General features: G+C 65.9%; 45 protein-coding genes (1 of these 45 running past the window's edge). 28 read left to right on the forward strand and 17 right to left on the reverse strand.

The window, feature by feature from the left end:
- Positions 1-41 precede the first annotated feature (41 nt).
- Positions 42-782 carry a PspA/IM30 family protein gene (locus ACWGQ2_RS11220; RefSeq protein ID WP_091603118.1) on the reverse strand — a complete coding sequence of 247 codons (741 nt, stop codon included), beginning with the start codon at positions 780-782 and terminating at the stop codon, positions 42-44.
- Positions 783-892: 110 nt separating this feature from the next.
- Entirely contained in the window at positions 893-2,932 is a 2,040-nt protein-coding gene (locus ACWGQ2_RS11225; RefSeq protein WP_452017255.1) for a TPM domain-containing protein, read from the reverse strand.
- Positions 2,933-3,250: 318 nt separating this feature from the next.
- Here ACWGQ2_RS11225 and ACWGQ2_RS11230 point away from each other — a divergent pair, with 318 nt between their 5' ends.
- From ACWGQ2_RS11230 to ACWGQ2_RS11245, 4 genes are all read left to right on the forward strand, one after another.
- Entirely contained in the window at positions 3,251-4,912 is a 1,662-nt protein-coding gene (locus tag ACWGQ2_RS11230) for a S1C family serine protease (RefSeq protein WP_452017257.1), read from the forward strand.
- Between the two features lie 180 nt (positions 4,913-5,092).
- A complete protein-coding gene (locus ACWGQ2_RS11235) occupies positions 5,093-5,932 on the forward strand; it encodes an electron transfer flavoprotein subunit beta/FixA family protein (RefSeq protein WP_452017259.1) in 840 nt (279 codons plus the stop codon).
- A 48-nt stretch (positions 5,933-5,980) separates the two neighbouring features.
- Positions 5,981-6,925, forward strand: coding sequence for an electron transfer flavoprotein subunit alpha/FixB family protein (locus ACWGQ2_RS11240; protein WP_452017261.1), 945 nt, complete (start codon positions 5,981-5,983; stop codon positions 6,923-6,925).
- Positions 6,922-7,671, forward strand: coding sequence for a PIG-L deacetylase family protein (locus ACWGQ2_RS11245; protein WP_452017263.1), 750 nt, complete (start codon positions 6,922-6,924; stop codon positions 7,669-7,671). Before ACWGQ2_RS11240 ends, ACWGQ2_RS11245 begins: the two co-directional genes overlap by 4 nt.
- Here the strand turns inward: ACWGQ2_RS11245 and ACWGQ2_RS11250 are convergent.
- Genes ACWGQ2_RS11250 through ACWGQ2_RS11260 form a run of 3 tightly spaced genes read right to left on the reverse strand, consistent with a single transcriptional unit; the run spans position 7,668 to position 9,953 of the window.
- Entirely contained in the window at positions 7,668-8,471 is an 804-nt protein-coding gene (locus ACWGQ2_RS11250) for a class I SAM-dependent methyltransferase (protein WP_452017265.1), read from the reverse strand. The two genes, ACWGQ2_RS11245 and ACWGQ2_RS11250, sit on opposite strands and share 4 nt — an antisense overlap.
- 16 nt (positions 8,472-8,487) lie before the next feature.
- On the reverse strand, positions 8,488-8,955 hold the full coding sequence (locus tag ACWGQ2_RS11255; RefSeq protein WP_452017267.1) for a tRNA (cytidine(34)-2'-O)-methyltransferase: 468 nt from the start codon (positions 8,953-8,955) through the stop codon (positions 8,488-8,490).
- Positions 8,956-8,978: 23 nt separating this feature from the next.
- Positions 8,979-9,953 (reverse strand): J domain-containing protein, encoded by a 975-nt coding sequence (locus tag ACWGQ2_RS11260; protein ID WP_452017269.1) that lies wholly within the window; start codon positions 9,951-9,953, stop codon positions 8,979-8,981.
- Between the two features lie 279 nt (positions 9,954-10,232).
- On the opposite strand from ACWGQ2_RS11260, the gene ACWGQ2_RS11265 reads away from it, so the two are divergent.
- Genes ACWGQ2_RS11265 through ACWGQ2_RS11280 form a run of 4 tightly spaced genes read left to right on the forward strand, consistent with a single transcriptional unit; the run spans position 10,233 to position 14,081 of the window.
- On the forward strand, positions 10,233-11,453 hold the full coding sequence (locus ACWGQ2_RS11265; RefSeq protein WP_452017271.1) for a cysteine desulfurase family protein: 1,221 nt from the start codon (positions 10,233-10,235) through the stop codon (positions 11,451-11,453).
- A gap of 3 nt (positions 11,454-11,456) precedes the next feature.
- The gene (mnmA, locus tag ACWGQ2_RS11270; RefSeq protein WP_452017272.1) at positions 11,457-12,593 is read left to right on the forward strand and encodes a tRNA 2-thiouridine(34) synthase MnmA; all 1,137 of its coding nucleotides are present in this window, start codon (positions 11,457-11,459) and stop codon (positions 12,591-12,593) included.
- Between the two features lie 56 nt (positions 12,594-12,649).
- The gene (locus ACWGQ2_RS11275) at positions 12,650-13,027 is read left to right on the forward strand and encodes a chorismate mutase (protein WP_325791460.1); all 378 of its coding nucleotides are present in this window, start codon (positions 12,650-12,652) and stop codon (positions 13,025-13,027) included.
- Positions 13,011-14,081 carry a hypothetical protein gene (locus ACWGQ2_RS11280; protein ID WP_452017274.1) on the forward strand — a complete coding sequence of 357 codons (1,071 nt, stop codon included), beginning with the start codon at positions 13,011-13,013 and terminating at the stop codon, positions 14,079-14,081. The genes ACWGQ2_RS11275 and ACWGQ2_RS11280 overlap by 17 nt, the downstream gene beginning before the upstream one ends.
- Before the next feature lie 13 nt (positions 14,082-14,094).
- On the opposite strand, the gene ACWGQ2_RS11285 is transcribed toward ACWGQ2_RS11280, so the two are convergent.
- From ACWGQ2_RS11285 to ACWGQ2_RS11310, 6 genes are read right to left on the reverse strand one after another with little or no spacing between them, the layout of a single operon-like run.
- Positions 14,095-14,775 carry a DUF4166 domain-containing protein gene (locus tag ACWGQ2_RS11285; protein WP_452017276.1) on the reverse strand — a complete coding sequence of 227 codons (681 nt, stop codon included), beginning with the start codon at positions 14,773-14,775 and terminating at the stop codon, positions 14,095-14,097.
- 59 nt (positions 14,776-14,834) lie between these two features.
- The gene (locus ACWGQ2_RS11290) at positions 14,835-16,127 is read right to left on the reverse strand and encodes a DUF58 domain-containing protein (protein ID WP_452017278.1); all 1,293 of its coding nucleotides are present in this window, start codon (positions 16,125-16,127) and stop codon (positions 14,835-14,837) included.
- A gap of 3 nt (positions 16,128-16,130) precedes the next feature.
- Positions 16,131-17,147 (reverse strand): AAA family ATPase, encoded by a 1,017-nt coding sequence (locus tag ACWGQ2_RS11295; RefSeq protein WP_452017280.1) that lies wholly within the window; start codon positions 17,145-17,147, stop codon positions 16,131-16,133.
- The gene (locus ACWGQ2_RS11300; protein ID WP_452017282.1) at positions 17,144-18,352 is read right to left on the reverse strand and encodes a DUF4350 domain-containing protein; all 1,209 of its coding nucleotides are present in this window, start codon (positions 18,350-18,352) and stop codon (positions 17,144-17,146) included. The genes ACWGQ2_RS11295 and ACWGQ2_RS11300 overlap by 4 nt, the downstream gene beginning before the upstream one ends.
- Positions 18,349-19,029, reverse strand: coding sequence for a DUF4129 domain-containing protein (locus ACWGQ2_RS11305; RefSeq protein WP_452017284.1), 681 nt, complete (start codon positions 19,027-19,029; stop codon positions 18,349-18,351). Before ACWGQ2_RS11305 ends, ACWGQ2_RS11300 begins: the two co-directional genes overlap by 4 nt.
- Positions 19,030-19,035: 6 nt before the next feature.
- The gene (locus ACWGQ2_RS11310) at positions 19,036-20,340 is read right to left on the reverse strand and encodes a glycerophosphoryl diester phosphodiesterase membrane domain-containing protein (protein ID WP_452017286.1); all 1,305 of its coding nucleotides are present in this window, start codon (positions 20,338-20,340) and stop codon (positions 19,036-19,038) included.
- Positions 20,341-20,604: 264 nt separating this feature from the next.
- Between ACWGQ2_RS11310 and mtrA the strand changes: the two genes are divergently transcribed.
- The 7 genes from mtrA (at position 20,605) to secA (ending at position 30,737) form a co-directional block, all read left to right on the forward strand.
- A complete protein-coding gene (gene mtrA, locus ACWGQ2_RS11315; protein ID WP_422402052.1) occupies positions 20,605-21,282 on the forward strand; it encodes an MtrAB system response regulator MtrA in 678 nt (225 codons plus the stop codon).
- Positions 21,283-21,316: 34 nt separating this feature from the next.
- Positions 21,317-23,017 carry an MtrAB system histidine kinase MtrB gene (mtrB, locus tag ACWGQ2_RS11320; RefSeq protein WP_452017289.1) on the forward strand — a complete coding sequence of 567 codons (1,701 nt, stop codon included), beginning with the start codon at positions 21,317-21,319 and terminating at the stop codon, positions 23,015-23,017.
- On the forward strand, positions 23,010-24,722 hold the full coding sequence (locus tag ACWGQ2_RS11325) for an LpqB family beta-propeller domain-containing protein (protein ID WP_452017291.1): 1,713 nt from the start codon (positions 23,010-23,012) through the stop codon (positions 24,720-24,722). The genes mtrB and ACWGQ2_RS11325 overlap by 8 nt, the downstream gene beginning before the upstream one ends.
- Positions 24,723-24,829: 107 nt before the next feature.
- Positions 24,830-25,825, forward strand: a complete 996-nt coding sequence (locus ACWGQ2_RS11330) for a ComF family protein (protein ID WP_452017293.1) — start codon at positions 24,830-24,832, stop codon at positions 25,823-25,825.
- A 112-nt stretch (positions 25,826-25,937) separates the two neighbouring features.
- The gene (gene hpf, locus ACWGQ2_RS11335; protein ID WP_452017295.1) at positions 25,938-26,666 is read left to right on the forward strand and encodes a ribosome hibernation-promoting factor, HPF/YfiA family; all 729 of its coding nucleotides are present in this window, start codon (positions 25,938-25,940) and stop codon (positions 26,664-26,666) included.
- Between the two features lie 32 nt (positions 26,667-26,698).
- Entirely contained in the window at positions 26,699-27,907 is a 1,209-nt protein-coding gene (locus ACWGQ2_RS11340) for a winged helix-turn-helix domain-containing protein (protein ID WP_452017297.1), read from the forward strand.
- Positions 27,908-27,998: 91 nt separating this feature from the next.
- Positions 27,999-30,737 (forward strand): preprotein translocase subunit SecA, encoded by a 2,739-nt coding sequence (gene secA, locus ACWGQ2_RS11345; RefSeq protein ID WP_452017299.1) that lies wholly within the window; start codon positions 27,999-28,001, stop codon positions 30,735-30,737.
- 2 nt (positions 30,738-30,739) lie between these two features.
- Here the strand turns inward: secA and ACWGQ2_RS11350 are convergent, their stop codons facing one another.
- Positions 30,740-31,267 (reverse strand): Rv3235 family protein, encoded by a 528-nt coding sequence (locus ACWGQ2_RS11350; protein ID WP_452017301.1) that lies wholly within the window; start codon positions 31,265-31,267, stop codon positions 30,740-30,742.
- A gap of 24 nt (positions 31,268-31,291) precedes the next feature.
- A complete protein-coding gene (locus tag ACWGQ2_RS11355) occupies positions 31,292-32,128 on the reverse strand; it encodes a LysM peptidoglycan-binding domain-containing protein (protein ID WP_452017303.1) in 837 nt (278 codons plus the stop codon).
- A 162-nt stretch (positions 32,129-32,290) separates the two neighbouring features.
- On the opposite strand from ACWGQ2_RS11355, the gene ACWGQ2_RS11360 reads away from it, so the two are divergent.
- Positions 32,291-32,845, forward strand: a complete 555-nt coding sequence (locus ACWGQ2_RS11360) for a hypothetical protein (protein WP_452017305.1) — start codon at positions 32,291-32,293, stop codon at positions 32,843-32,845.
- A gap of 21 nt (positions 32,846-32,866) precedes the next feature.
- On the opposite strand, the gene ACWGQ2_RS11365 is transcribed toward ACWGQ2_RS11360, so the two are convergent.
- Positions 32,867-33,106: a helix-turn-helix domain-containing protein gene (locus ACWGQ2_RS11365; RefSeq protein ID WP_452017683.1), complete on the reverse strand. Its 240-nt coding sequence runs from the start codon at positions 33,104-33,106 to the stop codon at positions 32,867-32,869.
- 182 nt (positions 33,107-33,288) lie between these two features.
- On the opposite strand from ACWGQ2_RS11365, the gene ACWGQ2_RS11370 reads away from it, so the two are divergent.
- The 4 genes from ACWGQ2_RS11370 (at position 33,289) to ACWGQ2_RS11385 (ending at position 41,664) form a co-directional block, all read left to right on the forward strand.
- A complete protein-coding gene (locus ACWGQ2_RS11370; RefSeq protein WP_452017307.1) occupies positions 33,289-33,936 on the forward strand; it encodes a hypothetical protein in 648 nt (215 codons plus the stop codon).
- A complete protein-coding gene (locus ACWGQ2_RS11375) occupies positions 33,933-35,237 on the forward strand; it encodes an AAA family ATPase (protein ID WP_452017309.1) in 1,305 nt (434 codons plus the stop codon). Before ACWGQ2_RS11370 ends, ACWGQ2_RS11375 begins: the two co-directional genes overlap by 4 nt.
- 88 nt (positions 35,238-35,325) lie before the next feature.
- Positions 35,326-40,173: an NAD-glutamate dehydrogenase gene (locus tag ACWGQ2_RS11380; RefSeq protein ID WP_452017311.1), complete on the forward strand. Its 4,848-nt coding sequence runs from the start codon at positions 35,326-35,328 to the stop codon at positions 40,171-40,173.
- A gap of 12 nt (positions 40,174-40,185) precedes the next feature.
- The gene (locus tag ACWGQ2_RS11385; RefSeq protein WP_452017313.1) at positions 40,186-41,664 is read left to right on the forward strand and encodes a sensor histidine kinase; all 1,479 of its coding nucleotides are present in this window, start codon (positions 40,186-40,188) and stop codon (positions 41,662-41,664) included.
- Between the two features lie 132 nt (positions 41,665-41,796).
- On the opposite strand, the gene ACWGQ2_RS11390 is transcribed toward ACWGQ2_RS11385, so the two are convergent.
- The gene (locus tag ACWGQ2_RS11390) at positions 41,797-42,045 is read right to left on the reverse strand and encodes a WhiB family transcriptional regulator (protein WP_055239553.1); all 249 of its coding nucleotides are present in this window, start codon (positions 42,043-42,045) and stop codon (positions 41,797-41,799) included.
- A 256-nt stretch (positions 42,046-42,301) separates the two neighbouring features.
- Here ACWGQ2_RS11390 and ACWGQ2_RS11395 point away from each other — a divergent pair, with 256 nt between their 5' ends.
- The gene (locus ACWGQ2_RS11395; RefSeq protein WP_452017315.1) at positions 42,302-42,727 is read left to right on the forward strand and encodes a hypothetical protein; all 426 of its coding nucleotides are present in this window, start codon (positions 42,302-42,304) and stop codon (positions 42,725-42,727) included.
- Here ACWGQ2_RS11395 and ACWGQ2_RS11400 read toward each other — a convergent pair.
- Positions 42,724-46,773 (reverse strand): FtsK/SpoIIIE domain-containing protein, encoded by a 4,050-nt coding sequence (locus ACWGQ2_RS11400; RefSeq protein WP_452017317.1) that lies wholly within the window; start codon positions 46,771-46,773, stop codon positions 42,724-42,726. The genes ACWGQ2_RS11395 and ACWGQ2_RS11400 overlap by 4 nt on opposite strands.
- A 188-nt stretch (positions 46,774-46,961) precedes the next feature.
- Here ACWGQ2_RS11400 and ACWGQ2_RS11405 point away from each other — a divergent pair, with 188 nt between their 5' ends.
- The 5 genes from ACWGQ2_RS11405 to ACWGQ2_RS11425 all read left to right on the forward strand — a co-directional run bounded on the left by ACWGQ2_RS11405 (position 46,962) and on the right by ACWGQ2_RS11425 (position 53,921).
- Positions 46,962-49,016, forward strand: coding sequence for an acyltransferase family protein (locus tag ACWGQ2_RS11405; RefSeq protein ID WP_452017319.1), 2,055 nt, complete (start codon positions 46,962-46,964; stop codon positions 49,014-49,016).
- Positions 49,017-49,131: 115 nt separating this feature from the next.
- On the forward strand, positions 49,132-50,319 hold the full coding sequence (gene glf, locus ACWGQ2_RS11410) for a UDP-galactopyranose mutase (protein WP_326831522.1): 1,188 nt from the start codon (positions 49,132-49,134) through the stop codon (positions 50,317-50,319).
- Positions 50,316-52,313 carry a glycosyltransferase gene (locus tag ACWGQ2_RS11415; protein WP_452017321.1) on the forward strand — a complete coding sequence of 666 codons (1,998 nt, stop codon included), beginning with the start codon at positions 50,316-50,318 and terminating at the stop codon, positions 52,311-52,313. The genes glf and ACWGQ2_RS11415 overlap by 4 nt, the downstream gene beginning before the upstream one ends.
- A 2-nt stretch (positions 52,314-52,315) precedes the next feature.
- The gene (locus tag ACWGQ2_RS11420; protein WP_452017323.1) at positions 52,316-53,188 is read left to right on the forward strand and encodes an ABC transporter permease; all 873 of its coding nucleotides are present in this window, start codon (positions 52,316-52,318) and stop codon (positions 53,186-53,188) included.
- 4 nt (positions 53,189-53,192) lie between these two features.
- Positions 53,193-53,921, forward strand: coding sequence for an ABC transporter ATP-binding protein (locus ACWGQ2_RS11425; RefSeq protein WP_452017325.1), 729 nt, complete (start codon positions 53,193-53,195; stop codon positions 53,919-53,921).
- An 84-nt stretch (positions 53,922-54,005) separates the two neighbouring features.
- Here ACWGQ2_RS11425 and ACWGQ2_RS11430 read toward each other — a convergent pair whose 3' ends face one another.
- Positions 54,006-55,001 carry a glycosyltransferase family 2 protein gene (locus tag ACWGQ2_RS11430; protein WP_452017327.1) on the reverse strand — a complete coding sequence of 332 codons (996 nt, stop codon included), beginning with the start codon at positions 54,999-55,001 and terminating at the stop codon, positions 54,006-54,008.
- 194 nt (positions 55,002-55,195) lie between these two features.
- On the opposite strand from ACWGQ2_RS11430, the gene ACWGQ2_RS11435 reads away from it, so the two are divergent.
- Entirely contained in the window at positions 55,196-57,478 is a 2,283-nt protein-coding gene (locus tag ACWGQ2_RS11435; protein WP_452017329.1) for a hypothetical protein, read from the forward strand.
- Positions 57,475-57,671, forward strand: the beginning of a protein-coding gene (locus ACWGQ2_RS11440) for a GtrA family protein (RefSeq protein WP_452017331.1). The gene runs 352 nt beyond the window's last position; only the first 197 of its 549 coding nucleotides appear in the window; the start codon lies at positions 57,475-57,477; the stop codon falls past the right edge of the window. The genes ACWGQ2_RS11435 and ACWGQ2_RS11440 overlap by 4 nt, the downstream gene beginning before the upstream one ends.

Here is a 57,671-nt window from a genome sequence, read left to right on the forward strand (position 1 = left end):
CCCCTCGGGGCGCCGGCCTGCTGCGAAACCTGAGCCGTCGGCTAGTTCTGTTCGATCGCTGACTGGTTGGCTGCTGAGGCCTTTAGCGCGGCAAGGCGTGCTTCGACTTCGGTCTGCTCGCCCAGGTCCTCGAGCGACTCGAACTGAGCGTCGAGGCTCGAAGCAGCCAGTTCGTTCGCGCCGCGGACCCGTGCTTCTTCGCGGCGGATCTTCTCTTCGAAGCGTCCGACCTCGGAGGTGGGGTCCATAACGTCGATGCTCTTGATGGCGTCGTGCATCTGGTTCTGGGCCGCGGCGTTGCGGGAACGGGCAATCAGTTCGTTGCGCTTGGACTGCAGCTGCTGCAGCTTGTCCTTCATCTGGTTCAGCCCGGTCTTGAGACGCTCGACGATTTCCTCCTGGGAAGCGATCGTCGGTTCGGCTCCGCGGGCCTCGTTCTCTGAAGCCATCTGGCGCTGGATGGCCACCTTGGCAAGGTTGTCGAACTTCTCGGCGTCCGTGGTGTTGCCGCTGGCACGGAACTCGTCTGCCTTGCGGGACGCGGCCAGCGCCTTGTTGCCCCAGCTGCGGGCATTCTCCAGGTCTTCGTTGTAGTCGTCCTGCAGCATGCGCAGGTTGCCGATGGTCTGGGCGACGGCGCTTTCGGCCTCGGCGATGTTGTTGCTGTAGTCGCGGACCATCTGGTCAAGCATTTTCTGGGGGTCTTCCGCCTGGTCCAGAAGCGCGTTGATGTTGGCCTTGGCCAGTTGGGCGATCCGCCCGAATATGGACTGCTTTACCATCTGTCTGCCTTTCGCATTTGTGTTCACATAGTGCGTTTTGCTGTTGCCAGCCTGTCAAAATCCCGGTCCGGCAGTAACCCGTCCCGGCAAATTCAGTGGATGCCGTTTGGCTAGAAGTTTCCTCCCGAGGAGCCGAATCCGCCTCCGCCGCCAAAGCCTCCGCCTCCGCCGAAGCCGCCGAACCCTCCGCCGCCCCAGCCTCCGCCGCCGCCGTGCGAGCCGCCGCGCAGGATCGAATCGATCAGGATGCCGCCCAGGATGGCACCGCCGAGGCCGCTGCCCCCTCCGCGTCCGCCGTACATGCCGCCGCCTCCGCCCCAGCCGCCCATGCCGCCGAACCCGTCCACATCCTGCTGCGCCATCTGCGAGGCCTGCGCGGCCAATGCATTGGCCTGCTGGGCATAGGCCAGTGCGCTGACCGGGTCCGAGGACTGCAGGGCAATGGCCTGCTGCAGGTTCCGCTCGGCTTCAGCGAGCCGGGTGCGGGCTTCGCTGCCGACGCCGCCGCGGCGGGCACGAATGTAATCGGACGTTCCGGCGATCTGCGCCTGCGCGGACATGATGGTGTGCTGCAGTGCGTCGCGGGCGCGCCGTTCCTGTTCCTGCCGGTCCCGCAGCCCTTCCAGAGAGGCATCAAGCTGAGCGTTGGCCGATTCCAGCCGGTCCAGGAGATCCACGGGATCGTACCGGCTGCCGCGGGCTGCGGAAACGGCTTCCAGCGCCTGCTCGACGCCGGCAATCGGACCAGCCAGGGCCGGCTGGGCTCCGCCCTGGGAGAAGGCCCGCGCCTGGGCAAGGTCCTGGCGGGCATCGGCGACGGCGCGGTCAAGTTCTGCTGCCGCAGCGTCGAGCCCGGTCCCGGTCCGGTCGATGGCGTCCAGCAGCACATTTGCCTGATGGACACTTTCTTCCGCAGCACGGACTGCGAGCACGGCCGCAGAGGTGTCTCCGGACTGCAGCTTTTCCTGGGCGGTATCGGCGGCATTCTCTACGAACGCCAGCCGTTCCCGGGCCTGGTCGATGTTGTCCCGTACCTTGACCAGCGCGCTCTCGCTGTACCGGGTCTGAAGCCCGTCCAGTGAGGCGCGGGCCGAGTCCAGCCGCGCCGACGCCGCCCGGGCTGAGTCCTGCGCCGAGGCCAGGGCTGCGGGGGCATTGCGTTCAAGTTCGCGGAGCGCGTCGAAGTCTTCCTTATGTGCCTGCAGTGAATCGTTGACTGCCTCGCACCGGCGGATGATGTCCTTAAGCCAGGCCCGCTGCTGCTCTTCCGTGTCCGGGATTTCATCATCGAGCTGCTGCTGCATCTTGAATGACTCGCCCATGTGTGCCCGTGCCACGGCGAGATCGTCCGTGAAAGTGGACACGGCGTCGTCGCCGTACTGGGCCGCAGCGAAGGCAAGTTCCTGCTCGCTGGACTTGATGGCGTCATCTGCTGCGACCAGCAGGCTTCCGGCGCGCTTGCGCAGGTCCGCCACGCTCATGGCATCCAGCGGGTCTTTCGGTGCAGTCTGCTCCCTGCTCGCTACCGCGCGCTGTCCGCGCTTTCGGCTGCGCACCAGGAAGAAGACGGTGAAGGCACCCACCAGCACTACGGCGGCGACCGCAAAGGCCGGAACCAGGCTGGAGCCGCCGGTGGAAACTTCACCGCTGCCCCCGCCGGCGATGTCTTCCAGCGATTTGGTGGCATTGACTGCGGCCGCGGTCCAATCCGCCGAGGTAATGTTCTGGTTCCCCAGCAGCGGCTCCTGCGCGGCCTGGAGGATGGCGTTGCGCCGGGCCTCCGTAAGGACTGACTGGTCCCCGGTGGCCACTTCCATCCTGCGTTCCTCCGTGGCAATGCTCAGGAGCGCCTCCCGCGAGCCCATGTCCTTGGAGGTGACTACGTCCTGCGCCCAGGCGGAGGCATCGCTGGGGTTCGTGAAGCTGTCCACGAACACCACATAGAGCGTGTAGCCGGTGCTCTCCTGGACATTGCTGATGGCCTGCTGCACTTCCGAGGTGCCGGAGGAGCCGAGGGAATCATTGGTATCCACCAGATACTGGCCCGGGGGAATGGTCACCGGAGAATCGGCGTGCGCTGCAGACGGGGCGAACACCGCCAGCGCACTCAGAGCCAGCACGGCTGCAAACCGCTTCGTCCTCAACCGCATAAAAGAATCCTTAGTCTGTCCGTAAACTGCACTGGGTCACGGGTTCGTGGGCTGCCGGGCGGATATGGATCTGATTCTATGGGCGCCCACACCGCCAGTCCACCACGAAACCGTATCCCATCAGTCTGTACGTTCCCTCGGACTAAGCGGCGTTGACTAGGGCAGACGGAGGAACCGCCGCACTGGTGCCCGCTGCGAACCTCATTCGGGAAATTCCCAGCAGACATTCAGAAACCTCGTGCCTCGGACACAGACTCCCCTGCGATAGTTGATAGGTCGATACTTGTGGGTACACCGAATTTTCGAAAGGACGCCCATATGAGTGAGCACTTCGGGGGCGCTGAAGGCCCGCAGCGGCCGCTGCCTCCCCGCCCTCCGGTCCCGCCGGCGTCGTCCGCCCCGGATGCAGGGAACGCTTCGGATGCAGATAACTCTCCGGACGCAGGGAACGCTCCGGACGCAGGGAACACTGACCGGTCCGCTGCGGACACCACGCGCCTTCCGGCAGGCGGCGCCCATCCGGCCCCCGCTGCTTCGGATTCCGGCGCGCCCTGGACGGCCCGCCAGACCGGGGGCGAAGGCGGCTCCACACCCGGCGGACAGAGTCCTTCCGGCACGTTCCACAGCGCCGGCTACAACCGGGATGCAGGCCCCGCACCGCAGACCGCTCCCGGCGGTTCGTACCCTGCCGGAGGGCCCGCACAGCCCGGCGGATACGGCGGCGGCTACGGCGGTCCCTACGGGGGCGCCCCGTCCCAGCCGGCGGCCGCGGGCGGACGCCGGCGGTACGGAACGGGAACCATCGTCGGCGCCATGCTCATCGCGGGACTCCTGGGCGGCGGCGTGGCTGTCGCGGCGGATGCCATCCTGGACAACGGGGATTCGACGGCCGGGACAACCGGCCAGTCCAATACGGTGGTTGTCAATGACACGGACAACGTCAATGCCATTACTGCCGCGGCCGTAAAGGCCTCACCCAGCGTTGTGACGATCGAAGTCTCCGGCTCCGGTTCCTCCGGAAGCGGATCGGGAATCATTCTGGACAACGACGGCCATATCCTCACCAACACCCATGTGGTGACCCTTGGCGGCACGGTTGCCGACCCCAGCATCGAAGTCCAGACCGAGGACGGGCGGGTGCTCCCGGCTACCGTGGTTGGAACCGACCCGCTTTCCGACCTGGCAGTGATTCAGGTGGACGCGGATAACCTGACGCCGGCAACGCTCGGTGACTCGGACAACCTGAACGTCGGCGACTCCGTGCTTGCCATCGGGGCTCCGCTGGGACTCTCCGGAACTGTCACAGACGGAATCGTCTCCACCCTGAACCGCACCATCAGCGTGCAGTCCTCCGCAGCGCCGGAATCCGATTCGGACTCCGCTCCCGAAGATGACGGATTCGGCTTCCGGTTCGCGCCGCCGGACGGTTCTTCCCAGAACCAGAGCTCGGCGTCGAACTCGATCTACCTCAACGTGATCCAGACTGACGCGGCGATCAACCACGGCAACTCCGGCGGGGCCCTGGTCAACACTGACGGCGACGTCATCGGCGTCAACGTGGCCATTGCGTCTGCCTCCTCCGGGTCCAGCGGAGAGGACAGCGGCAACATCGGCGTCGGATTCGCGGTGCCCGCAAGCTACGCGCAGCGTGTAGCCGACGAGATCATCGACAACGGCTCCGCGAGCCACGGGTTCCTGGGCGTTTCGGTAACCCCGGCAACGGGTTCCGGCTCTTCCTCCTCGTTCACGATCGGTGCCGAGATTGCGGATAACCCTGCCAGCGGCACTCCCGCAGCTCGGGCGGGCCTGCAGAAGGGAGACATCGTGACGTCTGTGGACGGTATCCCGATCACCGACGCACAGTCCCTGACTGCCGCCATCCGCATGCAGGCTGCCGGCAGCAAGGTCACCATTGACTACGTGCGTGACGGCCAGAGCGAAAGCACCGACGCCACACTCGGAGATTCAGCACAGCAGTAAGCGCCTGCGGGCGTCTTTCGGACCGGCCCCGCCTGCCGCCCGGCAGGCGGGGCCGGCCTGTTTTCCAGGTAGTACGTTCGAGCCCCGGGGCAGCGTGTGATTAGCTTTAATCTGTCGCCGCCGACGGGCGGGGGATGCCGGAACACAGACCGGCGGAATCTTCCTACAGGAAAGGCCGGAATGCAGGAGTCAGCCAACAGGCCGCTGAACATTGTTGTTTTGGTGAAGCACGTCCCGGACACCCAGTTTGACCGCCGCCTCGACGGACCGGACCACACCCTGGACCGTTCCGAGAGCATCCTCTCCGAACTTGACGAGTACGCCCTCGAAGCCGCCCTCCAGCTGGCGGAGGAACGCGGGGGAGAGAAGGGCGGAAACTCGGTCACCGCCCTTTCCATGGGCCCCGCGGCGGCCGTGAATGCCGTGAAGAAGTCCCTCCAGATCGGTGCCTACAAGGGCGTGCATCTCCTGGATGACGCCTTGGCGGGTTCCGACGCCGCTGCCACCTCCCTGGCACTGGCCGCTGCCGTCCGGCATTTCGAATCCACCCAGGGGCCCGTGGACCTGGTCATCACCGGCATGTCCTCGACCGACGGCGAAACGTCCCTGGTTCCCGCGCAGCTTGCTGAGCGCTTCGGCTTTGCGCAGGTGACGTTCGCTTCAGAGCTTGAAACCATTGCCGGCCAAACGGGTCCGGTGCTGCGCGCCCGGCGCGACGGCGACTCCTACTCTGAGATCATCGAGGCTCCGCTCCCGGCAGTCGTCTCGGTTACGGACCAGGCGAACGAACCGCGTTATCCGAACTTCCGCGGCATCATGGCAGCCAAGAAGAAGCCGGTTCTCGTGCTCTCCCTGCAGGAGATTGGTGTTGACCCTGCCCAGGTGGGCAAGGCGGGTTCCTGGACGTCCGTGGCCGCTTCCGCTCCGCGCCCGGCCCGGGGCGCTGGCACGATCATCACGGACGACGGCGACGCCGGAGTCAAGCTGGTGGACTACCTCGCCTCGCAGAAACTCATCTAGCACGTCCCTTACGGCGCTGCCGCGCCCGCACACCTAGGAGAGCGCCCCATGGGCTCCGTACTGGTTTTTATTGACGTTCCTTCCCTTCCCCTTCCCCGTGCCGCCCGTGAGCTGCTGGCCATTGCCGGTACGCTCGGCACTCCGGAGGTCGCCTCTCCCCGGCAGCTCTCCGATGACGCTGCGGCGGAGCTCGGTGCCTGCGGCGTGGCACGTATCTACGAACCGGGCTCCGAGCTGCCGGACGTCCTCGTAGCGGGCAAGGCTGCCTTCCTTGCCGAAGCAGTCCGTGCCGCGAACCCCGACGCCGTGCTGCTGGGCAATTCCTTCGAGGACCGGGAAGTGGCGGCCCGGGTTGGCATCAAGCTTGGCTCCGGAGTTATCACCGACGCCGTGGCAGTGGCGCCGGACCTTTCCGTAACCAAGTCCGTCCTGGCCGGTTCCTACACTTCAACCTGCCGGGTCGAGACGGGGACCCCGATCATCACCGTCAAGGCAAACTCCGTAGAACCGGCAGAGCCCGGTGCCGGCAGCACTCCCGAACGCAGCCTGGTGGCAGTACCGGAAACCGGGCCGGCCGCAGTGGTGGCCGAGCGCTCGGAGAAGCGCGTCAGCGGGCGCCCGGAGCTCTCCGAAGCGCGCGTCATCGTGGCCGGAGGCCGCGGCGTGGACGGGGACTTCAGCCCGGTCGAAGAACTTGCGGACCTGCTCGGCGGAGCTGTTGGTGCTTCCCGTGCGGCAACTGACGCCGGCTGGATTGAGCACTCGGCGCAGGTGGGCCAGACCGGCAAGACGGTTTCCCCTCAGCTGTACATCTCCGCCGGCATCTCCGGTGCCATCCAGCAGAAGGCCGGAATGCAGACCGCCAAGGTGATTGTGGCTGTGAACAAGGACCCCGACGCACCAGTCTTCGAGATCGCCGACTTCGGTATTGTGGGCGACCTTGCGACGGTACTGCCGCAGGCCTCGGAAGAGATCCGGAAGCGCCGCGGATGAGCGGTCTCCCCGATACGGCGCCCGGACGGGTCCTGGCGTTCGCAGCACACCCGGATGACATCGACTTCGGAGCCGCCGGAACCCTGGCCAAATGGGCAGCCCTGGGGACCGAGATTTCCTACTGCATTATGACCTCAGGGGATGCCGGCGGTTTTGAAGCCGGCGGACGTGAGGACATCACCGCCCGCCGCAACGCTGAGCAGCGCGCAGCAGCGGACATCGTGGGCGCCGGAGAGATCCATTTCCTGGGGGAGCGCGACGGATTCCTTGCCGTCAGCCACGAAGTAGTCGGCAAGGCGGTGGAGCTGATCCGCAGGGTGCGTCCCGACGTCGTGCTTTCAATGCACCCGGAGCGCAACTGGTCCCGGATCCAGGCCAGCCACCCGGACCACCTGGCCTGCGGTGAAATTGTCACCCGGGCGGTGTACCCGGCAGCTGAGAATCCCTTTGCCTACCCCGAACTCGAGGAGCACGGGCTGCACGCGTACAAGGTGCCGTGGCTGGTGTTCTACGGTGCTCCGCGGGAACGCGAAAACCACGCAGAGGACATCACCGCAGAGGTGGACACCAAACTGGAAGCTGTGCGGGTCCATGCCAGCCAGCATCCCGACCTGGCCGGCATGGAGTCAGCGGTGCGGGCATTCCTGCAGGAGAACGCGCAGCGGCACGGGCTGCCCGCGGGCACCAGCGCGGAGGTCTTCCATGTGGTGGGAGTCAACACTCCCGCCACCATCGCCGGCTTCTAGGGCTTTACGGCTGTCACCAGCAGGGTGTCCGCGTTCAGGGTGTACTCCTCGCCCAGCTCGGCCAGGAAGGCATCACGGACACGCCCTGCGGCGGCGGCATCGGCCGGCAGCAGCAGGCGGAGCGGGCTGCCCATCACCAGGGACCAGGCCAGGTCCGGGCTCAGCAGCACCGGAACGGACGTGTGTACGGCATGAACGTCCTTCAGGCCCAGGCCCTGCAGCCAGTCCGAGGCCTTCTGCGGAGTGTTAATGCGGATCATGTTGTCCCGGGAGGACTCGCTCGTATCAGGGAGCTCCACGCCTTCGGCCGCACAATGCCGGAACAGCGCGGAGGAGAAGTCCGTCAGCGCGCCCTCAGCCCAGGTGCTGAAGGCAAGCCTGCCGCCGCTTCGGAGCAGTGATGCCAGATGGCGTACTCCGGCGTCCATGTCCGGGAGGAAGAAAACAGCGTAACCGCACAGGACGGCGTCGTACTGGGTGCCGGGGCGGAACCCCATGATGTCCGACTGGGTGAAGACAACGTTCTCCAGGGAGAGCGTCTTGGCTTTGGCCGCCGCCACCTCAAGCAGCTCTGCGGAGAGGTCAACCGCATCCACCACCGCATCCGGCCCGGCGCTCTGCGCGGCCGGAACGGTGATTGAACCGCCGCCGCAGCAGGCATCCAGGACGCTTTCATCCAGCTTGATGTCCGCCGCGGCCACCAGGGCGTTGCCCATCGGGTTCCACAGCGAAGGCGCCATACGCTCAAAGTCGGCGGCGCCGGCGTCGAAGATCTCGGCAAGGGGCTGCTGGTCGGGCATTGGAGTGTCCTTTGGCTTAGAGCTGGGCACCTGCGAAACCGTGCTGGCGCCAGGCTTCGTAGACAGCGATGGAGGCGGAATTCGCAAGGTTCAGCGACCGCAGGGAAGGGAGCATGGGCAGCCGCACCCGCGCGGTGACCCGGGGATCGTGTTTAACTTCCGCCGGCAGGCCAACTGACTCCGGACCGAAGAGCAGAACGTCGCCGGGCTGGTAGGCCACATCCGTGTAGGAGGTCTCGCCGTCGGAGGTGAAGGCATAGACCCGCTCCGGCTTCAGGGCCTCAAAGGCAGCCTCAAGGTTCGGATGCACGTGCATCACGGCCAGGTCATGGTAGTCCAGGCCGGCGCGGCGCAGCTTGGAGTCTTCAAAATCGAAGCCCAGGGGCTCCACCAGGTGGAGTTCGGCGCCGGTGATTGCGGCAAGACGGATCGCGTTGCCCGTGTTGCCCGGGATTTCAGGGGTGTAGAAGAGGATGCGGAACACGTCTTTATCCTATGCCCGAGCCGCTACTGTTTCGTCGCGTCAAGCAGCGCACCCAGCACCGGCAGCAGGACGGTGTTCGGCTGCGGCCCGGTGCTGAAGAACCGGCGGAGGTCCCGGGCCAGCGTTCCCGGATTCACGACGTCGACGGGCGCCGACTCGGGCAGGTTCGGCGGGGAATCAATGATCGGCTCAAACGGGTTCTGGTTCGGGCTGTGCAGGACCAGCCAGCCGGAGACGCGCACATCCGGGAACCTTTCCTGCAGGGTGCGCACCGCATCGGCCAGGCGCAGCGAGCCCACGGCCCGGCCGCGGTGGCGCAGCTGCGTGCCGTCCCAGTACCAGGCACCCGGGGAAGCCATGATCGAATCGATGACTGCCATCCGGTACCCGCCGAGCAGCACGTGCCCTATTTCAAGGTTGCCGCCGCGCGGGCCGCTGTCCGGGATATGGAGGCTGTTAACAAGGCGCCCGGCCGGATAATCCGGCAGCAGCGAGTTGGCCAGCAGTCCGATGGTGAGGTTTTCAGCGTCGAAACGTGATCCGGCTGAGGAACCCATCCGCTTGAACAGTCCGGGGCGAACAGGTTCGCCGTTGACCTGGCGCCCGATCATGGCCAGCGGAATCGCCGGCGGACGCTGCGGCGTGAAATCCGGCTCGAAGACGGGAGGCTTGCCGAAGTCAGGATTCGGTGCAGGCCGGCCGGCGGATGTGCCGGCCGTCCGGGCGGTTCCTGCCGTTCCAGCCGGGCGCGCGGGGGAGGCACCGGAAACCGGTCCGGCGTCCCCGGAACGGCCCAGCCTGCGGTCATAGGCGCTGCGCTGTTCGGGATCGGAGAGGACCTGGTATGCCTCGGAAATCAGGTGGAAGTGCTCGCTGCTGCCCCCGTGGTCTGGGTGGGTCCGCCGCGCAGCGCGACGGTAGGCGGACTTGATTTCATCAACGGTGGCCGACGGCGTGAGCCCCAGTACCTCATAAAGCGATTGGGCTGGGGGAGTCACTGGTGGTCCTTTCGGTAGCACCGCGGGCCCGGTCAGGCTGCGGCACGGACGTACACTTGCGCCTGCACTAACCGGCACAGGCACCGGTATAACGCTGCAGGGCCCGGATTAGTTCACCTCATTCGCCCTGTTCGCTCCCGGTGGAGCCCCAATTCTAGCCGCTGGTATCCGCCTCCCGGTGCGCCGCTCCGGGCAGGAAGGCGTGCAGTGAACAAGCCGAACCGGATTGCCGGACCGGCTGCGGACCGCACTCCGGGGCCCGGGCGCTAGAATTGTCTGGTGCCCGTGTACCTCGACCACGCGGCGACCACGCCGATTTCGGCTTCGGCCCTCGCCGCACTTACTTCCGAACTGAGCCGCAGCGGCAATCCATCCTCGCTGCACGGCTCCGGCAGACGCGCCCGGATGGTGGTGGAAGACTCCCGGGAAGCACTGGCCGCAGCGCTGGACTGCCACCCGTCCGAGGTCATTTTCACCTCCGGGGGAACCGAAGCAGACAACCTGGCGGTGAAGGGACTGTACTGGTCCCGGCGGGACGCCGATCCGCGCCGCACCCGCATCCTGTGCTCACCCGTCGAGCACCACGCCGTGCTGGACACCGTGGAATGGCTCCAGAAGCATGAAGGCGCCGAAGTCTCCTGGCTTCCGGTGGATTCCGACGGCGTTGTGAGCCTCGACGCGGTGCGCCGCGAGCTGGAAGAACACGGTGCCGAGACAGCCCTGGTCACCCTGATGTGGGCGAACAACGAGGTAGGCACCCTCCAGGACATCCCGGCGCTGGTTGAACTGGCACATTCCCACGGGGTTCCGGTTCATTCCGACGCCGTGCAGGCCTTTGGTGCCGTGCCCGTCAGCTTCCGCGAATCCGGCCTGGACACCATGGCGGTCAGCGGGCACAAGATCGGCGGACCGGTGGGCGTTGGAGCCCTGGTGGTGGGACGCGCCGTCAAACTCACTCCGGTGCTCCACGGCGGCGGACAGGAACGCGATATCCGCTCCGGGACCCTGGACAAGCCCGGCATCGCGGCGTTTGCTGCAGCAGCACGGGAAGCCACGGAGAACCTCGCCGACGAAAGCGCGCGCCTGCGTACCCTGCGCAACTACCTGATTGCCGCCGTCGAACGCACTGTTCCGGGGGCCGTGCTGCGCGGACCGCGTGATGACGAGGACGGCACCCGCCGGCTGCCCGGCAACGCTCACTTCACCTTCCCCGGCTGTGAGGGCGACTCCCTGCTTTTCCTCCTGGACCTCGCGGGGGTAGAGTCGTCCACCGGCTCCGCGTGCACCGCGGGCGTGCCGCGCCCGTCCCATGTGCTGCTTGCCATGGGACTGAGCGAAACGGAGGCACGGGGTGCCCAGCGGTTCAGCCTGGGGCATACATCCACCGCCGAAGACGTTGATGCACTAATAGACGCCCTGCCCGAAGCGTACGAACGGGCCAAGAAGGCCGGCATGGCGGGCAGTGAAAGCAGCATACGAACAGCAGGAACGGGTTTTTAGCTAATGAAGGTTTTGGCAGCAATGAGCGGCGGAGTGGACTCCGCCGTAGCCGCAGCACGGGCAGTGGAGGCAGGGCACGACGTCGTCGGGGTCCACCTGGCGCTGTCCCGTATGCCGGGCACCCTGCGCACCGGCAGCCGCGGCTGCTGCACGATCGAGGATTCCCGCGATGCCTGGCGGGCCTGCGACATCCTGGGCATCCCGTACTACGTCTGGGACTTCTCCGAGCGGTTCAAGGAAGACGTGGTTGATGACTTCGTTGCCGAGTACGCCGCCGGCCGCACGCCGAACCCGTGCATGCGCTGCAACGAGCGGATCAAGTTCGCCGCGCTGCTGGAGAAGGCACTGGCCCTGGGCTTCGACGCCGTCTGCACCGGCCACTACGCCAAGGTCATTACCGACGCCGACGGCAACCCGGAGCTGCACCGCGCAGCGGACTGGGCAAAGGACCAGTCCTACGTGCTGGGCGTCCTGACCCACGAGCAGCTCAAGCATGCCATGTTCCCGCTGGCCGACACCCCGTCCAAGGCCGAGGTGCGGGCTGAAGCCGAGCGCCGCGGCCTGTCCGTCGCGAACAAGCCGGACAGCCACGACATCTGCTTTATCCCCGACGGCGATACCCGCGGGTGGCTCGAAGAGCGAATTGAGATGACCGAGGGCGAGATTGTGGATCCCAGCGGTGAAACGCTCGGCACCCACCCCGGCGCCAACGCCTTTACGGTTGGCCAGCGGAAGGGCCTGAAGCTGGGCCGCCCCGCGGCGGACGGCAAGCCCCGCTTTGTGCTTGAGATCCGGCCGAAGGAAAACAAGGTCATTGTGGGCCCGGAGAAGCTGCTTGAAATCGACCAGATGCGCGGCATCAAGGTCTCCTGGGCCGGGCTGCCGATCCGGGAGGTGGGAACCGGAGAAACCTTTGAGTGCACCGCGCAGGTCCGGGCCCACGGGGACCCCGTACCCGCCACCGCCTGGATGGAAACCGGGGAGGACTCCCGCAGCGAACTGGTGGTCCGGCTGAAGGACCCCATGCGCGGCGTCGCCCCCGGGCAGACCGTGGTGATCTACCAGGGCACCCGGGTGCTGGGCCAGGCAACCATTGATTCTGCCCGTTCCCTGCAGTGGGATCCCGCAGCAGTCTCCTAATCCACACCGCCGTAACCTGCACCGGTACGCAGGCGGCTGGACCCTAAACTGGAGTCATGAGTACTGCACCAGCTGACGATTTCGACCCCACAGCCAGTTCCCTTGCCGGGAAGGTGGCCGACGAGGTCATGGCCGAGCTGCTTGCCATGCGCAGCAGCATCGACAACATCGACGCCACGCTGGTTTATCTTCTGGCCGAGCGTTTCAAGGCCACCCAGCGGGTGGGCCACCTGAAGGCCGAACACCACCTGCCGCCGGCGGATCCGGGCAGGGAAGTTGCCCAGATCGCCCGGCTGCGGCGCCTGGCCGAAGACGCCAACCTTGATCCGGCCTTTGCCGAGAAGTTCCTGAACTTCATCATCAGCGAAGTCATCCGGCACCACCAGGCCATTTCCGAGACCCGCAACGGCGGTAGTAATGCCGAAGGAGCCTGAGCAGCCTGCCGCTGCCCCGTCAGGTGTGACTGCTTCCGCCGCGGGCACCTGGCCCGGAACCGACCCGCTGGAAGCAGCAAAGACCATCCGCGGGGAACTGGGCGAGCCGCACCTGCCGTTCCTGGTTGAGCTGCCCCACCGCGGCGTAGGAGCCGATGCAGCGGGCCGGACCGCGGCGCTGCTGGTGGACCTGCCGGTAGACCTGCAGCCCCACGGCTGGCGCCTGGTGGACCGTCCCGGCATCGACTACCGGCGGGCAGTATCCCTGCTCTCCCGGGACATCAACACCCTCGCCGATGTCATCGGTGTGGAAGAAGCTCCAAGCTCCGGGCTCAAGATTTCCCTGCAGGGCCCGCTGACGCTTGGCGCCGGACTCTATCTGCATAACGGTGAACGGGCTCTGTCCGACGCCGGTGCGCGGCGGGAGCTCACCGAGTCCCTGGCCGCGGGAGCAGCAGAGTACGCAGCCCGGGTCAAGGCGATTGCCCGCGGTGCTGCCATTACCGTCCAGCTCGATGAACCCCTCCTGGATCAGGTCCTGGGCGGCCGCATCCCCACCGCCAGCGGTTACCGGACCCTGCGCTCGGTTCCCGCGCAGGAGGCATCCCTTGCCTGGAGCCTGCTGCGGGATTCACTGCTGGCTGCGGGAGCGTCCTCCGTCATCGTGAACCTGCCCTCAGCCCGCCACCGCGAACCGGGCTCCGGTCTGGACCTCGCCCTCGGTGCAGGCGCCGACGGCGTCGCGGTGCCGCTGCGCGGATTGGGCAACGCGGACTGGGAAGGCATTGCCGAGGCCGTTGAAGCCGGAAAGCAGACCTGGCTCGGCGTCCTGCCGCTGCCTGCTCCCGGGGAAGCCCCCCGGCAGGTGACGGCGCTGGTCCAGGACATTACTGCGCCGTGGCAGCGGGTTGGACTTCCCCTGAGGGACCTGCCGGCCGTTGGCATTCTGCCCGCCGGCGATCTCGCGGATATTGCACCCTCCGGCGCACGGCGCGTGCTTGAACGCCTTACCCAGACTGCTTCGGCGCTGGACCAGCTGGCGGCCGAAGGCTAAAGGGCCCGGCCGGCTAAAGGCGGCGCTCCCACTTTTCCGGTTCCGCGTCGGGCGGCAGGACGCCGTCGAAGTCCCGGTATTCGTAGGTGAAGCTTCCGTCGTAGACAAACACGGTGCCGAACTGGCGCTGGCGCACCAGGGTCCGGATGCGGAAGCGCCCGGTTTGTTCATCCCACCACTGTTCGGCATGCGCATCCGCGCCGGCCAGTACCGGAACCGGTATCCGCAGCCTGCCCAGGAACAGGCGGGTATGCGGAGAATGCATGTGCAGGTGTCCGTCGGCTGAAACCGAGAGATCCAGGTCTGTAGCGAGGTTGCGCCTGCGCCCCACGTAGTCGGTGAGTCCGGTGGGGGAGGTGAGCGAGGTGGTGTCCTCGAAGATCCGCTGACCGCGGTCGAACTGGAAGGCACGGACTGCTGTCAGTGAGGACCGGCCAAAAGGATCGCGGTGCGCGTAGTTGCGGATCGTGAACGGCACATCACGCCCAAAGTCGGGAAAGAACGCGTTGGTGACCGGCAGTGCGGAGAGCACCGGGCGCAGTGCCGGGCGCGGGCTTCCGGCGACGTCGAAGACACCGGCGCCAAAACCGTACCGGCCCTGGTCCGGCTGCAGCGAGAAGTATTCCTGGAGCTGGGGCTGGAGGCGGCTAAAAGCGGTGCCCATCGCCCGCTGGTACACGGACCCGTCAGTCATCCATCCAGCCTACGCCGCACCCGGTTCGAGCGCGTGGCCCCTGCGTGCCGAAGGGCCGGTCAGAGACGTCCGGAGGCTTTGAGCCGGATGTACATGTCAGCCAGTTTGGGCGGCAGTTCATGCGGGGGTTCATCAACGACCTCCGCGCCCATGGACTTCAGCTGCGCGGTGACTGCGGCCCGGTCAAGCAGGGCACGTTCGGCGGCGGCGGCACGGAAGACCGCCGAGGCTGACGTCCGGTCGGTCCGCAGCTCGTCCAGCGCGGGGTCCCGGACGGAGGCCACAACCACCACGTGCTTGGCCAGCAGCGACGGCAGCACCGGAAGCAGCCCTTCTTCCACGGCACCGGCGTCGAGCGAGGTAATCAGCACTACCAGTGAACGCCGCGAGGATACCGATGCCACAACGCCCGGCAGCAGGGAGAAATCAGCCTCGATCAGTTCGGCGTCCAGCGGGGCCATGGCGCCGGCGAGCCGGCTGAGCAGGTTGGCTTTGGCAGCGGAATCCACCCGGGCACGCACCCGCCGGTCGAAGGCCACAAAATCCACGCGGTCGCCGCCGCCGTGGGCGAGCATCCCCAGCAGCAGGGCGGCCTCGATCCCGGTGTCCAGCCGCGGCTCATCCAGGATCCGCGCGGCGGCAGTCCGGGACGTGTCCAGTGCCAGAATCACCCGGCGGTCCCTTTCCGGACGCCAGGTGCGCACCACTGTGTCCCGGCGGCGCGCCGTCGCGCGCCAGTCGATGGAACGGACGTCGTCGCCGCGGACATAGTCACGCAGGGAATCGAACTCGGTGCCTGCCCCCCGCAGCTGCACCGAGGCGTTGCCGTCCAGCTCACGCAGCCTGCGCAGCTTCGCCGGCAGGTGGCGCTTGGACCGGAACGGCGGCAGGATCCGCAGGGCTCCCGGGTAGGCAACGGTGCGCTGCCGGGCCGCCAGGCCCAGCGGCCCAAAGGAGCGAATAGTGACCGAGGCAGTGCGCAGGTCCCCGCGGCGTTCAGGGCGCAGCGTACCCGGGGCCCGCCGTGCTTCCCCTGCGGGAACGGTGACGCGGCGCTGCGCCTGCAGCTGGCCGGCGGAGGGCTGCCAGGCGTCCCGCAGCACGGCATGCAGCGTCCGCCCTGAACCGTTCCGGACCACCAGTGCCACAGGCACTTCTTCATCCAGGCGGGCACTTTCCGGCAGCTCCCGTTCCAGCCGGATCTTCAGCGGCGGGGCCGCCAGAGCGATGTCCACGGCTGCGGCTGCTGCCACCAGGCCAAGCCAGGCGAGGATGGTCCCCGTTCCAGGGAAGAGGACGACGGCGGCGGCACCCAGAGCAGCGAGGATCACCAGGCGGTGCGAGACTGCCATCAGCTAGCGGGGAACCGGGACGGTGGCCAGGATGCTGCCGAGCACATCATCGACGCTGACTCCGTCCATCTGGGCCTCGGGCCGCAGGGACACCCGGTGCCGCAGCGCCGGAAGCGTCAGCGCCTTTACGTCGTCGGGCGTGATGAAACTGCGCCCGGAGAGCCAGGCCCAGGCCCGGGCCGTGTTCAGCAGGGCCGTGGCCCCGCGCGGGGAGACGCCCAGCTGGAACGACGGCGCGGAACGGGTGGCGCGCACCAGGTCCACGATGTAGCCCAGTACCTCCGGGGAAGCTTCCACTCCGGCGACTGCCTCCCGGGCTTTCCGGAGATCGGCTTCGCCTGCCACCGGGCGGACCCCGGCGGCGGTCAGGTTGCGCGGATCGAAACCGCTGCCATGACGGCGGATTACCTCGATCTCATCCTCCCGAGAGGGCAGATCCAGGGTCATTTTCAGCAGGAAACGGTCAAGCTGTGCTTCCGGCAGGGGATAGGTTCCCTCGTACTCCACCGGGTTCTGGGTTGCCGCCACCAGAAACGGATCCGGAAGCTGGCGGGACACGCCGTCCACCGTGACCTGGCGTTCCTCCATCGCCTCCAGCAGTGAAGCCTGGGTCTTGGGGGGAGTGCGGTTGATTTCATCGGCCAGCAGGATGTTCGTGAAGACGGGCCCTTCCCGGAAGCTGAACTCGGAGGTGCGCCCGTCGTAGATGAGCGAACCGGTCACGTCGCCGGGCATCAGGTCCGGGGTGAACTGCACCCGCTTGGTGTCCAGGGAAAGTGCTGCTGCCAGGGTCCGGACCAGGAGTGTTTTTGCCACGCCCGGGACACCCTCGAGCAGTACGTGCCCGCGCGCCAGCAGGGCGATGATCAGCCCCGTGACGGCGGCATCCTGGCCCACGACCGCTTTGGCGACTTCCTGGCGGACGCTGTGGAGGGCCCGGCGTGCGTTGTCACCTGCGTCGGCGGCATTGGCCTGGACGCTGCCGGCCGTGCCGGACACTGACGGGTACTGCTGGGTCATGGTTCGGTTATCTCTTCCTCTAGGAACAGCAGCTCCTGTGACCAAGCCACCAGGTCGCTGTCATTTGCGGGTACGTGCCGGTTGAGCAGTGAATCGACGTCCGCGGCCGAACGCCCGGAGCTTTGTGCGGCGGCCTGAACCACCTCGGCGGCAGTACTTCCCGGGCCCAGCCGGAGCCTGGAAGCCAGCCGCACCATGGTGGCTGCGCGCAGGTTCGCAGCGGCCCGGTCAAGCGCACGGCTGTCCTGGTAGAGCCGCGCCCGGCCCTCGGCGGTTTCGGCCGCCCGGACAACCACCGGCATGGGTTCCATAGCCAGCGGCCCAAGCCGCCGGCCGCGCCAGAAGGCAGCCAGCGCAGCAACCACCACGGTCCAGATGAGCAGGGGATTGACCCAGTCAGGCAGGAGGCTGAACGGATTCACCGGACCGGCACCTGCCGGGATGTCGGCCGGCACCGGCAGATACCAGACCAGAGTGTCCGTGCTGCCAAGCGTCCAGAGGGCCAGGGCAGCGTTTCCGTTCTCTGGAACGGTTCCGTTGGCGAGCAGGCCGCTGTACCCCAGGACAGCGGCGGAACCGTCACCGGCTGCCGCGTAAAGTCCGGCTGCGGGTTCGCTGCTGCCGGTCACGGGGAAGCAGGTGTTCGGACCGCGGTATGCCAGCCCTCCGGCACTGATCGACCCCGCGGCTTCCGCAGCCGGATCGCTGCAGCGTGCTCCGGAGACCGCGCCGGCGTCGATGATGTCCTCGGGAACCAGCCCGGCCTGGGAGATGTCCGGGGCAAGCGCCTGAAGCTGCGCGAAGGTTGGTTCTACGAGAACTTTCTTCCGGGCTGCCGCTGCCAGTTCGCCGAGCTGGGAACCCGAAAGGTATTCGTTGGGATCGAAGAACAGCATGGCTGCGTTCTTCCCTTCCAGTGCGGCCAGGGCACTCTCATAGTTCACAGCCTCAACTACCTCCACACCTTGTTCCTGCAGCACGCGGACTACGGCCTGGGCTCCTTCCGGTGCTGCGTTGGAAGCTGAAAGGGGAGTCCGGTTGGCATTCGTGGCGGTCAGCAGACTCAGGACCACCCCGCCGATCAGCAGGAGGGCAAGGACGATCCACAGCCGCCAGGCCCGCAGCCGGCCCCGCAGCATCGAGGGAGCAGCTGCTGCAGCGGCGGGCTGTTCCTGTCCGGGGGCTGCCTGCACGGGCGCACTCATTTGGGTACCGCCAGGGACGGAACAGCCGAAGCAGCAGAGGGTGCCGGCTGGGATGAAAGCAGTGCCGCATCGAGGTCCGCGGCGCGCCGGGCATCGGGTTCAGCAGCGCGGCTGCCGCCGTAGCGGACTTCGTCGAAGCGCCGGCTCAGCCAGCGGATCTCCTCCGCCTCGGCGGGGAAGACGGCGGACAGCGCCGTTCCGGCTTCCTGGGCGGTGCGTCCGGCCTGCGGGTGCAGGATGACCCGTTCTTCAGCCGAGCGCAGGATCGCGCGCAGGCGTTCGGCGAGTGCGCCGTCCCAGTCTCCGGCCTGTGCAGCCTGCTCCGCCAGGGCACGGTGGGCCGCGGCATCCTGGTCCGCACCCGCCTCATCGAAGAGGCCCGCAGGCTTCCTGCGTGCGTTCAGCCGGGGCCGGACCACCAGAACGGCAAGCGCCAGCAGCACCAGCGCGCCCAGCGCCAGAAGCAGGATGCCGGCGGGAGCCCCTACGCCCTGAATGCCGGACAGCAGGTCCGTCAGGAACTCCAGGATCTTCGCAACGGCGCGTTCCAGCAGGCTCGGCTGAGCGTCCTGGTACTCGGCTTTCGAAAGCTCATTCTCGAGCCAGCTGCGGGCTTGATCGGCGTCCGGCTCCACCGGCACTTCCGGGGACTGCCGGAAAATCGCTCCTGTCCTCATGCAGCCCTAGGCGGAACCGGTGTACGGGCCCTGCGGCCACTGGCCGGAGGCTGCCGGAGGCACGTTGCGGCCCGGAACAAAGTCCGGCCCGGATGCGGCTGCGATTTCCTGGTCCTTCATCAGGGCCACATCGAAGCCTTCCCGGCGCATGCGCAGGTCAATGTAGAGCAGCGAGGTGACGGCGGCCTGGAAGGCGTAGCCGATGGCACCGAAGAAAGCGGACACCGCCGTCGTCAGGATCAGGACCGGGAGTACGGCCGAGAGGTCGTCAGCAGCTGCTTCCTGTGTCCCGAAGGAGGCAAAGAGGGTGATCAGCATCGTGATCGGGGTGCTGATCACGGACACGATGATTGAAACGATCACACTGGTCAGCAGCAGGATGCCGAAGGTGCGCCACCAGTTCCGCCGCGTAAGGCTCCAGGACCGGGAGATCGCGGCGAAGACGCCGCGGGGTTCGGCGACCAGCGCCGCCGGTGCCAGGGCGAGCTTAACCGACAACCAGGCGAACACTGCGACGAGCGCCAGGACACCGACCACAGTCAGGAACACGCCCAGGGGCCCCAGGAACTCGATCACCAGGACCAGCAGGAAGATGAACACCACGATTCCGACGGCGGCGGCGGCGAAGAGCAGCAGGCCCAGGCCGGCGAGGCGCAGGCCGGAGCCCTTGGCCAGGCGCCAGGTCTGGCCGAACCCGGTCTTGAGGTTCAGGATCGCCCGTGCCACGGGGATAACGAGCAGGCCCTGCATCAGCAGGATGCCGATGGCCGAGACGATCGTCAGGGCAGTGCCGCCGGTCAGCGCGGTGGTGCCCAGGGAGAGCGCCTGTTCATCGGTCAGTTCCGATTCCAGCCCGATTTCGCTGATTGGAGCCAGCAGCGACTGGCCGAAAATGACCGTGAGGACCGAGATGACAGCCTGGATGAGCACTGCGATGCCGAAAGTCGCCGCTGGGTTGCGGCGGCAGGCCTGGAACGCGCCGTCGAGGATTTCGCCCAGGCCCAGGGGGCGCAGCGGAATAACGCCGGGCTTGGGCGGAGCGCTGTACTGGCCGGGCGGGTAGGGACCCTGCGGGTATCCGCCGGGCGCGCCGGTGCCGTACGGGTTGGACGCATAGGGGTTGGACCATCCCGGAGGCGCGGGCTGGCCGTAGGGCGGAGGTGTTTGGCCGGGCAGCTGCTGACCCCACTGCGGCTGCTGGCCCCACTGGGGCTGCTGGCCCCAGGGCGCCTGCGGCGGCGAGGGGTCCGGCCCGGATCCAGGGCGGGGTACACCGCCGGATTCGGGTTCGTTGTGATTGTCCTGACTCATCCTTGCGCCCCGCCTTTTTGTGTCATGATCTCGTTTCTCCTAGTCCGACTATAGTTTCTGGACGCGCAGACAGGGACCCGGCGGGCCGGGTCAAAAATATGCCGTTAGGGATGATAGGGATAACATGGGCTACTCCGGCATGCCTATCTCCAGGATGCGACTGCCGCATGTCCGGGAAGAGCGCACAGAAAAGGTGCGCGGGTTTTCAACCAGCCCAGGACGTCGAATGCCCTGCGGGCAGGAAGTAACGGGGAACAGAAAAGCATGAAGGCACGGATACTGGTCGTAGACGACGACGAAGCGCTGGCCGAAATGATCGGCATTGTGCTCCGCAACGACGGGTTCGACCCCGTTTTCTGTGCCGACGGCGCGCAGGCGCTGGAAGTCTTCCGCAGCTCCAAGCCGGACCTCGTGCTGCTGGACCTGATGCTCCCCGGAATGGACGGCATCGAGGTATGCCGCCAGATCCGTGCCGAGTCCGATCTTCCGATTGTGATGCTGACGGCCAAATCTGACACCGCCGACGTCGTCCGCGGCCTTGAATCCGGTGCCGACGACTACGTGCCCAAGCCGTTTAAGCCCGCCGAGCTGGTAGCCCGCGTCCGCGCCCGGCTCCGCCCGGTCGACTCAAAGGCTCCCGAGACACTGTCTATCGGTGAAATCTCCATTGACGTGGCCGGTCACTCTGTCTCCCGCGGCAGCGAGCGGATCGCGCTGACACCGCTGGAGTTTGATCTCCTGGTGGCCCTGGCCCGCAAGCCGTGGCAGGTCTTCACCCGGGAAATGCTCCTCGAACAGGTTTGGGGCTACCGCCACGCCGCAGATACCCGCCTGGTGAACGTCCACGTCCAGCGGCTGCGGTCGAAGATTGAGCGGGACCCTGAAGCTCCCGAGATTGTCCTGACGGTCCGCGGTGTTGGTTACAAAGCCGGCCAAAACTAGCTCCGAGCCCTCCGCAGCCGTGGAGGAGAACGGCGTGCCCAACGGTTCGAAGGCACGGGCCAAGGCGCGGCTTGCCCGCGCCGGCGCAGCCCTGCGGCGGGCCGGCTGGACCATCCACCGCGCCACCATCGCGAAGATCGCCCTGCGCTGGCGCAGGTCGCTGCAGTTCAAGACTGTCCTGGCCACGCTGCTGCTCGTCATCGTGGCAGCCGGCGGCATCGGTGCCTTCCTCTCGAACCAGATCGCGGGGGCACTTTATGAGGAACGGCTGACCCAGTTCACGGCTGAGGCGACCTCCGGCCTGAGCAGCGTCAAGGAGAACTTCCGGACCACGGCAGCTGCGGACCGTGAAGAAACCGAGCGCCTGGTCTCCAACACCCTTTCCCTGCTGGAGGGCCGCGGTGCGGAAACTCCGCGCCGGTATCTGCTCACCCCGCTGCCGGGACAGGAAAACCTCTACGTGACACCGCTGGGCGACGGCATCACCGCCAGCGGGATCCCCGAACCCCTGAGCACGGCCGTCGAGGCAATGGACCCCGACGGCGAAGACATCGTCCACTGGTCCGCGCTGGCCCTTGCCCACGGCGAACCAGGCCTCGCCTTCGGCACCAAGGTGACGCTGCCCCCGGACCGGTCCGAATATGCGCTGTACCTGATCTACGACCTGGACACCATGCAGCAGACCCTGGATGACATCCACCGCATCCTGTGGATCGCCGGCGGGCTGCTCCTGGCCATCATCGGCACCATTGCCTGGGTAGTGACCAAGGCGGGCGTGGGCGCCGTGAGCGCCGCGGCTTCCGTCTCGGAGAAACTTGCCGCCGGGGAACTCCAGGAAAGGATGGAGGTCAAGGGTGAGGACGAAGTTGCCCGCCTGGCGGCGTCCTTCAACCACATGGCCGCCACCCTGCAGGACCAGATCACCCAGCTGGCCCAGCTCTCCCGGATGCAGCAGGGTTTTGTCTCCGACGTCTCCCACGAGCTGCGCACCCCGCTGACCACAGTGCGGATGGCGGCCGAAGTGCTCTACGACGCCCGCGAAGGCTTCGATCCCGTTTCCAAACGCTCCACTGAGCTGCTCTACCACCAGGTGGAGCGCTTCCAGGCGCTGCTGGCGGACCTGCTTGAAATCAGCCGCTTCGACGCCGGCGCGGCTGAACCCGATCTGGAGGCCGCGGACATCCTCGGCATTGTCCGCGACGTCGTGGACGCTACCGAGCCGCTGGCGCTGAACAACGGCTCGGAGGTGAGAATCGTGAGCCGCGAGGACCGTGTGGTGGTCGACGCCGATCCGCGCCGCATCGAACGAATCGTACGAAACCTCGTGGTCAATGCGCTCGAACACGGAGAAGGCAAACCCGTGGAAATCGCCGTGGCGACGAACGCCGACGCCGTCGGTGTGGCAGTGCGCGACTACGGAATCGGCATGACCGAGGACGACGCCGCCCGTGTCTTTGACCGTTTCTGGAGGGCCGATCCGGCCCGGGCACGGACTACCGGAGGAAGCGGGCTTGGACTGGCCATCGCCGCCGAGGACGCCCGGCTGCACGGAGGCTGGCTCGAAGCATGGGGCAGCCCCGGCAACGGTGCCTGCTTCCGGCTGACCCTGCCGCGCCGGCACGGAGAAGGCTTCGCTGCATCCCCGGTTCCGCTCTCGCCGCAGGACACTGCACTGCCGTCTCCGCCCAGGGCACTGACAGCCCTGAACACCGATGGGGAGGGAACAAATGCCTAGCACCAGGAAGCGTTCGGTCTTCGCCGCTGCCTTCATTGCCGCCGTGCTGTTCCTTTCGGGCTGTTCTTCAATTCCGACCGTTGGCCCGGTGGGCACTGCTACAGCCAGCGCCGGAGTCAGCGCCCTCACGAACCAGCTCTTCTACAACCCGCCAGGACCGGCTGAAGACGCCGGCCCGCAGGGCATCATCGAAGGGTTCATCACGGCCGGCGTCGGGGCCGCAGAAGACTACACCACGGCCCGGGAGTTCCTCACGGCGGAGCTGGCGGCGTCGTGGGTGCCGACTGAACGTGTGGTCATTTACGGCGCAGATCCCAACGTGGTGCCGCTGCCGGAACCGAATGCCTTCCAGATTCAGCTGGAAGTAGTTGCCTCCGTCAATGCCAAGGGCATCCGCACCGAGTCCGCTCCCGGCACCACGGAGACGATCCAGGTGCGCCTGGTGGAGCAGGACGGCCAATGGCGGATCAGCGGCATCCCCAACGGCGTGATGATTTCAGACGTCACTTTCCCGCTCGTTTTCCGGGCACACAACCTCTACTTCTACTCCAGCACCTACCGCTACTGGGTTCCGGATACCCGCTGGTTCGTCCAGCGGTCCGGCATGGCTGCCTCAGTGGTCAACGCCATGCTGGCCGGTCCGGCACCGTTTCTGGAAGGCGCCGTTACCAGTGCCTTCCCCGTGGAGACAAAACTGGCACGGGACGCAGTGCCGGTCGTCTCCGGCGTGGCTTCCGTGGATTTCTCCGCCGAAGTGCTCGAGGACTCAACTGACCTGAACCGCCAGCAGATGAAAATGCAGCTGGAGCAGAACCTGCGCCAGCTCACCAACGTCAACTCGGTTGAAATGACGGTGAACCAGCGCCAGGTGGATCTGGGACCACCGAGCAGCGACCTGGTCCCGGTCGAGCATGATCCGCGGGTGGGGGACACCCAGGTTGGAGTGCTCGGGAAGGACATCGTTTTCTTCCGCGACCGGCAGTCCCAGGCCATCGAGAACCTGCCTGACCTCTCCGAATACGAGCCCCGGGACCCGGCCGTCTCCGTGGGGGAGCTGGATACCATCGCGTTCCTCTCCGGGGACCGCGGCACCCTGCTGGTGACCGGGCCGGGCAAGGACGTTGCCCAGGTCGCCACGGGAAACGGGCTCACCGGGCCCAGCATCGATCCCGAGGGCTGGATCTGGTCCGCAGCGGCGCAGGGAGAGGGCAGCCGGCTTATCGCCGTGGGCCCGAACCTGGCAGCGTCAAACCAGGCCGGCCTGACCCCTTCCTGGCTCTCGGACATGACTGTGCGGGAACTGCGGCTTTCGCGGGACGGCGCCCGGGCGCTGCTGGTGGTCGAGCAGGACGGGTCTTCCCGTGTCCTGCTTGCCGGCGTCGTGCGTTCATCAGACGGTGCGCCGCAGACGCTCACGAGCCCGCTGGAACTGTGGACGAACGAGCCCGTGACCACAGCGGTCTGGGTTGGCGAAACCAAAGTGGCGGCCCTGCAGCGCGGGCAGGACGATTCCCTGACCCCGGTTATCCTCGACCCGGCGGAAGACAACCAGGAACTGGCCGGCTGGGAGGGCAGCTTCGGCCTCAGCGGCGGAGACGGGCCCGACGACCTGTTTCTGCAGACGGCGGATGCGGTCTATAAGAAACTGGGCAACGGGTGGATCCGTGAGATTGACGGAATCCGCGACCCTGCGTTCCCCGGCTGATCCTCAGCTCCTGCACAGGGGACATTTCCCGCATCAAACCCCGCCGGGTTTCCCCTGGCTGCCGCACGCCAGGGCCTCCGGAACGGATAAACGGCGACGGTTAACTGATGACGCGACGCGGAACACCCCTGAAGACGCCCCTGGAAACACTGGAGGAATGGTTCGCCGCTCCCGGAGCAGCCGCGGTCCTGGCCGCCTGCCGGGAACTGCGCTCCGTGCTCCTGCCGGCGGAATGTGTGGTGTGCGGGACGCCGGACGATTCCCTCTGCCCCGGGTGCGCCGTGGCAGTGCGTCAGGCGACTCTGCGGCCGTTCGAGGCTTCATCAGGTGCTGCGATGCTGCCGCCGGCCGAAAGCTGCTGCGGGGCCGGAAGTACACACACCGGGCCTGCAGCAAGCGGTATGCCGGGTCCCGGCGTACCGGAGGATGCACCCCTTCCGGTCATCGCTGCGGGACGTTATGGCGGCGGACTGTCCAGGGTCCTGCTTGCCTGCAAGAACCACGGGCACACAGACCTGACGGGCATTCTGGCCGAAGCAATGGCCCGGGCCCTGTTTGGGGCCTGCGGGCCTGCAGGCGCTGCGGCCGGGCGGCTGGCAGTCGTTCCGGTGCCGGGCAGCTTTGCCAGCCGGGCCCGCCGCGGCTATGACCCGCTGCAGCTGATCCTCGCGAAGGTGGGACGCCGCGGGCTGCTGCCTGCCGGTACACACCTGGACCGCGTCCTGAAATACCGAACCGGCGCCGGTGCTGCGGCGCTGCTGACGCGTGGACCGCGGGTGCAGAAAGGGCTGGGTGCAGGAGCCCGGCGGCGGAACGTCTTCGGCACAATGACTGCCGGCCCGCCGGGTGCGCTGCTGGGAATGAACGTCCTTCTCGCGGATGACGTGCTGACCACCGGGGCTACTCTGGCTGAAGCAGCGCGTGCCCTCCGCGCAGCCGGGGCCCGGGTTGGCGGTGCAGCCGTGATCGCCGCTGTGCGAGCCCCTGCTCCGCATGCAGAAGTGCCGGCGGATGCCGGCCCGAACCGGCGGGCGCAACCACCCGCCGGCACTGGGCGCACGGACAGCGGCCAAGGTCAGAAGGTGAATAAACCTCTCGGGTGATCTAACGTGTTGGTATGGATTGCTTCAAGAAACGGAGCAGTCCTGCGGCAACGGTCGCGAAGGAAACTGGCAGCGGCCGTTGTTGTGTCACCGAAGAATATTGGAGGGCACCATGGAATTCATGATCAGCGGACGCAACGTTGCAGTATCCGATCGGTTCCGTCAGTACGCCGCCGAAAAAATCGGCAAGGTCGAGAACCTCGGAGACAAGGTGCAGCGGGTAGATGCCCGGGTCACCAAGCACGAAAACGTCCGTGAAGCCGACAGCTCCCTCACCGTGGAATTGACTGTCCTGGGCCGGGGACCCGTGGTCCGCGCCGAGGCATCTTCCGCGGACAAGTTTGCGGCCTTTGACCTCGCTTACGGAAAGCTCATGGAACGCCTTCGCCGCGCAAGCGACCGGCGCAAGGTGCACCGCGGGCGCCATACCCCCGTCCCAGTGCGGGTGGCCACCGCGGGCCTGGAGCCTGTCAGCACTTCCGAACCTTTGTCTTCCCAGTTCGCAGCGGCTGAAGCTGTCCCGGCGGAGAGCAACGAAGCCGACAACCAGGACATGCAGACCGGCGAATGCCCGGTCCTGATCCGTCGCAAGGTTTTCCCGGGTGCCCCCATGAGCCTTGACGACGCTGTCGACAACATGGAACTGGTTGGCCACGATTTCTACCTCTTCGTAGACGCTGCGACGGGAGCTCCGTCCGTTGTCTACCGCCGGAAGGGATGGACCTACGGCGTCATTACCCTCGATTCCAAGTGCGCCGAGGGTTCTGAGGAAATTCGTGAGGAGATGCGCGGCTACCGGGACGCCTCACCGGCAGCCGCAGACGTAAACGCCGGCGCCTAGAGGTCAGTCTGTCCCGGTCCTAGGATGGGTGCATGCCAGCCGCCTTCTCCCTTGACCGGGCACGCCGCACCATCCTCGGCGCCCAGCAGTTAGCCAAACCGCGGCCCGTCCGCCCGACTCCCGGGCAGACGGGCCGCGTTTTTGATGCCCTGGGCCTGCTGCAGATCGACTCGGTCAACGTTCTGGCCCGCAGCCACTACCTGCCTCTCTTCACCCGGCTGGGTGCCTACGACCGGGAAGTCCTGGACCGGATGTCTACCCGGCATCCCCGCCGGATGGTTGAATACTGGGCGCATGAAGCCAGCTTCATCCGCCCGGACCTGTTCGCCGACCTCCGCCAGTGGCAGCGCCGGACCTGGGTGCGGGCCACCTCTATGCCGGAGGAACCGCGGAGCGTGCTCACCGACGCCGTAATGGAACTGCTGGAGCAGAAGCATCCGCTGTCCGCCCGTGAAGTTGAATCTGTCCTCGGTGAAGGCGCACGCCCGGGTACCAAGTCGTGGGGATGGAACTGGAGCGATTCGAAACGGGTCCTGTCTGACCTCTTCGAGCAGGGACTCATCTCCTCGGCGGGGCGGGGCCCCGCCTTCGAACGGCTGTACGCGCCTGCCGCCGCCGTACATCCCGACGGCGAGGCTGCCCTGGCGCCCGCGGATCGGAACGAAGCCCTGCTCCGGCTGACCGAGGCTGCTGCACGCTCGATTGGACTGGGGACCGCGCCCATGCTGGCTGATTACTTCCGCCTGCCGCTGCGCGATACCCTCACCGCTGCCCGAACCCTGGCAGCCAGGGGAGAACTGGAGGAAATAACCGTCGAGGGCTGGAAAGGCCCGGTCTTTCTTCATCCCCAGGCACGGACCCCCAGGCGCTGCCATGGCCGCGGCCTGCTGAGCCCGTTTGATTCACTGGTTTTCGACCGGCGACGGCTGCAGGCAGTATTCGGCGTTTATTACCGCATCGAAATCTACACGCCGGCCCACAAACGCCGGTACGGGTATTACGTGCTGCCGTTCCTGCTGCGCGAGGCGATTGTGGCCCGCGTGGACCTGAAAGCTGACCGGGCAGGACGGGCCCTGCTGGTGCAGGCATCCCATGCCGAACCCGGCGCGCCCGCGGATACCGCCGTTGAGCTCGCCGCAGAATTACGCCTGATGGCACAGTGGCTCGGCCTCACAGAGGTTATGGTAAGTCCTGTGGGCGATCTTGCGCCCGCCCTGAAACTGGCAGTAGACCGTGGATGATTCCCAAGCGGGAACCTTGGCGGCCTGCCGGACGTCTCTCACGTAGACTGGGGACGCCAGATTTCGGCAACACTAGATTGGGAGCAAATCAGTGGCATCACTTCTCGAACGAGTTCTTCGCACCGGTGACAAGAAGACGCTGAAAACACTGCGTAACTACGCCGACGCGATCAACGTGCTCGAGGACGAGTTCAAGGGCATGACCGATGCCGAACTGCGCGCCGAGACAGATAACCTCAAGGAACGCCACGCCGACGGCGAGAGCCTGGACGATCTGCTGCCGGAAGCATTCGCACTGGTCCGGGAAGCGGCTGGCCGTACCCTGGGCATGCGGCACTTCGATGTACAGATGATGGGCGGCGCTGCCCTGCACCTGGGCAACATCGCCGAAATGAAGACCGGTGAAGGAAAGACCCTGGTGGCCACGGCCCCGGCCTTCCTGAACGCGCTGACCGGCCGCGGAGTGCACGTGGTCACTGTCAACGACTACCTGGCCGAATACCAGTCGGACCTGATGGGCCGCGTCTTCCGGTTCCTGGGCATGTCCACCGGCTGCATCCTCGCCAACCAGGACCCGGCCACCCGACGCGAGCAGTACGCGGCAGATATCACCTACGGCACTAACAACGAGTTCGGCTTCGACTACCTCCGCGACAACATGGCCTGGAGCGCCAATGAGCTCGTCCAGCGCGGCCACCACTTCGCCATCGTTGACGAAGTTGACTCCATCCTCATCGATGAGGCCCGAACCCCGCTGATCATCTCCGGTGCCGCCAGCGGCGACGTGAACCGCTGGTACACCGAGTTCGCCAAGGTGGTCCAGCGGCTGAGCCTTGACGTGGACTACGAAGTCGACGAGAAGAAGCGCACCGTCGGCGTGCTCGAATCCGGCATCGAAAAGGTCGAGGACTACCTCGGCATTACCAACCTCTACGAAGCGGCCAACACCCCGCTGATCGGTTTCCTGAACAACGCCATCAAGGCCAAGGAACTCTTCAAGCGGGACAAGGACTACGTCATCCTCAAGGGTGAAGTGCTCATTGTCGATGAGCACACCGGACGTATCCTGGCCGGCCGCCGCTACAACGAAGGCATGCACCAGGCCATCGAGGCGAAGGAAGGGGTGCAGATCAAGGCGGAGAACCAGACCCTTGCCACCGTCACCCTGCAGAACTACTTCCGCCTCTACGAGAAGCTCTCCGGCATGACCGGCACGGCTGAAACCGAAGCTGCCGAGTTCATGAGCACCTACAAGCTTGGTGTAGTGCCCATCCCCACCAACAAGCCGATGGCACGGCTGGACCAGTCGGACCTGATCTACAAGAACGAAGTCGCAAAGTTCGACGCCGTCGTCAAGGACATCGCCGAGCGGCATGCATCCGGCCAGCCCGTGCTGGTGGGTACAACCAGCGTCGAAAAGAGCGAGTACCTCTCCAAGCAGCTGGCCAAGGCAGGCATCCGGCACGAGGTCCTGAACGCCAAGAACCACGCCCGTGAAGCAGCCATCGTGGCGCAGGCCGGACGCAAGGGCGCGGTCACGGTCGCCACCAACATGGCCGGCCGAGGCACTGACATCATGCTGGGCGGCAACGCCGAGTTCAACGCGGTCGCCGAGCTCAATTCCCGCGGCCTTGATCCCGCGGAGGACCCGGAAGCCTATGAGGCCGCCTGGCCCGCTGCCCTGGAGAAGGCACAGGCCGCAGTGGCAGCCGAACACGACGAAGTGCGTGCGCTGGGCGGGCTCTACGTCCTGGGCACCGAACGCCACGAATCACGGCGAATCGACAACCAGCTCCGTGGCCGTTCCGGCCGCCAGGGCGACCCCGGCGAGTCCCGGTTCTACCTCTCGCTGACCGATGACCTGATGCGACTGTTCAACTCCGGCGCAGCCGAGCGCATCATGAACAGCTCCTCCATGCCGGACGACGTCGCACTTGAATCGAAGCTGGTCTCCAAGGCCATCCAGAACGCGCAGGGCCAGGTCGAGGCGCGCAACGCCGAACAGCGCAAGAACGTCCTGAAGTACGACGACGTCCTGAACCGCCAGCGCGAAGCTATTTACGGCGACCGGCGGCGCATCCTGGAAGGCGACGACCTGCAGGAAAAGATCGGCTTCTTCCTCGAAGACGTGATCAGCGCCGTCGTCAACGACGCAACCGCTGAAGGCCACGGCGACGACTGGGATCTTGAGACGCTCTGGAAGAACCTCAAGATCGTGTACCCGATCAGCCTCACCATTGACGAAGTTGTTGACGAAGCCGACGGCCGGTCGAACCTGACCCGCGACTTCCTCCTCAACGAGATCCTCTCCGACGCCCGCCTGGCCTACCAGGCACGCGAAGACGCCATCGGCTCCGCCGCCATGCGCGAGCTTGAGCGCCGTGTTGTGCTCTCGGTGATCGGACGCAAGTGGCAGGAACACCTCTACGAGATGGACTATCTCAAGGAGGGCATCGGCCTGCGTGCCATGGCCCAGCGCGATCCGCTGGTGGAGTACCAGCGCGAAGGCTTCGTGATGTTCCAGACCATGATGGAAGCCATCCGTGAAGAGAGCATCCGCTACCTCTTCAACGTCGAAGTTCAGGTGAGCCAGCCGCAGGTTCCCGAGGCGCTGCAGGGTGTGAAGGACGCACGGGGGATCGTGGGCACTCCGGTCATCCAGACTCCCGGGCTGGAAGCGCCCGAGCAGCCGGCCAGCCTGCAGTTCTCGGCTCCGAACAGCCAGGGCCAGGTTGAAACCAGGGTTGAGCGCACCGGGGCCGCCAAGCAGGCCCAGCCTGCATCCCGCAGGGACACCCGGCCTGCCTCCAAGAAGAAGCGCCGCAAGTAGCTTCACCCGATTTCCAGAGCGGTAACTTTCCAGAGTCCGCGCCGCAGCTCCAGACGGAGGGCTACGGCGCGGACTCTGTCCGTTTCGGCGGCCGCCACGGCTACTTCGTAGATGCCGGATGCGACGGGGCAGACCCGGACGCGCAGGATTCGGACGTTCCGGTGCAGCCTTCCGCTGCCTCGGCCGCGGACCAGGTTGGTACGCAGCTGAAGGCGTTCGAACTCATCGAAGTCCATCCACCGTGCCAGCTGCTGCAGGGGACGGACGCCTGCCAGTACCTCCAGAGCGCCCATGCTGACGGACCGGCTGATGGCCTCGATCCGTGCGTCCTCCTCCGCCGAGCTGCTCCAGTTCGATGTGCCGCCGGACTCTGGCGGAGGCTCTTCCCGGACAAGGACCGGATGCCGTTGCGGAACCACCGGCGGAGCCAGACCTGGAACGCTGCTGAAAACCGGCCGAGGTTCACCCTCGGCCACGGCTGGTTCTCCGGCTGGCTCGCCGGGAGCGGGAAGAATAATCAGGATGGTCATGGGGGTGTCCTTTCCGAGGGCTGGCTAATCAGCTGGCGGCGGCGGAACGGCCAGGACTTGCCCCGGCAGCAGCCGGTGCGGATCAGGGCCGATGACGGTCCGGTTGGCTTCATGCCAGGCCGGCCAGTGCCGGGCGACTTCGTAATCGGTGGCGAGAGAGCCGAGCTGGGCAGCTGCCAGATCCCAGAGTGTGTCTCCGGAGCGGACCGTGACGGTGGCAGCGGGTGCCGGCGCACGGGTCCCGGGAACCAGAAGGGAAGCGTCTACCGGTCCGGGCGAGGGTTTCCAGGAGGGGTCGGCCCGGTTCGTGCCGGGGTAGGAAACTGCGTTGTTCGGTTTAGGGTTCCCGGTGCCGCTTCCTCCAGCGGCTGAGTTCGACGGATGCCATCCCGGATCTGCTGCCGGGGACACGGGCACGGGGCCGGTGGTCCGGCTGATGCTGATGGAAGCTGCACTGGGGCCCGGGTCAGCGGCGGGGGCAGCCAGAGCGGGCAGGGGAGCGGAGACAAGCTGCACGCCCAGCGCAGCTGCGGCAAGTCTCTTCAGGAACAGGGGACTGAACCGGCCGACGGCGCGGGCCGCCCGGTGGTTGCCCCTGCGCAGAAGCAGCGCTGAGAGCAGCGCCGCTGCCAGGCCCACGCTCCACCACACCAGTACCAGCAGGCCTGCGCAGCCCGCAGCAAGACCAGCGGCGTACTGCAAATCGCTGAAGGTCCGGAGCGGCGGTGCTGCCCACGGCACTGCCCCGCCCTCCTGCAGCAGGAAAGAAGCCTTGAGCAGCAGGGCGCCGGCGGCCAATGCCGCACCGGCCTGAAACAGATCCTCCAGTCTCCTGCGTGTGTCTGTTCCTCGAAAAGCCATGGCTGCCTCCGCTGCTGCTGGCGATGATCTTGTTTGATGTCATTTGATTACGTTTGACACGGTTTAACTGGTTTCGGTTCGCTTTGATCCTTTTTGCTACCGACTGAGGTTTCGTCTGTCCAGAGTGGTGCCCCGGAAATGTGGACACGCTAGCCTTGCCCGATGAGGTGGGAGGCACTGTTCGCAGACCTGGAGGCGCAGCTTGCTGCCGCCGGACAGGCCGGACTTGAATCGGAAATAGCCGACCGGCAGCGCGGGGAAGTAGCCGGACTGGAACTCACCGCCAGGCTGCGTGCTCAGCGGGGCAGGACTTTGAGGGTGCATCTGGGGATTCCCGGCGGACCGCTCCAGGGAGTGCTGAAGCAGCTGGGGGACAGCTGGTTCCTGCTTGAATCCGCCTCGGGCGCACATGTGGTTCCGGTGCACGCAGTGCAGATGATCGAGGGGATGGACCGGTATGCGGATTCATCGGTACCCGCTGTGCAGCTGAAGCTCGCCTCTGCGCTGAGAGGGCTGGCACGGGACCGATATCCGGTCGACCTGCACCTGCGCGGAGCGCAGCCGGCACAGCACGGCAGCATCGACCGGGTAGGGCAGGACTTCCTGGAACTTGCGGTGGTGGAACCGGGCGAACCCCGGCGGCGCGGCAACGTAGCTGCAGTTGCCGTAGTTCCGCTGGCCTGGATCGCGGCGGTCAGTTCAACCCGCCGGAGCTAGGCTCCGTCCGTGCCGGCGGCCTCAGGCGTCCGAGTCGGCGCCCTCATTCTGCGCCTGCGGGAGCGCCGAACGGGCAGCTTCCGCCCGGCGGTAGGCGCCGGCGATGTACTCCTCCAGCTTGGCGGACTCAACCCGCCATTGGCCGCGGCCGCCCACCTGGATGGCAGGCAGCTCGCCGGAGCGCACAAGCGCATACGTCTGTGACGAGGAGATGTTCAGGACCTCGCCGACGTCGGCGAGGGTAAGGAACCTTTTCTCCATCATGGTGCCCACCATCAATCCTTTCCGGCGCTGTGCCGCTGCTGACCAAGTCTGCCATCCGCCCGGCAGCCGGCTCGTTGTTATCCACAATTTCCGGGCCCCACCCGTTTCCATACTGCCTGCTGGAGGCCACAATGACCTCCAACACTCCGCACCGGCGGCGGGAAAACCTAGGGGGATGCATGAGTCTCAAGACGGCGGTGCAGGCAGCGCCTGCACCTCGCCTTAAAAAACCGTCCTGGAAAGATCCCCGCCTGATGCTGGGGGTCCTCCTGGTGCTGGCCTCCGTAGCCGGGGTCAGTGCCCTGGTTGCAAGCCAGGACCAGACCGTACAGGTGCTGGCAGCCGCTCGTGAGATCCCGGTGGGAACGGCCCTGGAAGCAGATGACTTCGACGTCGTCCAGGTTTCCCTGGGCGGGCTTGAAGGAACCTACATGCCGGCGTCGGAGGACTTCCCCCCGGACGCCGTCGCGGGAACGCTCATCCGCCGTGGGGAGCTGCTCGCCCGTGCCGACCTCACCGCGGCAGCAGAGCTGGACCGCAAACCGCTGGGCCTGGATGTCCAGGCGCCACTGCCCAGCGGTATCCGTGCCGGAGACCGGGTTGACGTCTGGGCCTCCCTGCCCAATGGCCAGAACGGCTACGGCGAACCGCGGCGGCTGCTGACAGCCGCTGAGATCTCCGAACTCTCCGTAACCGAATCGGTTATTGCCGGAGCCGACGCCACCCGTCTCCTGGTCCTCGTGGAAGACCAGGATCTGCCCGCCCTGCTCGGTGCGCTTTCCAACCAGGCAAAGATCGCCGTCGTACCCAACCCCTCGGCCCGATGACCGCCATTCCGGTAGTCACCTCCGGCAGCGGAACAGCAGAACTGGTGCAGGGACTCGAGCGCCTGCAGGGGCCGGTGACCGTTATCCGCCGGTGCAGCGAACTCTCTGAACTGATCGCTGCATGCCAGAGCGGAATGGCACGGGCGGCCATTGTGGACGACGACTCCGGGGAACTGACTGCCAGCCTCGCCGGCCGCGTCAAGGCGGCCGGGGTGGCACTTGTGGTGCTGGCTGATGACCCGGACGCCCGCACCCGCCTGGACCAGCTGGGGGTGGCACACGCATCTCCAGGCCTGGAATCCGCAGCCCTGGCTGCCCTGGTAGCCGACGCCGTCCAGGCTCTGGAGGAGCTGGGGCCGGAGCGAAACGCGCGGTCCTCGCTCGCGGATCCTGCAGAAGGGCTGAGGAAGTGGGAGCTCTCCGGCGGCGCACCGGACAAGGATCCGGGCGAACCACGCCGGCAGGGACGTGTCATAGCCGTCTGGGGTCCTGCCGGCGGACCCGGACGCACCACCCTGGCACTGAACCTGGCCGCCGAGGCAGCCGCAGCCGGCAGCGCGGTAATCCTGGTGGACGCGGATACCTATGCCCCCAGCGTTGCTGCGGCCCTTGGACTGACGGAGGAATCGGCGGGCCTGGCCCAGGGCTGCCGGCTGGCGGAACAAGGACTGCTGGATCAGGCGTCCCTGGAAGCGTCCACAGTGCAGGTGCAGATCAGGAACAGCCGCATGGGGGTACTGACCGGGATTACCCGTTCGGACCGCTGGCTGGAAATCCGCGGTACTGCTCTGTCGAGGGTGCTGGCCGAAGCGCGCAGCATTGCGGACATCATCGTTATTGACTGCGGGTTCAGCGTGGAGGCGGACGAGGAACTCAGCTTCGACACCATGGCTCCGCGCCGGAACGCGGCAACCCTCGCGGCGCTGGAAGCGGCGGACACGGTGTACGCCGTCGGCTCCGCGGACCCGGTGGGCGTGCCGCGCCTGGTGCGCGCCCTGGCCGAGCTGGAAGCGGCTGTTCCGTCCGCATCGCCGCTGGTGGTCTTGAATAAAGTACGCCGTTCCACGGTGGGCCGCGCCCCGGAGCAACAGCTGAGCGACGCCTGGGAACGATTCGGCCCCGGCCGCATCAGCGCTTTCCTGCCTGCGGACTGGGATGCTGCTGATGCCTCGCTGCTCGCCGGGACAGCGCTGCTGGAAACTGCGCCGGCATCAGGGCTGCGGACGGCGATTGCTGCCCTGGCCAACGTTCCCGCAGGCAGCGGGAGCAAACGGCGCTGGAAGCGCGGAGCTGCGAAGTGACCTTTTCTTTGCCAACGGGATAGGCTCGTATCAAACGGGCCGCAAAGGGGCGGCCTGTACCAAGCGGCGAATTTCGGAGGCGTATTACATGTCGTCTGGATCCAACACCACGGATCTGTCCAGTTCGGATACTTCCCTTGAGGATTTCATCGGGAATTACTACGAGCATCTGGCGGCAGAGGACGCCGCTCTCTACCCGCCCCAGGCGCTGCGCGAACGTGCGCAGGCGCATCGTTCGCTGGCCTGGACGCGCGCAGAGGGCAAGGCAGCAGTAGATCTTTTTGACCAGGGCGATGCCAGCGTCATTCTCATCGTCACTGATGACATGCCGTTCCTCGTCGATTCGGTCACTGCCGAAATAGTCCGGCAGAACAGCGGCATCCGGCTGATGGTCCATCCCACTTTCCTGGCGACCCGCCACCGGGACAGCGATACGCTGCAGCAGGTCAAGCGGGTCCCGAACGCAGCCGGCATTTCCAGCGGCGACACCGCCGCACTGCCGGATATTTCCGGCCTGATCGGCAGCGGGGACCACACCACGCGCATCGAGTCATGGATCGCCGTTGAAGTCCCGCGGCTAACCGACGAGACGCGCCGCAAGGACATGGTCGACGGGCTCCTGAGGGTCCTGGACGACGTCCGTGTGGCGGTCCGGGACTGGTCCGGCATGCGGGCAAAAGTCCACGAGATCGCCCGCGAACTCGCCACGGCCGGCCCCGGCATTCCGGACCTTCAGCAGGCACGGGAGCTGCTGGCCTGGCTGGACGACGGAAACTTCACGTTCCTGGGCTACCGGGAATACGACCTGATCAACGAAAACGGCGAGGACGTTCTGCGGGCCTCGTCCGGAACCGGCCTTGGACTGCTGTGCCGGAATTCGGAGGCAGGGAAGGTCCAGCACCTGACCACCGCCGGCCGGACCAAAGCACGGGAAAAGCGTGCGCTGGTGATTACGAAGGCCAACTCGCGGTCAACCGTGCACCGCGCCGCGTACTTCGATTACATCGGAGTCAAGAGGTTCGATGCACAGGGCAACGTCACCGGCGAACGGCGATTCATCGGGCTGTTTGCCACGGGTGCCTACACCGGCTCCGTGCGGGACATCCCCATCCTGCGGGACAAGGTCAAGGACGTCATCCGCCGCGCAGGGTTCCCGGCGGACTCACACTCCGGCAAGGACCTGCTCTCCATCCTGGAAACTTTCCCGCGCGACGAGCTCTTCCAGATCGACGCCGACGGGCTGCTGGAAACCGCCCAGGGAATCCTCCGCCTGCAGGAACGCCGTCGCACGCGGCTCTTCCTGCGCCCGGACGTCTACGGACGGTTTATGTCCGCCCTGGTCTTCCTGCCCCGCGACCGTTACACCACGTCCGTCCGCCTGCGCATCCAGGACGAGCTGCGGGCCACTTTCAACGCCGACTCGATCGACTACGAAGCCCGGCTGACCGAGTCAGCATTGGCCCGCCTGTTCTTCCGCATCCGGCTGCCCAAGGGCGTGGAGATCGCAGACGTCGACTCCGCTGCGCTGGAACGCCGGCTGGTCAATGCAACCCGGTCCTGGTCCGAGGGAATCGACGAGGTACTGCGCGGGAAGTTCGACCGTGTCCAGGCCGAGGAGCTCTCAACTCTGTGGGGCGATGCCTTCCCGATGGATTACCGGGTTGGCTACGAGGTCGAGGACGCGCTGGAGGACATTGCCCGGTTTGAGGACCGGCTGCAGCACCCGGACACGGCACCGGAACTCTTCGTCTACCTGCCGGTCCGCACCGCGGACAGCGCCGAGAACGCCGAGAGCGCTGACGCCCGGCTGAAGCTGTATCTGCTTGAACCGCGGTCCCTGACCCAGATCCTTCCTTTCCTGCACAACCTGGGCCTGGAAGTCCTGGACGAACGTCCGTTCGAGATCAAGCGCCAGGACGGCGTCGAGCTCTACCTCTATGACCTTGGGCTGCGCTACGGCGACGCGGTGGACCCGCTCGAAACCGGCACGCTCCTGGCGGAGGCCTTCCGTGCCGGGATCTCCGGCGCCAGCGAGTCCGACGCCCTGGACCGGCTCATCCTCAGCCAGGGACTGGGCTGGCGGGAAGTCGTGGTGTTCCGCAGCTACGCCAAGTACATGCGCCAGATGGGCAACACCAACTCCTACGGCTTCATCGCAGGCACCCTGCTGGCCAACCCTCGGGTTACCGGCGCACTGGGCCGCATGTTCCGGGCGCGGTTTGATCCGGCGCTCGAAGAGGACAAGCGTGCCGCCGAAATGGAGGCTGCACGCACGGAGCTGGACGCCGGACTGGAACAGGTTCCGACGCTGGACGCAGACCGTGTCCTGCGGACGTTCGCCAACCTCATCGAGGCAACGCTGCGCACCAACTTCTACCAGGGCAAACCGTATGTGAGCCACAAACTCAATACCGCGGTCATTGACGGCGCACCGTTCCCGCGGCCCAAGTACGAGATCTGGGTTTACTCCCCGCGGGTGGAAGGCGTCCACCTGCGCTTCGGCGAGGTGGCCCGCGGCGGGTTGCGCTGGTCCGACCGGCGCGAGGACTTCCGCACCGAGATCCTGGGCCTGGTCAAGGCACAGACGGTCAAGAACGCCGTCATTGTGCCCACAGGGGCCAAGGGCGGCTTCTATGCCAAGCAGCTGCCGGACCCCGCGAAGGACCGCAGCGCCTGGATGGAAGAAGGCAAGGAAAGCTACCGCACGTTCATCCGCGGCCTGCTGGACATCACCGACAACCTGGTGGTGACCGAGGACGGCGAACAGGTGCGCCCGCCGGAGAACGTTGTCCGGCACGACGGCGATGACAGCTACCTGGTTGTCGCCGCGGACAAGGGCACTGCATCCTTCTCGGACATCGCCAACGCCCTCTCCGCCGAGTACGGGTTCTGGCTCGGGGACGCCTTCGCGTCCGGCGGATCCGTGGGCTACGACCACAAGGCCATGGGCATCACCGCCCGCGGTGCCTGGGAATCGGTCAAACGGCACTTCACCGAACTCGGCGTCGACACCCAGAACGAGGACTTCACCGCAGTGGGCGTGGGAGACATGAGCGGCGACGTCTTCGGCAACGGCATGCTGCTCTCGGAACACATCCGCCTGGTGGCGGCCTTCGACCACCGCCACGTCTTCCTGGACCCGAACCCCGACGCAGCCCGCTCGCACGCTGAACGGCGCCGGCTCTTCGAACTGCCGCGTTCCTCCTGGGCGGACTACGACGAGACCCTCATCAGCGAGGGCGGCGGAGTCTTCCCGCGGCAGTCCAAGAGCATCCCGATCAGCGCCCAGGTGCGCGAGGTCCTCGGACTGGATTCCGGCGTCACCCGTCTGAGCCCGCCGGAACTGCTGCGCGCCATCCTCAAGGCGCCGGTGGACCTGCTCTACAACGGCGGAATCGGCACCTACATCAAGGCGTCCACCGAGACCAACGCCGAGGTGGGGGACAAGGCCAACGACGCGATCCGCATTGACGGCCGGGACGTGCGTGCCAAGGTCATCGGCGAAGGCGGCAACCTGGGCATGACCCAGCGCGGCCGCATCGAAGCTGCCCTGTCCGGAGTCATCCTGAACACCGACGCGATCGACAACTCGGCCGGGGTGGACTGCTCCGACCACGAGGTCAACATCAAGATTTTCGTTGACCGCATGGTCGCCGCAGGCCGACTGGATGCCTCTGAACGTTCGGCGTTCCTGCACTCAATGACGGATGAAGTCGGCCGACTGGTGCTGCAGGACAACATCGACCAGAACATGCTCCTGCTGAACGACCGCCAGCGTGTGATCGAGTGGAGCCCCAGCTTCGAGCGCCTGATGGACTGGCTTGAGGAGCATGCCGGCCTGGACCGCGCCCTGGAGGCGCTGCCCACAAAGGATGAGCTGCGCGCCCGTGTCGCCGAAGGCCAGGGCCTCACCGCACCGGAACTCTCTGTCCTGGCGGCCTACGCCAAGATCGAGCTGACCCGCGCGCTGACCGCCTCCGACCTGGCGGACGATCCGTACTTCCGCGGCACGCTGCGGCGGTACTTCCCCAGGCAGCTGGTGGAACGCTTCGATGACCAGCTGGATACCCATCCGCTGCGGCGCGAAATCATCTCCACCATGGTCGCCAACGACATGATCAACATTGGCGGAATCACCTTCGCCTTCCGGGTCATGGAAGAGACCTCAGCCACCGAGGCCACGGTTGCCCGTGCCTTCAGTGCGCTGCGTGAGATCTACGCAATCGACGACGTCGTTGCCGCCCTGGGCGAGCTGCCCGCCAGCTTCCCGACCGAAACCTGGACTTCCATCCACCTGGACATGCGCCGGCTGCTGGACCGGGCCGTGCGCTGGTTCGTGAACCACGTTGGACGCGGCAGCTCCATTGACGAGGACATCCAGGCCTTCAAGCCGATCGTCGAGCCGCTCCGGAAGGACCTCATGCGCTTTATGCGCGGAGCCGACCGCGACCGCGTGGAAGCCGCACTGGAGAAAGCCGCCGGCTGGGACGTGCCCAAGGACCTGGGCACGTACTGGGCGGAGCAGTTCGAAAGCTACGGCCTGCTCGACGTCGCCCTGGCGACCCGGCAGGTTGAAGAACCGGCCGAGAACATCGCCGCGGTCTACTACGCCGTCTACGACCGCTACGGAATCGACGACCTGCTGGAGCGGATCACCAAGCTTCCGCGCGGTGACCGGTGGCAGGCCCTGGCCCGTGCCGCCCTGCGGGATGATCTGTATTCAACGGTTGCCGACATGACAGTCGCGGCCCTGCAGGCCACACCGTCCATGGGCGGCGACGATCCAGTGGCCCGGGTTGAGGCCTGGGAGCAGGAAAACGCAGACAACCTCGAGCGCGCCACCAAGATGTTCGCCGAGGTCAACCAGCTGGAGCAGGATGACATGGCCTCCCTTTCGGTGGCCCTGCGCCTGCTGCGCTCGATCGTAAGGCGCTGACGGACTTCCGCTATGGCAATATTTACCGATCCGATCAAGGACCACGCGGATTTCGGACCCGGCGACGCTGAGTGGCTGCACCTGCTGGTAGGGGACTGGCAGCTGGTCGCGGACCTCGCGTTCGCGGACCTGGCCCTGTGGTTCCCCCTGCCGGAGGGCACCTACGTGGCGCTGGCGCATGCCCGGCCCTCGACGTCGCACACTGTGTTTCACAGCGACTTTGTGGGCGAACGGATCCGTGCCGATCTGCAGCCGCTGGTGGACAAGGCCTGGAAGTCCCAGACCATCGAGCGCTCGAGTGAGACGAACTGGACCACGGAAACGGCAATGCGGGTGGAAGCGATTCCGTTCGTCCGCAACGGGCGCACGCTCGCCGTCGTCACCTCCCATATGGACCTTTCGAGCTCCCGGATGCCGTCCCGGCTGGAACTGACCTACCGGCAATGCGCCTACGACCTGCTCCGAATGGGAACGCTGGGACTGTGGCCGGACTTCGCCACTCCCACGGGATCGCGCCGCGGCGCACCCCGTGTTGGTGACGGGCTGATCCGGCTCGATGCCCAGGGTGTGGTGCAGTACGCCAGCCCCAACGGAGTCTCTGCGTTCCGCCGGCTGGGTGACATGGAGACGCTGGAGGGCAGGCCGCTGGCCGAGATCACGACGGCGCTGCTCAAGGACCGCCGGATGGTGGACGAGACGCTGCCGCTGGTGGTCACGGGCCGGATGCCGTGGCGCACCGAGATCGAGTCCAGGGGAGTGAGCCTGTCCCTGCGTGCCATCCCGCTGCGTGACGAGAAGGAACGGTTCGGTGCCCTGGTGCTGTGCCGCGACGTGTCGGAACTGCGCCGCCGGGAGATGGAACTGGTCTCCAAGGACGCCACCATCCGCGAGATCCACCACCGGGTAAAGAACAATCTGCAGACAGTGGCCGCGCTGCTGCGCATGCAGTCCCGCCGGATGCAGAGCGAAGAGGGAAAGCAGGGCCTGGCCCAGGCCATGCGCCGGGTCTCCACGATCGCACTGGTCCACGAGACGCTGTCCCAGGGGCTGACCCAGAACGTGGACTTCGATGAGCTTATCGACCGGCAGTTCCGGCTCTCGGCTGAGGTGGCTTCGCCGTCACAGGCGGTCCGCACGGAACGGCAGGGAACGTTCGGCGAACTGCCCAGCGACCTGGCAACTCCGCTGGCACTGGTCATCAACGAGCTGGTGACCAACGCCGTCGAGCACGGCCTGTCCGGCAAGGAGAACGGCACCGTGTGGCTGAACGCCGAGCGCCACCTGGGCGCCGACGGCGAGGAAAACCTCACCGTGACGGTCTCCGACGACGGCGTTGGACTCCCCGGGGGACCCCGCCGGGAGGGCCTTGGCCTGCAGATCGTGCGGACCCTGGTCCAAAGTGAACTCTCCGGCACCATCGAGTGGACGCCCCGCCCCGGCGGCGGCACTGAAGTGGGAATCGAGCTGGGACTCAGCGGCGCACGGCGCTGACCGGTCCGCGAAAGCAAAGAAGGGCCGCTGCCTGCAGGCAGCGGCCCTTCTTCGCCGCCAGGCGGGGGTGCCTGGCTGTTGTTCTGCTAAGTCTTGATGTTCTTCAGGGCCTTACCGGCCCTAGCTGCTTCCCTAGGAAGCCCGGCGCGCCCTTGCGGCACGGCGCTTAAGCGCACGGCGCTCGTCTTCGCTCATGCCGCCCCAGACACCGGCGTCCTGACCGGTTTCGATTGCCCACTGAAGGCAGGTATCGATGACCGGGCACCGGCGGCAAACGCTCTTGGCCTCTTCAATCTGAAGAAGAGCCGGGCCGGTGTTCCCTACGGGGAAGAACAGCTCCGGATCCTTGTCCAGACATGCTGCGCGGCTCCGCCAATCCATGCTAATCACTATCTCCTCTGAAAAGTTGACTCCGCTTGTTTGTGAAAACATTCACGAGCAACCACAAACTAAAGGGGCCGGTTTCGGCCCCTGATCCCCTCTACTAGGGTGTCACGCGTTGGAAACGCAAACAAGGGTTAACAAGCTGTTAATCTGCCGGAAATGATGAGTGATGCGTCACAAAGGCCCGTGGCCTCGGTCCTCTAGGATCCCTAACCGGTCGCTGCTCCTCGACTATGTCCGGTATGGTGCCAGTGTGTCAAGACCCCAAAATTCCCCGGCCCAGCCAGCTCGCCCGGGCGCAGCAGTCCTGATTTCAGCCGTTTTGGTCTTCGAGGCACTGGCCCTGCTGGGGGTTGCAGGCTGGTACGTCTACAACCTGATCAACTCCACACCCACCTCCCTGGGAGGGGCCGTTTTCAGCCTCTTCCTCATCGTCCTGGTGGCTGTGTGGCTGCTGGTGGTGGGGCACTTCTTCTTCCGCGGAATGCGCTGGACACGCGCCGCTGCCCTGGTCTGGCAGCTGTTTATGATCGTGATCGCCGTGCCCACCCTGCAGGGCGGCGTAGTGCTGGTGGGACTGGTTCTGCTGCTGCCTGCCGCCGCCGTGATTCTCCTGCTGTTCACCAAGCCTGTTATCGCCTGGACTTCCAATACCGCCGGAGACGCGAAGACCTTCTAGGGTCCCTGCCCGCCGCCTTCCGCTGCGGCGAACTGGACCGGCACGGCTCTTCCGGCAGCAATGACATAACCACGCCCTGGCCGCGGCACACCGTCCAGGTCCAGCCGCACACCAAAGAATTCCCCGTCCGCGGGCTGGGCCGGTGCAAGCAGCACCCCGTGCCGGGGCGGGCCGGAACGTGAAGCGAGCGGCAGCCTCGAACCCAGGCTGAAGGACGGCGCCGCTGAGAGCACCACCCGTGCGCCGCGGTCAGCCAGACGGCCGAGGGCTTGCTGGTCTTCTGCGGGCAGCCGGTCCGCATCATCGGCAAGGACCAGCCAGTCCCTTAGACTGCCGCTTGCAGGGGGAGTCCGGCTGCCGCCGCTCTGCGTACCGTCATCCGTGCCGAACCGGAAAACCCTGCCTGCGGTGCCCGCTGCAGCAATCGTCTCCAGGACGGTTGTCCGGCCGGACTGAGGCGGACCCACTACCAGGAACACCGAACCCGGCGGTACCTGCGCCTGAATGGTCTCCAGTTCGTCCCCGCCAAGTCCGAGCGGGAAGCTGTCCGGTCCGGACGGCGGAAGCAGGTCCTGAAGCCGGACGGCGCCGGGAAGCGGGTCAACCCTGCGCGGCGGTGCTGTGCCCGGCGGGAGCGGCACACTTTCGGCCGCTTCGAAATGCCGGTAGCACTGGACGGTGGTCCTGGAGGACTCCGCCCCGGAAACCAGCGGACCCTGTACGAAGGCGCGGCCGGGCAGAGGCTGTATCTCCGGCATCCGCGGCCAGGACAGAAGCGCGTCTTCGGAGAGGCCGGCGGGAAACCACAGCCGGTTGGGAATCAGCGGGAAGAACCGCGCTCCTGCCAGTTCGCGGGCTCCGGTTATCAGCAGACTTAGGTCCGCCGCCGCACCGTCCCGGGCCAGGGCGGGCAGGAGATCTTCTGCCCCGGCGAAGCGTCCCGAACGAAACGATTCCTGCCACCGGCCCCAGCCGGAGACGATTACTGTGATGCCCGGGGGAGCGGGTCCGCCATCGGGTTCAGCGCTGCCTGCTTCCATGCCTGCCCGTTCCGGGGCAGTGCGGGAAACAGCAGCCCTGCCGGTGAGCCGGTCCAGGACCAGATCCGAGAGCACCGCGAGGACCCGGGCGGCGCGGCCGGTGTCGTGGGGCGGAACATAGGCCCCCGTCTGCGGCTGCCCCGCCGCCGCGCGGAGCGAACCGTCGCCGTCGAGCACGTAAAGGTGCCTCGCCGGAAGAAACGCTGTGTGCTGCCGGGCCAGAACGGCTGCCGCTGCCTGGCTGCCGGACGCGGGAAGGCCCAGTAGACCCAGGTGGGAGTGGTTCCGGGGATTCCAATCGAGCCAGGCTTGAACCTGTTCCTCCGGGCGGTCGGCAAGTCCGATCCGAAGGCAGCCGGGACCCGGCTCAGGCCGGGAGCCCGGGTCTTCCGGCAGCGGCGGCTGGACCGGAGCGGGAGCCCGGCCAGGAAACCCGGCTTCGGACGCAGCCGCTTGGACTGCCGCGGTAATCCGGTCCAGTCCCGGGCCAGAGACGTCCCGGGACAAGGAAGCCGGTGTTCCCAGAAACTCCGCGAGCGTCTGCACAGCCGGGGCTGCCCGCGGCGTGCCGGCGGACATCGACGCCGACTGGAACGTCAGGGGCGGTCCTCCGGGCAGCCTCAGGACCGCCATGCCGGGGGCCGAGGCAGGAAAGGCGGCGGCGTCGTCGCAGCCCACCACATCCCTGGAATCAGCCGCGGACTGCACACGCAGGCACAAGCAGGCGGACACATTCGCACGGATATCAGCGGTGACCGCACCCTGCGGGCGCTGCGTGGCCATCACAAGGTGCAGGCCGAGCGAGCGGCCGAGGACTGCGATCCGCATAAGCTCCTCCACGGCCGTGGGAACCGTGTCCGCCAGCATTCTGAATTCGTCCACGACAACAGCAAGCCTCGGGAGCCGGCCATCCACGCTGGTGCATGCATTGAATGAGTCCAGGTCCCCGGCCTTCGCGCGGGCCAGCAGGGATTCCCTTCGCCGAAGTTCTGCCCGCAGGGAGGTGAGCGCGCGGGCCACATTCTCCCGGGAGAGATCGGTGAGGAAACCAGCTGTGTGGGGCAGCTCCGCCAGCGGGGCCAGCCCGGATCCGCCCTTGAAATCGATCAGCAGGAAGTTCAGGACTGAAGGGGGTACCTGGCAGGCGAGGGACGCGACAAGGGTTCGCAGCAGCTCTGATTTTCCTGAACCCGTGGTCCCGGCAACCAGCAGGTGCGGTCCGTCCGTGACCAGGTCCAGCGATACCGGGGTGCCGCCGGCCGAACCGATCACGGCCTGCAGCGGCAGGCCGCGTTCCCATGCCGCCAGAATTCCTGCGGCGTCCGGGCGGGGGAGCAGCGCATGAGCGGCAGTCTCCGGCGCTGCACACGATGCCAGCCAGACCGAGTTTCGGTGGAACGCCTCGGAACCAAGCAGATCCGGATCGAAACGCTGGGTTCGGTCCTGGTTCACCAGGGTCCCGCTGCCCGGTTCCAGCGAAACCCGTACCGCGGCCTGTCTGCTGCCGGGAGCCTGATCAGAAGCATCTTCGCAGATGATCAGCGAAGTAACGCTGCGCGCCCGGTCAGGCAGGCTGTTCCAGATTCCCCAGCCAGCTGCCGCCAGCCCCGGGGGTGAAACTGCCAGCAGTCCGGGCCGGTCGCCGCCGGCAGCCAGCTCGGTCAGCACTGCGGCCGCTGCCGCCCGGTCTGCGGCGGACAGCAGCCGGACACCGGGAAGGAGACGGGCATCGGCAGTGAAGTCATCAGCCTCGGCGCCAAACAGGATGATTCCGGGCCGGTCAGCAAAGGAACGGCTGGCCAGCTGCTGGAGCAGCGAGCGGAAGAGCCCCAGGGCATCGCTCCGCGGACCACTGATGGAGACCGCGGCACCCGGGCAGACGTCAAGTGTCACGGGAACACGCCGCAGGACCGGCGGCTGCCACTCCTCGTCCGGTTTTCGAAGCGCCAGGTTCGCAGGCACCGCTCCCGTTCCCAGCCGCAGGCGTATCCCCGTGCCTTTGGTCCCGGCGCCTGCGTTCGGGTGCACCGGCGCAGACGGTAGCCGCTGACGGTGCGGCGTTCCGGCTGCGGAGGAAACGCCAGAGACGGAGGCATTCAGAGCTGCGAGCGACCGGTCCCCGGGGCTGGGGAACAGTGCATGCCGCCGCTGCCGGTCCGCCGCCGATGCAGCCTCCACAGCCTGTCTGAACGCACGTCTCCGTCTGCGGAACCCCACCAGCCCCGCCCCGGCGGTGAGTGCGCCCAGCCCCGAAAACGCCAGGAAGAACCACATTCCCGTAGCGACGGCGAGAATGATCCCCAATCCGAGCGGAAGGAACGCGCCGGCGAGGACTCCTGCTCCGGGCGGCCGGGGGAGGGAGGCTGCCACCGTCAGCGGTTCCTGCGCTTCACCGTCCGGGGGCCGGGGCTCTGAACCCGGAACCGTGATTCGCAGGGAGGTATCACCCAGACGGACGAGCGAAGCGGTTGTCAGCGTGGCACTCCGGACACGCACTCCATCCAGCCAGACGCCGTTGCGGGAACCACAGTCGCTAATGATCACGCCCCTGGAACTGACGTCCAGTTCGGCATGGACCCGGGACATGGCCGGATCCGACAGGAGGATGCCGGTTTCCGCCCGGAGCGGCTTCGCGGCGTCCTGCCCGGGGCGGCCCAGCCAGTAACGCCCAGGGGCAAGTTCCACGAGGCGGCCGGAGTCCGGTCCGTTGTGGGTCACAAGAAGCAGCCCGGGCGGATGGCTCCTGCCAGGCCCCGGAAGCCGGTCCCGGGAAGCCGTAAACAGGGCGCCGCTGCGCAGACCGGGCAATCCCGGACCCAGGCGGGCGACGGGCAGGTTGCCGGCACAGGCATCCGGACAGCCGAAGCGTTCTGCCAGGATTGCTGCCAGGCCGGTCCCGGTCAGAGAATCTGTGGGGTTGATCACCACGGGTATGGCCGGGCGGCCTGTTCTGCCGGGCTGCGGCGGCGCGGCGGCAGCCTCAGAGACCGCTGCGTGGATGACCAACTGGAGTACCTCTTCCGGCGGGCTGGCTGGAAAAAGCCATGCTAATGCCGTCCAGCCGGTACCGGATTTGCCTCCGGACTTCTGTGGATAAGACGCCTCCGGCACCGCCGCAGGGTCCGCAGCCAACAAGACCCCAAAGGGTAGACTGCCCTCCGGGGGAGAACATGGAAGCTACTTGAAAGGTCTGTGTGTCCCAGGAAATCCTAGTCGCGCGGCACTCCGAGGGCGCGGGCGTACCCGCTAAACCGGTGTACCGGCCCGAAGTCCAGGGGCTCCGCGCGCTCGCCGTCCTGATGGTGGTGACGTATCACGTCTGGTTCGGCCGGGTCTCCGGGGGAGTCGACGTGTTCCTCCTCGTCTCCGCGTTCCTGCTGACCCTCTCGTTTATGCGCAAGGTCGAATCCGGCAGGGCACTGGACCTTGGCCGGTACTGGCTGCACCTCTTTAAGCGGCTCCTTCCGGCAGTCGTCGTGGTGCTGATTGGGGTGCTGGCAGCCACAGCTGTTTTTGTTCCGCGCTCCCGCTGGGCGGAAATCCTCTCCCAGACCTGGTCCTCCCTGTTCTACTTCCAGAACTGGGCCCTCGCCGCGAATTCCGTTGACTACTACGAGGCAGACCAAAGCATTGCGAGTCCGCTGCAGCATTTCTGGTCCCTGTCCGTCCAGGGCCAGGTGTTCATTCTCTGGCCGCTGCTCTTCGCGCTCGCAGCCCTGATCGCCAGGTCAGCGAAACTGCGCTTCCGGCGGGTGGTACTGCTGGTGTTCGGGTCGGTCTTTGCGGTGTCGCTGACCTTCTCCGTGTATGAAACGTATACAAACCAGGTTCACGCATACTTCGACACCAGGACCCGTCTGTGGGAATTCGCCTTCGGCACCCTGCTGGTGCTGGCGCTGCCCTACCTGAAACTGCCGCGCCCCGTTCGTGTTGCAGCAGGATGGACTGGCCTGGCAGCGATGCTCTCCGGCGGGTTCATTCTTGACGTGCAGGGACAGTTCCCCGGGTATGTCGCCCTGTGGCCCCTGGTCGCCGCGGCGCTTGTCATTCTTGCCGGCCAGACCGGCAGTGCCTTCGGCGCCGACCGTCTGCTGAGCTGGAAACCGCTGATCCGGCTGGGCGACATGTCCTACGCCCTGTACCTCTGGCACTGGCCGGTTCTTATCATTTACCTGATCTGGCGGGACCAGGCCGAAGTGGGGCTTACCGGCGGAGCCGCCATCATCGCGCTGTCCCTGGTGCTGGCGTATCTGACCACCCGGTTTGTTGAACGCCCGCTTCGCTCCATGCAGTGGGCGGAAAAGAAGAAGCGGCGGGCTGCGGTTGTCATCGCGCTCTGCGTGAGCATTGTGGCAGCTCCCGTCGTGGGCTGGCAGCAGATGCTGAGGATTCAGAACGAACAGCTCCAAGCCAACATCGATGTAAACAATCCCGGCGCCGCTGTCCTGGACCCCGCCTTTGCCTACCACGGCGAGCAGGATGCGGAGCTTGCCCCGCTGTTTGACCGGGCAGGCTCTGACTATGCCGACCTTGGTGCTCCGTGTACGGGCAGGTTCGCGACCGATGCGGAGCAGCTGCAGGGCATTGGCTGCACCGAGTATGTATCCTCTCCGGACCCGGAGAAGGTCCTGGTTGCAGTGGGCAACAGCCACGTCCAGCAGTGGCTTCCGGCCCTGGGTCCCATTGCGGAAGCCAGAAACTGGACCGTCATTGGCCTGGTCCGGGGCGGATGCCAGTTCGTCGAATACTCTGAGGGCATCTCCGAGGAATGCAACGCCCGCAACAGCGACGCACTTCAATACATCCTCGACCTTCAGCCGGACGCAGTCCTGACGACGGCGACCTACTCCATCGTTGACTATCCCCATGAACTCCTGCCCGGCGGCTTCGCCACCATGGCAAGGACGGTCATGGACAACGGCATCCCTATGATTGGCATCAGGGACAACCCGAGGCATCCCCTCGATATGGCGCAGTGCCCGGAGACGTTCGGAACGGAATCCCCGGAATGCAACCCGGCGTATGAGTCAGTCCGGGCCCCGGACTCTCCGCTGGACGCGATGGGCGCCATAGTGCCGGAACTGCGGCTCATCGACGTCGATGACCTGGTCTGTCCTGACGGGTCCTGCCCGGCAGTGATCGGCAACGTCCGTGTCTACCTGGACGAAAACCATCTTTCGGCAACGTACACAAGGACCATGGCCACTGGATTGGAACCGCGGCTGCTGGAGGCTCTTGTGGACGGTTAGCCCGGCCGCCGGCCTCCGTCTGCCACAGGGCAAAATGCCTTCGCGTGTTTTGTCCGATAACCTAGACCGTTGGGTGAGTGCCGCAGGGCAGCCCGGAAACTAACAGGAGTGACAAGTGAACGTTGACCTCGTCGTCGTAGGGTCAGGCTTCTTCGGCCTCACCGTTGCCGAACGTGCTGCCAAGGAACTGGGACTGAAAGTCGCTGTCCTGGACCGCCGGCACCACATTGGTGGGAACGCATACAGCGAGAACGAAGCCCAGACCGGAATCGAGGTGCACCGCTACGGTGCGCACCTCTTCCACACCTCCAACGAGCGCGTCTGGAACTACGTGAATGAGTTCACCCAGTTCACCAACTACGTGCACAAGGTCTACACCAGCCACAAAGGCGAGGTGTACCCCATGCCGATCAACCTGGGCACGATCAACCAGTTCTTCCGTTCTTCCATGGGCCCGGCCGAGGCAAAGGCGCTCATTCAGGAACAGGCCGGCGAACTTGCCGGAACCGACCCCCAGAACCTCAATGACAAGGGCATCCAGCTAATTGGCCGCCCGCTGTACGAAGCGTTCATCAAGTACTACACAGGCAAGCAGTGGCAGACGGACCCGAAGAACCTGCCTGCGGAGATTATTTCCCGGCTTCCCGTCCGCTACACCTATGACAACCGGTACTTCAATGACAAGTACGAGGGCCTGCCCGTTGACGGCTACACGGCATGGATCGAGCGGATGGCCGACCACCCGAACATCCAGGTGCATCTCAAGACCGACTTCTTCGATGACGGACACGAGTTCTCCCGGGCCACCACCCTTGGCCAGGTTCCGGTTGTCTACACCGGACCCGTTGACCGGTACTTCGACTATGCCGAAGGCGACCTGTCCTGGCGCACGATCGACCTCGAGGAAGAGGTCCTGCCGATCGAAGACTTCCAGGGCACCTCGGTCATGAACTATCCGGATGAGGACGTCCCGTACACCCGCATTCATGAGTTCCGCCACTTCCACCCCGAGCGGGACTACACCAAGGACGCCACGGTCATCATGCGTGAGTTCTCCCGCTTCGCTGAAAAGGGAGACGAGCCGTACTACCCGGTCAACACCGCCGAGGACCGGGCCAAGCTGCTTGCTTACCGGGACCTGGCGAAGGGTGAGAAGGACGTGCTGTTCGGCGGCCGCCTTGGCACATACAAGTACCTGGACATGCACATGGCCATCGGCTCGGCTTTGTCCATGTACGACAATAAGATCAAGCCCCACTTCACCGGGGGAGCCAAGCTGGAAAGCGGAGGAGTCGACGCGTGAGCAACGCCATCGTTGAAGACGAAGGAAAAGACGTCCAGGAGCAGTGGTCTACGCTCCAGCGCGTAGTCCTTCCCTCGCTGGACCAGCTCGACACCGTTCCCCTGTACCTGGATACCGGCAGCGCGACCGGCGTGCAGCTCTCCACCATGAACGGGGACGCACGGACCAGCACCACGAGCCCGATGATGTCTTCCCCGGGCAAGGAAGCGCACGCCGAGGACTTCCTCTCGCGTCACTCCACCTCGGTCCGCGCAGGTGAAAGGGTGTCCTTCGGCACCTACTTCAACGCTTTCCCCGCAAGTTACTGGCGCCGCTGGACCAACCTGGACACCGTGCGCCTGAGCGTCCGGACCACCGGAACCGGCGCGGTCAGTGTGTACAAGTCCAACGCCCGCGGTGCCCTCCAGCACGTGGAGACGCAGCGGGTCAACGCTCCCGCCACCAGCACCTTTGAGCTGAGCCTGAAGCCCTTCGGCGACGGCGGCTGGTACTGGTTCGATCTGGTGGCCGGTTCTGAGCCGCTCATCCTTGAAGAAGCCGAGTGGCAGGCTCCGGGTGCACCGGTTAACCAGGGCACTGTGACGCTTGAGATCACAACCCTGAACAAGACCGACTTCTGCCTTAATAACCTGCGCATCCTGGGTGAGCACCCTGAAGCCCTCAAGTGCCTCAAAGAGGTGCTGATCGTGGACCAGGGCACGCAGAAGGTGGCCGAGGCTGAAGGATTCGCCGAGGTCGAAGCGCTGATGGACGGCAAGCTCCGCATCATCAACCAGGCGAACCTGGGCGGCTCCGGCGGCTTTGCCCGCGGCATGTTCGAGGCCGTGGAGAGCGGCAGCGACTATGTCCTGCTCCTGGATGACGACGTCGTGATGGAGCCTGAGAGCATCTCCCGCCTGGTGACGTTTGCGGACCGCTGCAAGACGCCCACCATCGTGGGCGGACACATGTTCGACCTGTACAACCGCACCGTGCTGCACACCTTCGGTGAGACGGTGAACCCCTACCGTTTCCAGCCGGACCAGCCGCACGCGGACCAGACCCTTGGGCACGATTTTGTCCGCTCCAACCTGCGGCAGACCTCGTGGCTGCACCGCCGCGTGGATGTTGACTACAACGGCTGGTGGATGTGCCTGATCCCCACCAAGGTGATCCGCGACATCGGACTGTCCCTGCCTGTTTTCATCAAGTGGGACGACGCCGAATACGGCCTGCGGGCCAAGACGGCAGGGTACCCGACGGTCTCGATGCCGGGCTCCGCCGTGTGGCATGTTTCCTGGATCGACAAGGACGACCTCGTCGGCTGGCAGGCCTACTTCCATACCCGTAACCGGATGATCGCTGCGCTGCTGCACAGCCCGTATGAGCACGGCGGGCGGGTTGTCCGGGAAACCGGGTACATGGACCTCAAGCACCTGATTTCCATGCAGTACTTCACCGCTGTGGGCCGGACCATGGCCCTGCGCGACCTCCTGAAGGGCCCGGAGCAGCTGCACGACCTTCTTCCGGTCAAACTGCCCGAGATCCGCGGCATGGTCTCGGAGTTCTCCGATGCCCAGATCCAGTCTGAGCCGGAGGCATTCCCCGCGCCGGTGATGCACAAGCCGCCACGGCGCGGACAGGGCTTCAGCGCGCCCTCCTATGCGACCCTGATTCCCTGGGCCGCCAAGACCGTGGTGAAGCAGCTGACCAGGAAGGTCCCCGAGACCAGCATGGAGCACCCGCAGGCGTACATTGCCCACCAGGACAACAAATGGTGGCGCATGTCCCAGTACGACAGCGCCGTGGTTTCAAACGCCGAAGGAACCGGTGCCTCCTGGTACCGGCGCGATCCGAAGCAGATGCGTGCACTGCTGGCGGAGAGTCTGCGCCTGAACGCGGAGATCCTGAAGAACTGGCAGTCCCTGAGCGACCGCTACCGCAGCGCTCTTCCGCAGATCACGTCCTTCGAAGCCTGGAAGGCGACGTTCGAGAAGCACGGCGAGGGCAGGTAGGTTTGTCCGCCGAAGCTCTTCAGACACCGGGAAGAGGCAGTGGAATAGCGGACCTGTTCCGCTCCCGGTTCCTGCTGAAACTGCTGGTCGCCAAGGAACTCAAGGTCCGCTACCGGGGATCCGTCCTCGGGCTGCTGTGGTCCTATGTAAAGCCGGGCGTCCAGTTCGTTGTCTTTTACATCGCCCTCGGCATCTTCCTTAATCTTGAGCGGAGCCCCGGCAACCCGGATGGGTTGCCCAACTACGCCATCTATCTGTTCTCAGGGATCGTGCTGATCAACTTCTTCACGGAGGCGCTGGGCAACGCATCCCGGTCGATTGTGGGCAATGGCGGCCTGATTAAGAAGATCTACCTGCCGCGCCAGCTGTTTCCCGTGGCGTCGGTCTGGGTGTCCGGGGTGCACTTTGTCCCGCAGATCTTGATCCTGGTCGTTGCCTGCCTGTTCAACGGGTGGCGGCCCAGTGTCCTCCAGCTTGCTGCGGCGGTTGCCGGTTTCCTGATCGTGGGACTCCTGGCAACAGGCCTTGGACTGTTGTTCGGGGCAGTGAACGTGTACTTCCGGGATGCTGAAAACCTGGTGGATATGCTGCTGATGATCGCCACCTGGGCCTCACCGGTCCTGTATTCATGGATCATGGTGCGCGACAAGCTCGGCGAGACGTTCTTCTTTGTCTACCAGCTCAACCCGATCACGGTTGGTGTCGAGACGTTCCACTACGCGTTCTGGCTTCCCACGACGGACGGAGCTGAAGCGATTCCTCCGCATCTGCTCTCACTGTGGATTCCCGTTGGTCTGGCTATCTCGGGGCTGTTCCTGCTGATCGGGCAGCTCGTCTTCCGCCGCCTTGAAGGCCGCTTTGCACAGGAGCTCTGAATCCGTGGCCACTGCCATAGAAGTACGCAATATCAACAAGAGGTTCGTCCTTCGCCATACGCGCTCCATGAAGGAAGCGTTTGTCTGGCTGATCAAAGGCCGCAAAGGTGACCTCAGCGAGAAATTTGATGCCCTCAGGGATGTCTCGCTGACTGTTGAGCAGGGCGAAACGGTGGCGCTGCTGGGTCTGAACGGTTCCGGCAAGTCCACCCTGCTGAAGCACATCTCAGGTGTCATGCGGCCGGACTCCGGCAGCGTGGGTACCCGGGGACGCGTTGCCGGTCTGATCGAGGTGGGCGCAGGATTCCACCACGACCTCAGCGGACGGGACAACGTGTACCTGAACGGTGCCATCCTTGGCATGACCGAGGATGAGATCAATGAGAAGTTCGATTCGATCGTTGAATTCTCGGAGATCGGCCAGTTCATCGACACCGAGGTGAAGTTCTACTCCTCGGGTATGTACCTGCGGCTGGCGTTTTCCGTTGCGGTCCATACGGACCCCGAGGTGTTCCTGGTTGACGAGATCCTGGCCGTCGGTGACGAGCCGTTCCAGAAGAAGTGCATCGACAAGATCAAGGAACTGGCCGGTGAAGGCAAGACGCTGGTAGTGGTCAGCCATGACCTGGATCTGGTCTCGCGCATCTGCAAGCGCGGCGTGCTGCTCGAGCACGGAAAAATCGTCATGGACGGACCGGTGGACGACGTCGTCGCCAAGCTGCGTTCGAACTAACCGCCGGGCTTCCCGGCAGCTGCCGCACCGCAGGGCGGATACACGCATTCCGGCCGCGGGGAAACGCGGCCGGAAGCGGCGGTTTTAGCGGTTCTCGGTGTTCCCTGCCGCGCCGGGGAGAGTTCCGGCTCCGGGTGCGTCGTCGCCGTGGGCGCGGGAATCGTAGCCGATAAGATAAAGCGGCCGGCGCAGGGTGCCGGTGAAGATCCGGCCGATGTATTCGCCGAGAATACCCAGGCAGAACAGCTGGATTGCACCGATGCCGCCCACCACCAGGACCGTTGAAGCCCAGCCGGGGACGGTCTGGCCCGTAAGGACGCCAACAACCACAAAGATGCCAACGAAGACGCAGGCGATCGCGCTGAGCACACCAAGCCAGGTAGCAAAGCGCAGCGGCCCGCCGGAGAAGGTCACAATGCTTTCGGTGGTGAGAAGGATCATCTTTCCAAGCGGGTACTTGGATTCACCGGCAGCACGCTTTTCGCGTTCGTAGTACACGTTGGCGCTGGGGAAGCCAAACCACGGAATGATCAGGCGGTAGACCCGGCCTTCTTCGGGGAGCCGGTTCACGGCTTCCAGCACACGCCTGCTGACCAGGCGGAAGTCGCCGGCGTTTGAGGGAACGTGGGGTCCGGCGACGCGCCGCATTAGCCAGTAGTAGAGCCCGGCAGTCTGGCGCTTGAACACTGAGTCAGTGGAGCGGTCACTGCGGACGCCGTAGACGACGTCGACGTTCTCAGCCTGTGCCTTCTTCAGCATCTCCGCGATGGTTTCGGGCGGATCCTGCAGGTCGGCGTCGATGGTGACCACGTAGTCACCCACCGCAGCGGTCATGCCGGCCGTGATGGCCGCCTGGTGCCCGCTGTTGCGCATCAGCCGCAGCAGCCGCAGCTGCGGCCATTCGGCCCGGATCGCCTGCACCATGCCCGCAGTGCTGTCCGAGCTTCCGTCGTCAACGGCCACTACTTCATAGGGGACATCCATACCGTCGAGCACAGGACGCAAGCGGGCGACCAGCTGATGGAGGACCGCCTCCTCGTTGTACATGGGTACGACGACGGAAAGCAGGGTAGGGCTCAACTCAGGACTCCTCGGACGCAATGGACACGTAGTGAGCATACCAATCCAAGCTGAACAGGCGTTTGTCCGGAGGTGCCCCCGGCACCCTGTGCTGAAGCGGCGGGAAGGGGATGGGCTAGAATTGCGTGGGCCCCGCGGGGCCATCCACGCTGGCTTAGAGCAGAAGCCATAATGCGAAGAACGGACCAAAACGTATGACGACAGTCAGCCGCGAGCGGGAAACGCTGCCGCTTAATGGGGCATCCGGTTCCCCGGCGCAGGAAGACTCCGCCGAAGAACGCGGGGCAAAGGTCTTTCTCTGGGGCCTGGTCACTGTTGCGGCGACCGTTGCAGGCGCCCTGATCCCTCTGATCCGCACCCCGCGGTTCTATTTCTACGACGACACCCAGGCCGGTGCGTACGGCATCTGGATTGAAATCGGAGAGAGCCTGCGGCGCGGCGAGTGGTGGCTCTTCAACGACGAGGCCTGGGCTGCCGGCAACTATGCCGCGGAAGGACAGTGGGGCCTGTGGAACCCCATGGTCATGCTTGTTGGCCTGCTCGCCACCGTGGTTGCAGACGGAGTGGTCTTTGCGACATTGCTGAAGATAGCCCTTATGGCTGTGCTGGCCCTGGGCACCTTCCTGCTGGCCCGAAGCTACGGAGCCGCCGCGCCGTGGGCCGCCGTGGCCGGCACGGCTGTGTCCCTGACCGGGTTCACCACGTACTTTGACGGATCCTCGTGGGTGACGGGCCTCATGGTCTTTGCGCTCCTGCCGTGGTGCTGGTGGGGGCTTCGCCGCATTATTGTCCGGCGCGGCAACCCGGCTCCGGCCCTGATCGCTTCCTACCTGCTGATTACCGTGGGCTACGTCCACGGCACCATCATGCTGGTGGTCGTCTTCCTTGCCCTCCTGATTGAGCTGGTAGCCCGCCGCCAGGCCGTACGGATCATTCCGCTGTGCATCACCGGCGTTATCCTCGGACTCGTCGCCCTGACCGTCTATTTGCCCGGTGTCCTTACCGCAGAGGTAACGGCGCGTGCCTCGGAAATCGGCAACAGCGGCTTCCTCGGCGCGGACCTCACCGGCCTGGCCAGTTCATGGGCAGCCAGTGCCCTGCCTCAGGTGTCCGGGTGGTGGGGGTCCTATTCTCCCGTCCCGGTGCTCTACATCGCCTGGTTCCTTCCGCTGCTGGGGCTGATCAGCACGCAGCGCACCCGCGGGCTCTGGCCGCAGCTTGCCGGTCTGGTCACCTTCGGCACGATTTCGCTAATGCTGACCCTCGCGCCCAGCGACCTTGGACCCCTGCGGTTCCCGATCCGTCTGGTCCCGTACTTCTCCCTGGCACTGCTCGTTCTGTTTGCCGTTCTGATTTCCCGGGCCAGGGTCCTGCAGCTGACCAAGGGAAGGGCCGCTGCAGTGGGAGTGATCTACGCAGCCGGCATGTACCTCGCCTGGAGCCAGAACCCCAACATTGGACGTATTCACTTTGTCCTGGGCGCCGTCGCCGCACTGGGAATCATCGCGGTCCTGGTTGTCCTGTACGCACCGCACAAGCTGGTGAAGACGTGGGGAGTCCGGGCTGCCGCCGCCGGCATGATCGCCGTCTGCCTGGTAACCGCAGTGGGCCAGAAACACTACTTCCCGGCGACGCCGCTCCCGGACTTCCAGTACCCCGAGTCCCCGGAGGAGTTCCAGGAACCCCTGGCTGAAGCTGAGGGCATGGCATTTGTGGTGGGCCAGCCGGACCGGCTGGGACCGGAGATCTGGAACGAGACCCTGGCTTCCAACGCCTGGTACCTCAACGACACCCCTACGCACAATCTCTACAGTCCCATCATGTTCCGCGCGTACTCCGAGGACCTGTGCATGTCCAGCCATGGCTGGACCTGCCAGAATGCCGCGGACAGCCTGTTCACACCGGATGAGGAGACCGGCGAGCTCCTGGTGGACCTGCTCTCCATCGATACGGTCCAGATCGTGCGCGCCGAAGAGGACGCCGATGGATCCCAGCTGGCAGCCCGCGAGGCTCCGGAAGGCTGGAGCGAAGTCGAAAGGACGGACGACGCCGTCACCTGGGTTCGGGACGAGCCGCTTGAAAATAACGGCGAAGCCAGCTGGTCCAGCCCCGGCACCGAGGTGACCACCGTTTCCGACACCAGCCAGGAACTGGTGCTGAGGGTGGACGAGGTGCCCGCCGGGGGCGGCGAAGTGGTTCTGAGCCGGCTCGCATGGCCTGGATATGAGGTGGAGGGCGGCACCCTCGCCGACCCGCTGCGGGGTTACCTGCTGACCGTGGATATTCCGGCGGACGCCGAAGGGCAGGAGGTCCGCGTGACCTTCGAACCGCCGGCCTGGCCGGTTCTGGTGACCCTGATCTACACGGCGATCGGGCTCGGTCTCCTTTGGTCCCTGGCACATCTCGCAGCAGGGCTGCGCAGGTCAGGAAAAGCCAAGGGCCGGCGTTCGGTCAAGCCGGAATCGGACGGCAAATGAGCCAGCCGGAGCAGCCTGCCGAGAAAGACGGACAGGAAGATGCCACACCGTTCCCCGAAGATCCGCACGGGCTCTTCAACGGCCCGCCCGGGCCGCTGCTGCGGCTGCTGAAGACTGAGAAGGTCGCCTTCCTGATTGTCGGCGGGGCCAATACCGTCTTCAGCACGCTGCTGTTCATCGCCCTGGACCTGCT

This window comes from Arthrobacter sp. NPDC055585 (assembly GCF_053619115.1).

Coding starts and splice junctions, on each gene's coding strand:
- ACWGQ2_RS11220 (WP_091603118.1), bottom strand. CDS start 782: ATGGTAAAGCAGTCCATATTCGGGCGGATCGCCCAACTGGCCAAGGCC.
- ACWGQ2_RS11225 (WP_452017255.1), bottom strand. CDS start 2,932: ATGCGGTTGAGGACGAAGCGGTTTGCAGCCGTGCTGGCTCTGAGTGCG.
- ACWGQ2_RS11230 (WP_452017257.1), top strand. CDS start 3,251: ATGAGTGAGCACTTCGGGGGCGCTGAAGGCCCGCAGCGGCCGCTGCCT.
- ACWGQ2_RS11235 (WP_452017259.1), top strand. CDS start 5,093: ATGCAGGAGTCAGCCAACAGGCCGCTGAACATTGTTGTTTTGGTGAAG.
- ACWGQ2_RS11240 (WP_452017261.1), top strand. CDS start 5,981: ATGGGCTCCGTACTGGTTTTTATTGACGTTCCTTCCCTTCCCCTTCCC.
- ACWGQ2_RS11245 (WP_452017263.1), top strand. CDS start 6,922: ATGAGCGGTCTCCCCGATACGGCGCCCGGACGGGTCCTGGCGTTCGCA.
- ACWGQ2_RS11250 (WP_452017265.1), bottom strand. CDS start 8,471: ATGCCCGACCAGCAGCCCCTTGCCGAGATCTTCGACGCCGGCGCCGCC.
- mnmA (WP_452017272.1), top strand. CDS start 11,457: ATGAAGGTTTTGGCAGCAATGAGCGGCGGAGTGGACTCCGCCGTAGCC.
- ACWGQ2_RS11275 (WP_325791460.1), top strand. CDS start 12,650: ATGAGTACTGCACCAGCTGACGATTTCGACCCCACAGCCAGTTCCCTT.
- ACWGQ2_RS11280 (WP_452017274.1), top strand. CDS start 13,011: ATGCCGAAGGAGCCTGAGCAGCCTGCCGCTGCCCCGTCAGGTGTGACT.
- ACWGQ2_RS11285 (WP_452017276.1), bottom strand. CDS start 14,775: ATGACTGACGGGTCCGTGTACCAGCGGGCGATGGGCACCGCTTTTAGC.
- ACWGQ2_RS11290 (WP_452017278.1), bottom strand. CDS start 16,127: ATGGCAGTCTCGCACCGCCTGGTGATCCTCGCTGCTCTGGGTGCCGCC.
- ACWGQ2_RS11295 (WP_452017280.1), bottom strand. CDS start 17,147: ATGACCCAGCAGTACCCGTCAGTGTCCGGCACGGCCGGCAGCGTCCAG.
- ACWGQ2_RS11300 (WP_452017282.1), bottom strand. CDS start 18,352: ATGAGTGCGCCCGTGCAGGCAGCCCCCGGACAGGAACAGCCCGCCGCT.
- ACWGQ2_RS11305 (WP_452017284.1), bottom strand. CDS start 19,029: ATGAGGACAGGAGCGATTTTCCGGCAGTCCCCGGAAGTGCCGGTGGAG.
- ACWGQ2_RS11310 (WP_452017286.1), bottom strand. CDS start 20,340: ATGAGTCAGGACAATCACAACGAACCCGAATCCGGCGGTGTACCCCGC.
- mtrA (WP_422402052.1), top strand. CDS start 20,605: ATGAAGGCACGGATACTGGTCGTAGACGACGACGAAGCGCTGGCCGAA.
- ACWGQ2_RS11325 (WP_452017291.1), top strand. CDS start 23,010: ATGCCTAGCACCAGGAAGCGTTCGGTCTTCGCCGCTGCCTTCATTGCC.
- ACWGQ2_RS11330 (WP_452017293.1), top strand. CDS start 24,830: ATGACGCGACGCGGAACACCCCTGAAGACGCCCCTGGAAACACTGGAG.
- hpf (WP_452017295.1), top strand. CDS start 25,938: ATGGAATTCATGATCAGCGGACGCAACGTTGCAGTATCCGATCGGTTC.
- ACWGQ2_RS11340 (WP_452017297.1), top strand. CDS start 26,699: ATGCCAGCCGCCTTCTCCCTTGACCGGGCACGCCGCACCATCCTCGGC.
- ACWGQ2_RS11350 (WP_452017301.1), bottom strand. CDS start 31,267: ATGACCATCCTGATTATTCTTCCCGCTCCCGGCGAGCCAGCCGGAGAA.
- ACWGQ2_RS11355 (WP_452017303.1), bottom strand. CDS start 32,128: ATGGCTTTTCGAGGAACAGACACACGCAGGAGACTGGAGGATCTGTTT.
- ACWGQ2_RS11360 (WP_452017305.1), top strand. CDS start 32,291: ATGAGGTGGGAGGCACTGTTCGCAGACCTGGAGGCGCAGCTTGCTGCC.
- ACWGQ2_RS11365 (WP_452017683.1), bottom strand. CDS start 33,106: ATGGAGAAAAGGTTCCTTACCCTCGCCGACGTCGGCGAGGTCCTGAAC.
- ACWGQ2_RS11370 (WP_452017307.1), top strand. CDS start 33,289: ATGAGTCTCAAGACGGCGGTGCAGGCAGCGCCTGCACCTCGCCTTAAA.
- ACWGQ2_RS11375 (WP_452017309.1), top strand. CDS start 33,933: ATGACCGCCATTCCGGTAGTCACCTCCGGCAGCGGAACAGCAGAACTG.
- ACWGQ2_RS11380 (WP_452017311.1), top strand. CDS start 35,326: ATGTCGTCTGGATCCAACACCACGGATCTGTCCAGTTCGGATACTTCC.
- ACWGQ2_RS11385 (WP_452017313.1), top strand. CDS start 40,186: ATGGCAATATTTACCGATCCGATCAAGGACCACGCGGATTTCGGACCC.
- ACWGQ2_RS11390 (WP_055239553.1), bottom strand. CDS start 42,045: ATGGATTGGCGGAGCCGCGCAGCATGTCTGGACAAGGATCCGGAGCTG.
- ACWGQ2_RS11435 (WP_452017329.1), top strand. CDS start 55,196: ATGACGACAGTCAGCCGCGAGCGGGAAACGCTGCCGCTTAATGGGGCA.